Annotated in this window: 42 protein-coding genes; 22 read left to right on the forward strand and 20 right to left on the reverse strand. The window is 67.0% G+C overall.

Features of this window, described 5'->3' with window-relative positions:
- The 5 genes from G3O06_RS25955 to G3O06_RS25975 form a co-directional block, all read left to right on the forward strand.
- On the forward strand, positions 1-231 hold a 231-nt coding region (locus G3O06_RS25955; protein WP_205817939.1), incomplete at its 5' end, for an SHOCT domain-containing protein.
- Between the two features lie 9 nt (positions 232-240).
- Positions 241-1,758 (forward strand): DUF4178 domain-containing protein, encoded by a 1,518-nt coding sequence (locus G3O06_RS25960; protein ID WP_174973687.1) that lies wholly within the window; start codon positions 241-243, stop codon positions 1,756-1,758.
- Entirely contained in the window at positions 1,755-1,904 is a 150-nt protein-coding gene (locus tag G3O06_RS25965; protein ID WP_174973619.1) for a hypothetical protein, read from the forward strand. Before G3O06_RS25960 ends, G3O06_RS25965 begins: the two co-directional genes overlap by 4 nt.
- Positions 1,901-2,284: an adenosylmethionine decarboxylase gene (gene speD, locus G3O06_RS25970; protein WP_205817940.1), complete on the forward strand. Its 384-nt coding sequence runs from the start codon at positions 1,901-1,903 to the stop codon at positions 2,282-2,284. The genes G3O06_RS25965 and speD overlap by 4 nt, the downstream gene beginning before the upstream one ends.
- A 26-nt stretch (positions 2,285-2,310) precedes the next feature.
- Positions 2,311-2,706, forward strand: coding sequence for a hypothetical protein (locus G3O06_RS25975; RefSeq protein WP_205817941.1), 396 nt, complete (start codon positions 2,311-2,313; stop codon positions 2,704-2,706).
- Between the two features lie 76 nt (positions 2,707-2,782).
- On the opposite strand, the gene G3O06_RS25980 is transcribed toward G3O06_RS25975, so the two are convergent.
- The 3 genes from G3O06_RS25980 to G3O06_RS25990 form a co-directional block, all read right to left on the reverse strand.
- A complete protein-coding gene (locus tag G3O06_RS25980) occupies positions 2,783-3,661 on the reverse strand; it encodes a lysozyme inhibitor LprI family protein (RefSeq protein ID WP_205817942.1) in 879 nt (292 codons plus the stop codon).
- A gap of 31 nt (positions 3,662-3,692) precedes the next feature.
- Positions 3,693-4,580, reverse strand: coding sequence for a DUF4261 domain-containing protein (locus G3O06_RS25985; protein WP_205817943.1), 888 nt, complete (start codon positions 4,578-4,580; stop codon positions 3,693-3,695).
- 214 nt (positions 4,581-4,794) lie between these two features.
- Positions 4,795-5,247 (reverse strand): SRPBCC family protein, encoded by a 453-nt coding sequence (locus tag G3O06_RS25990; protein WP_174915098.1) that lies wholly within the window; start codon positions 5,245-5,247, stop codon positions 4,795-4,797.
- 181 nt (positions 5,248-5,428) lie between these two features.
- Here G3O06_RS25990 and G3O06_RS25995 point away from each other — a divergent pair, with 181 nt between their 5' ends.
- Positions 5,429-6,469: a bifunctional nicotinamide-nucleotide adenylyltransferase/Nudix hydroxylase gene (locus tag G3O06_RS25995; RefSeq protein WP_046548352.1), complete on the forward strand. Its 1,041-nt coding sequence runs from the start codon at positions 5,429-5,431 to the stop codon at positions 6,467-6,469.
- Positions 6,470-6,543: 74 nt separating this feature from the next.
- The gene (locus G3O06_RS26000; RefSeq protein WP_175000727.1) at positions 6,544-7,977 is read left to right on the forward strand and encodes a nicotinate phosphoribosyltransferase; all 1,434 of its coding nucleotides are present in this window, start codon (positions 6,544-6,546) and stop codon (positions 7,975-7,977) included.
- A gap of 48 nt (positions 7,978-8,025) precedes the next feature.
- On the opposite strand, the gene G3O06_RS26005 is transcribed toward G3O06_RS26000, so the two are convergent.
- Positions 8,026-9,486 (reverse strand): PLP-dependent aminotransferase family protein, encoded by a 1,461-nt coding sequence (locus tag G3O06_RS26005; protein ID WP_205817944.1) that lies wholly within the window; start codon positions 9,484-9,486, stop codon positions 8,026-8,028.
- Between the two features lie 126 nt (positions 9,487-9,612).
- Here G3O06_RS26005 and G3O06_RS26010 point away from each other — a divergent pair, with 126 nt between their 5' ends.
- On the forward strand, positions 9,613-10,500 hold the full coding sequence (locus tag G3O06_RS26010; protein ID WP_174915092.1) for a DMT family transporter: 888 nt from the start codon (positions 9,613-9,615) through the stop codon (positions 10,498-10,500).
- Positions 10,501-10,557: 57 nt separating this feature from the next.
- On the opposite strand, the gene G3O06_RS26015 is transcribed toward G3O06_RS26010, so the two are convergent.
- On the reverse strand, positions 10,558-10,926 hold the full coding sequence (locus G3O06_RS26015) for a VOC family protein (protein ID WP_174980776.1): 369 nt from the start codon (positions 10,924-10,926) through the stop codon (positions 10,558-10,560).
- A gap of 77 nt (positions 10,927-11,003) precedes the next feature.
- On the opposite strand from G3O06_RS26015, the gene G3O06_RS26020 reads away from it, so the two are divergent.
- Positions 11,004-11,705, forward strand: a complete 702-nt coding sequence (locus G3O06_RS26020) for a YafY family protein (RefSeq protein ID WP_205817945.1) — start codon at positions 11,004-11,006, stop codon at positions 11,703-11,705.
- Between the two features lie 79 nt (positions 11,706-11,784).
- Here the strand turns inward: G3O06_RS26020 and G3O06_RS26025 are convergent, their stop codons facing one another.
- The 6 genes from G3O06_RS26025 to lysA form a co-directional block, all read right to left on the reverse strand.
- Complete coding sequence (locus tag G3O06_RS26025) at positions 11,785-12,129, reverse strand: DUF3088 domain-containing protein (protein WP_205817946.1); 345 nt, start codon at positions 12,127-12,129, stop codon at positions 11,785-11,787.
- A gap of 69 nt (positions 12,130-12,198) precedes the next feature.
- Entirely contained in the window at positions 12,199-13,380 is a 1,182-nt protein-coding gene (metC, locus tag G3O06_RS26030) for a cystathionine beta-lyase (RefSeq protein WP_205817947.1), read from the reverse strand.
- Positions 13,381-13,430: 50 nt separating this feature from the next.
- Complete coding sequence (locus tag G3O06_RS26035) at positions 13,431-14,156, reverse strand: amino acid ABC transporter ATP-binding protein (protein ID WP_174981403.1); 726 nt, start codon at positions 14,154-14,156, stop codon at positions 13,431-13,433.
- Positions 14,157-14,199: 43 nt separating this feature from the next.
- Complete coding sequence (locus G3O06_RS26040) at positions 14,200-14,859, reverse strand: amino acid ABC transporter permease (protein WP_011354443.1); 660 nt, start codon at positions 14,857-14,859, stop codon at positions 14,200-14,202.
- 75 nt (positions 14,860-14,934) lie between these two features.
- The gene (locus G3O06_RS26045; protein ID WP_174915088.1) at positions 14,935-15,735 is read right to left on the reverse strand and encodes a transporter substrate-binding domain-containing protein; all 801 of its coding nucleotides are present in this window, start codon (positions 15,733-15,735) and stop codon (positions 14,935-14,937) included.
- 590 nt (positions 15,736-16,325) lie between these two features.
- Positions 16,326-17,564, reverse strand: a complete 1,239-nt coding sequence (lysA, locus tag G3O06_RS26050; protein ID WP_175000722.1) for a diaminopimelate decarboxylase — start codon at positions 17,562-17,564, stop codon at positions 16,326-16,328.
- Positions 17,565-17,673: 109 nt separating this feature from the next.
- Here lysA and G3O06_RS26055 point away from each other — a divergent pair, with 109 nt between their 5' ends.
- Together G3O06_RS26055 and G3O06_RS26060 are read left to right on the forward strand one after the other, a co-directional pair.
- Complete coding sequence (locus tag G3O06_RS26055; protein ID WP_174973663.1) at positions 17,674-18,588, forward strand: LysR family transcriptional regulator; 915 nt, start codon at positions 17,674-17,676, stop codon at positions 18,586-18,588.
- Between the two features lie 55 nt (positions 18,589-18,643).
- Positions 18,644-19,243 (forward strand): GNAT family protein, encoded by a 600-nt coding sequence (locus tag G3O06_RS26060; protein WP_205817948.1) that lies wholly within the window; start codon positions 18,644-18,646, stop codon positions 19,241-19,243.
- Positions 19,244-19,349: 106 nt separating this feature from the next.
- Here the strand turns inward: G3O06_RS26060 and G3O06_RS26065 are convergent, their stop codons facing one another.
- Both G3O06_RS26065 and G3O06_RS26070 read right to left on the reverse strand, forming a co-directional pair.
- Positions 19,350-19,928, reverse strand: a complete 579-nt coding sequence (locus G3O06_RS26065; protein ID WP_205817949.1) for a DUF4142 domain-containing protein — start codon at positions 19,926-19,928, stop codon at positions 19,350-19,352.
- Positions 19,929-20,322: 394 nt separating this feature from the next.
- Positions 20,323-20,946, reverse strand: a complete 624-nt coding sequence (locus tag G3O06_RS26070; protein ID WP_174973657.1) for an HAD hydrolase-like protein — start codon at positions 20,944-20,946, stop codon at positions 20,323-20,325.
- Positions 20,947-21,149: 203 nt separating this feature from the next.
- Here G3O06_RS26070 and G3O06_RS26075 point away from each other — a divergent pair, with 203 nt between their 5' ends.
- Both G3O06_RS26075 and G3O06_RS26080 read left to right on the forward strand, forming a co-directional pair.
- Positions 21,150-21,593: a GNAT family N-acetyltransferase gene (locus G3O06_RS26075; RefSeq protein ID WP_205817950.1), complete on the forward strand. Its 444-nt coding sequence runs from the start codon at positions 21,150-21,152 to the stop codon at positions 21,591-21,593.
- 58 nt (positions 21,594-21,651) lie between these two features.
- Complete coding sequence (locus G3O06_RS26080) at positions 21,652-21,870, forward strand: DUF1653 domain-containing protein (RefSeq protein ID WP_006480837.1); 219 nt, start codon at positions 21,652-21,654, stop codon at positions 21,868-21,870.
- Between the two features lie 51 nt (positions 21,871-21,921).
- Here G3O06_RS26080 and G3O06_RS26085 read toward each other — a convergent pair whose 3' ends face one another.
- From G3O06_RS26085 to G3O06_RS26095, 3 genes are all read right to left on the reverse strand, one after another.
- A complete protein-coding gene (locus G3O06_RS26085) occupies positions 21,922-23,133 on the reverse strand; it encodes a crosslink repair DNA glycosylase YcaQ family protein (protein ID WP_205817951.1) in 1,212 nt (403 codons plus the stop codon).
- Positions 23,134-23,516: 383 nt separating this feature from the next.
- Entirely contained in the window at positions 23,517-24,905 is a 1,389-nt protein-coding gene (locus tag G3O06_RS26090) for an MFS transporter (RefSeq protein ID WP_174915078.1), read from the reverse strand.
- Between the two features lie 26 nt (positions 24,906-24,931).
- A complete protein-coding gene (locus G3O06_RS26095) occupies positions 24,932-25,426 on the reverse strand; it encodes a darcynin family protein (RefSeq protein WP_205817952.1) in 495 nt (164 codons plus the stop codon).
- A gap of 79 nt (positions 25,427-25,505) precedes the next feature.
- Between G3O06_RS26095 and G3O06_RS26100 the strand changes: the two genes are divergently transcribed.
- Together G3O06_RS26100 and treA are read left to right on the forward strand one after the other, a co-directional pair.
- Positions 25,506-26,135 (forward strand): TetR/AcrR family transcriptional regulator, encoded by a 630-nt coding sequence (locus tag G3O06_RS26100; protein ID WP_205817953.1) that lies wholly within the window; start codon positions 25,506-25,508, stop codon positions 26,133-26,135.
- A gap of 136 nt (positions 26,136-26,271) precedes the next feature.
- Positions 26,272-28,023 (forward strand): alpha,alpha-trehalase TreA, encoded by a 1,752-nt coding sequence (gene treA, locus G3O06_RS26105; RefSeq protein WP_205817954.1) that lies wholly within the window; start codon positions 26,272-26,274, stop codon positions 28,021-28,023.
- A gap of 104 nt (positions 28,024-28,127) precedes the next feature.
- On the opposite strand, the gene G3O06_RS26110 is transcribed toward treA, so the two are convergent.
- From G3O06_RS26110 to G3O06_RS26120, 3 genes are all read right to left on the reverse strand, one after another.
- Positions 28,128-29,612 (reverse strand): carbohydrate porin, encoded by a 1,485-nt coding sequence (locus G3O06_RS26110; protein WP_205817955.1) that lies wholly within the window; start codon positions 29,610-29,612, stop codon positions 28,128-28,130.
- Positions 29,613-29,732: 120 nt separating this feature from the next.
- On the reverse strand, positions 29,733-30,002 hold the full coding sequence (locus tag G3O06_RS26115; protein ID WP_174915073.1) for a hypothetical protein: 270 nt from the start codon (positions 30,000-30,002) through the stop codon (positions 29,733-29,735).
- Positions 30,003-30,499: 497 nt separating this feature from the next.
- On the reverse strand, positions 30,500-30,721 hold the full coding sequence (locus tag G3O06_RS26120) for a hypothetical protein (protein WP_205817956.1): 222 nt from the start codon (positions 30,719-30,721) through the stop codon (positions 30,500-30,502).
- 361 nt (positions 30,722-31,082) lie between these two features.
- Between G3O06_RS26120 and G3O06_RS26125 the strand changes: the two genes are divergently transcribed.
- The gene (locus tag G3O06_RS26125) at positions 31,083-31,220 is read left to right on the forward strand and encodes a hypothetical protein (protein ID WP_174915071.1); all 138 of its coding nucleotides are present in this window, start codon (positions 31,083-31,085) and stop codon (positions 31,218-31,220) included.
- Positions 31,221-31,341: 121 nt separating this feature from the next.
- Positions 31,342-32,988 (forward strand): NRAMP family divalent metal transporter, encoded by a 1,647-nt coding sequence (locus tag G3O06_RS26130; RefSeq protein WP_205817957.1) that lies wholly within the window; start codon positions 31,342-31,344, stop codon positions 32,986-32,988.
- A gap of 131 nt (positions 32,989-33,119) precedes the next feature.
- Here the strand turns inward: G3O06_RS26130 and G3O06_RS26135 are convergent, their stop codons facing one another.
- The gene (locus G3O06_RS26135; RefSeq protein ID WP_174915069.1) at positions 33,120-34,025 is read right to left on the reverse strand and encodes a LuxR family transcriptional regulator; all 906 of its coding nucleotides are present in this window, start codon (positions 34,023-34,025) and stop codon (positions 33,120-33,122) included.
- Positions 34,026-34,308: 283 nt separating this feature from the next.
- Between G3O06_RS26135 and G3O06_RS26140 the strand changes: the two genes are divergently transcribed.
- The 5 genes from G3O06_RS26140 to sctD form a co-directional block, all read left to right on the forward strand.
- Positions 34,309-35,157 (forward strand): autoinducer binding domain-containing protein, encoded by an 849-nt coding sequence (locus G3O06_RS26140; RefSeq protein WP_174915068.1) that lies wholly within the window; start codon positions 34,309-34,311, stop codon positions 35,155-35,157.
- A gap of 234 nt (positions 35,158-35,391) precedes the next feature.
- Positions 35,392-37,599, forward strand: coding sequence for a type III secretion system export apparatus subunit SctV (gene sctV, locus G3O06_RS26145; RefSeq protein ID WP_205817958.1), 2,208 nt, complete (start codon positions 35,392-35,394; stop codon positions 37,597-37,599).
- The gene (sctS, locus tag G3O06_RS26150; protein ID WP_152856901.1) at positions 37,596-37,874 is read left to right on the forward strand and encodes a type III secretion system export apparatus subunit SctS; all 279 of its coding nucleotides are present in this window, start codon (positions 37,596-37,598) and stop codon (positions 37,872-37,874) included. The genes sctV and sctS overlap by 4 nt, the downstream gene beginning before the upstream one ends.
- Positions 37,874-39,910 (forward strand): type III secretion system outer membrane ring subunit SctC, encoded by a 2,037-nt coding sequence (gene sctC, locus G3O06_RS26155; protein WP_205817959.1) that lies wholly within the window; start codon positions 37,874-37,876, stop codon positions 39,908-39,910. The genes sctS and sctC overlap by 1 nt, the downstream gene beginning before the upstream one ends.
- Positions 39,891-41,179, forward strand: a 1,289-nt coding sequence (gene sctD / locus G3O06_RS26160; protein WP_205817960.1) for a type III secretion system inner membrane ring subunit SctD, incomplete at its 3' end; no start/stop codon positions are given. The genes sctC and sctD, both read left to right, overlap by 20 nt.

Here is a 41,179-nt window from a genome sequence, read left to right on the forward strand (position 1 = left end):
ATACCCGATAGCTCCCACTCTTCCCCCACACCGCGCCCTTCCGCTCTGCCGGCCGCCCCGCCCGCGCCCGCTGCGGCGCCGGTGGCCGCCGCGCAGCCTGCCGCACCGGCGGAAGGCACCGATTACGTGCAGCGGCTCGAACAGTTGAAGGCGCTGTTCGACAAGGGCCTCGTGACCGAAGACGAATATTCGCGCGCGAAGGCCGAGATCCTCGCGAAGCTCACCCGGTAAGCGTCGCGCATGTTCAGTACCTCGTGCCCCCAGTGCGGCGCGCCGGTCGAGTTTCGCTCGGCGGCGGCGGTGATGGCCGTCTGCGCGTTCTGCCGCAGCACGCTGTTCAAGCGCGGGTCCGACGTCGAACGTATCGGCGAACTGGCCACGGTGCTCGACGATGCGACGCCGATCCAGATCGGCACGGCGGGGCGCTACGACAAGCGCGCGTTCACGGTGCTCGGGCGCATCCAGATGACCTACGACGCCGGCGCGTGGAGCGAGTGGTACGTCGTGTTCGACGACGGCACGTTCGGCTGGCTGTCGGATGCATCGGGCCAGTATGCGATCACCGTGCGCGAGCCCGACGATGCGTCTGGCGGCGCGTGGCCCGCGTTCGGCACGCTGGAACCGGGCATGCGGATCGACCACGGCGGCCGCGCGTTTCTCGTGTCCGACGTGCGCACCGCGCGCTGCACGGGCGGCGACGGCGAATTGCCGTTTCGCGTCGATGCCGGCTGGGAGGCGCGCGTCGTCGACCTGCGCACCGGCAATGCATTCGCGACGTACGACTATTCCGACGCCGATGCGAACGGCGGGAGCCCGGCCGTCTATACGGGCGAAGCGCTGGCGTTTGATGCGCTCGCGTTCACCGGGCTGCGCGATACCGAAAACGATACGCGCGAGAAGCGCGGCTCGGAGATGGTGCCGTTCGCGTGCCCAAGCTGCGGCGCGCCGCTGTCGTATGCGCCGAACGTGGCCGACTACGTGGTGTGCGGCAGTTGCCATGCGGGCGTGCAGTGCACGGCCGAGCAGCAGACCGTGTTCGCGGCGCAGCGCAAGCTCGAGGCGGTGAAGGGTGCGCTGGAGCTCGGCGCGATCGGCACGTTCGACGGCGTGAAGTACACGGTGATCGGGATGATGCGTTGCCGTGTGCCGGGCGACGAAGAGACGTGGGACGAATACCTGCTGCTGAACCCGAAGCGCGGGTTCCTGTGGCTCGTGCAGAGCGAAGGGCGCTGGGAGCGCGTGCAGGTGCTCGACCAATGGCCGACGATCGGCAGCGAGTCCGACGTGACCGACGGCGACAAGACCTACCGCCTGCGCGAGGAATACGACTCGGAGGTCGTCTATGTGGTCGGTGCGTTCAACTGGCGCGTGCAGGTCGGCGATCGCACGTCGATCATCGACTACGGCTGGCAGAAGGACAAGCTGACGCGCGAGCGCAGCGACGCGGAGATCGTCTGGTCGCGCGCGCGGCCGCTGTCGGGCAGTACGCTTGCCGAACGCTTCGGCACGCCGGCGCTCGCGACCGCCGCGGCTGCGGCGGCTACGGGCGCCACTGCGTCGACGGGCCTGTTCGGCCGGAAAGGCCCGCACAGTTTCGCGCCGCTGCCGCTCGTGTTCAGCGCGTTGCTCGTGATCCTGAACATGGGCTCGCTGTTCTCGTTCAGCGGCCGCTCCGTCTACGTGTTGGTCGGCCTGCTGGTGCTATGGCTGCCTGAATGGCTGTGGAAGAGCTTTGCGTCGGACGGGGGCAACGCGTGATCCGGTTCATCCTCTACGGCATCTACGGCCTGATCGTCGTCACGCTGTTCAGCTGCGCATCGATCGGCGGCAGCGGGTCGGGCGGCAGCGGCTGGGGCAGTTCGTCGGCTCGCAGCGGCTACTCGTCGTACGGGTCGCACAAATGACCGCGCGCGACGGGATCGCGCCACCGCGCGCGACGTTCGGTTCGCACGTGCTGGCCGATCTGGTCGGCATCGACGCGGCGCTGCTGCGCGATGCGGCGCGGCTCGAGGCGCTTCTCACCGAAGCGGCACAAAAGGCGGGCGCGCGCGTGATCGGCGCGCATTTCCATCATTTCGGCGGCGAGCATGGCGTGACGGGTGTCGTGCTGCTGGCCGAATCGCACATCACGATCCACACGTGGCCCGAGCATCGCTTCGCGGCCGTCGACGCGTTCATGTGCGGCGCGGCGTGTGCGGCCGATGCGGTCGATGCGATCGCCGCGGCGCTCGGCACGCAGGCGCAAGTCCGGCAGCAGGTTGCGCGCGGCGGCGCGGCGACGTGAGCGGGTAATTCACTTTCTTTACCGATATGCGTAACAGAATCCGATTCGCCGCATTGCTCGGCGCGGCGCTGCTCGCCGGCAACGCTGCCGCAGATGTGCCGCCGAAGCCGCCCGGGCCGGTCGGGCCGGTCGTGATGGTTCACTTCGATTACTACGAGAAGGACAAGGCGCGCCTTCATGCGCTGGAGCAGCGGCTGGATCGCGCGGTGAAACAGGCAGGGGCCGGTGAACTGGGCGAGACCGAGCTGCATCGCGACGGCAACGACGGTTATCTGTACTTCTATGGTACGAGCGCCGACCGTCTGTACGTGATCGCGCGCCCGATCCTGAAATCGTCAGGATGGCTGACCGGTACGGAGGTCACGCTGCGCCGCGATGCGGGGGCGGAAACGTTCCCGTTGCGCGGGGACGGTGCGCGTTAGTGCGTCGCCATCGCGCCCCGTGACGGCGCCGGCCCGTCGATTCCTGCCCGGGCGGACGCGCGTCGCGCGACGCCCGCTAACGCTCGAACCGGAACGATGACACGCTGTGCAGCGTCGCGTCGTCAGTGCCGACGATACCCTGCGTATTCGCGACGGCCGCGCGCTTGCCGTTGCTCAGCACCGCCCAGTAGCATTCGCCGCCGGCCGCGTGAAAGCCGGTTTCCGGATCGCTGATGCCGCACGTGATCGTCGCTCGCATGCCGCGCCAGCCGGCGCCGGAGAAGCGTTCGACCTCTTGCGGCGTGCCGCGACCGTACGTCGACATCCATTTGCCGTCATCCTGCGGCTCGAAACCGGCTTCCTTTTCCGCAACGGGTTCGAGCGCGCCGTCGACGATCTCGAACGCGATGAAATAGCTGCTGTTCGTCATGTTGCGGCCGACGACCGCGACGCAGCGGTCGCCGCCGATTTCAGGGCACGGCTTCTTGATCTGGCGGTTCCCGAGGTACTCGAACGAGATGCCGAGCGCCGGGTCGCGATAGGTTTTCCAGCCTGCGTGTTTCACTTGCTTCAGCGCTGCGGTACGGTCGCGGTAAGCGGTGGCGATGCACGCTGCATCGGCGCACGCATCGCGTTGCGCGAGCCATGCGCGTTGCGACCGGACCACGGCCTGCTGGTCGGCCGCAATGTCGATCGCGTTGTAGTAGGCGCCTGCCAGTGTGCTGTCAGCCGACACGAGCGCCTTGTCGCTGCAAATCAGGCGATCGGTGCGCGTCTTCGCGCGCGAGCAGTCGATGCTGTCGGCGTGCGCCGGCAACGAGAGGCCGATGGCGGCCAGCATGAGACCAACGCGGATGCCGAACACGGATCGCTCCTGATGGGGTTCGAGCGGCGGCCGTCGCGCCGCCGTCAGGTGACACAGCGGCGCACGCGGTTCGCGAAGCGTTGAACCCATGCGCCGTGCTGCAAGATACAACGACGTGAAATCAGCGATTGATCTGGTCCGCCGAGATCAGCTCGGCCACCAGTACCGGTGCCGGCCCCTGCAGGTAGTACTCGTGCTCGAGCGGTTCACGCAGCTTCATGAAGGTTTCCGCGCCGATCTGCATCGTTTCGCCCGCATGCATGCGCGCGCCGCTTTCCAGCAGGTAATGCATCACGTTGTTGAAGATGCCCGAATAGCGTTCGCCCTCGTGATGACCTTCCGCGAGCGCGGCGAAATCGGGCAGGCCGAACACGTCGGCGCCATAGGTGCGCATCCACACGCCGTCGACGCCTTCGACTTCGTATTTCACGAAGCCGCAGAAGAACAGGTTCAGCGGGATATCCCGGAGCACTTCGAGGCTTTCCTCGCCGAGTTCCTTCGCATTGAAGACGCCGGCCGGCAGCGACGTGTGCGCATGCTCGTTCAACACCGCGAGGCCGTTCTGTTCGGCCAGCGCGCCGGCGACGGCCGCCAGTGCGACATACTGGTCGAGCGGATTCGCTTCGTGTCCGGCGTAGTAGAGGATCACGTGGCTGCGGCTTGCGCGCACCTGCTGCTTCAGGTCCTGCCCGTAGTGGGCCGGCGCGACACACACTTCCAGTGCCTCGGACGGATAGGGCGCGTCGAAGCCGACGAGCCGGACGACGTGGTTGCCCCAGCCGGCGAGCCCGAATACCTGCTCCAGCGTCGGCTCGGTTTCGACGCGCGCCTGCTTCATGCTCGGGTGGTACGCGCGCAGTGCGGCCGTCAGCGCGGCGATATCGACCTGCAGCGGGCCGTCGAAGACGACCGCCACGCTCAGCGGATTCTCGACGTCGGGTGCCGCGACCAGCGCGACGGGGTTTTCGGGTTCTTCCTTGCGGCCAAAGAATCGGGATATCAGGCTCATCGGATTGTGTTCGTGTCGAAGCCGTTTCAGGGACGTGTGCCCCGTTCTCTCGGTCGGGGCTTGCCGTCAGGGTGACGGCCGCCCGTAGTTTCCCCGGGTTCGACGAATCTGGCAAATGCGCGGTGAAGGCCCGACGGCGCGGCAATGGCGCGTTCGAACACTTTCGGGAGGAGGTGGTGTGGACAAGCCGGGCCGTGCAGCCCGTGGCCGCCGGTCAGCGCGGCAGCGCTTCGGCTTCGGCCCAGCGCTTGAACGAATCGAGACGCCGGCGCGTCTGCACGAGATAGAACGCGCCGATCAGCGGTTCGAGCAGCCAGCGCAGCCAGGCCGGCTGAACGCGGAAGTGGTACGTGAATTTCACCTCGGTCGTGCCGGGCGTGTGCTCGGTGAAGTTCCAGCTGCCGCTGAAGCGCTCGAGCACTTTCGGCCCGTCGACCATTTCGACGGCGGCGACCTGCGGTGGACGGTACGAGATATAGCGCGACACCATCGTCGCGCCCGACTGGCTGCGGCAGAACGCATCGACGCCGACGTCGGCCGTCATGCCGTCGAGCAGATAGGCGTCGGTGAGGAAGCTGTCCCACACGAGCCGCCGCGCGTAATCCTGCGACCACGTGAAGAGGCGTCTGCGATCGACGCCGACGGTCCGGCTGACTGAGATCCTCATGATGGCGGGCGCGATGGCGCGGATTGGGATGGAATCGAGTGTAACCCGCCAATGCCGCGCATTTCTTCAGACTTGGTCAAGTCGAGGATGGGCTCGATTGACGCACCCCGGGATTTCCCCTAGGATTCACTGCAACCCTTCGGGAAAGACCCGAAGCGTTTCAATCTCTTGAGGGAGCCTCATGAGTACGCAACAGAACCGGCGCTTCGACGCGCTCGTTTTCATTGGTCGTTTCCAGCCTCCGCATCGTGGTCACCTGAACGTGCTGAAGTCGGCACTGAGCCGGGCCGAGCGCGTGTGCGTGCTGATCGGATCGACCGACAAGCCCCGCACCATCAAGGATCCGTTCTCGTTCGACGAGCGCCGCCAGATGCTGGCTTCGCTGCTCGACGCGTCCGAGCGCGACCGCGTCACGGTCGCGCCGTTGCAGGATTCGACCTACAACGACGGCGACTGGGTGCGCTGGGTGCAGGACGCCGTCGCGTCTGCACTCGGCGATATTGCACAGCGCAAGGTCGGGCTGATCGGCCACGAAAAGGACGCCACTTCGTATTACCTGCGGATGTTCCCGCAATGGGAGCTCGTCGACGTCGACGCGACGGAAGACATTTCCGCCACTGAAATCCGCGACCAGTATTTCGCCGAACGCACCAACAGCTTCGTGCAGTGGGCCGTGCCGGAACCCGTGTTCGGCTGGCTCGAGCGTTTCCGCACACAGCCGGAATTCGCGCAGCTGAAGTCGGAAGCCGAATTCATCGCCGGGTATCGCAAGGCGTGGGCGGCCGCGCCGTATCCCGTCACGTTCGTGACGGTCGACGCGGTGGTCGTGCACTCGGGCCATATCCTGCTCGTGCGCCGCCGCAGCGAGCCGGGCCGCGGCCTGTGGGCGCTGCCGGGCGGGTTCGTGAACCAGGACGAGCGGCTCGACGCGGCCTGTATCCGCGAACTGCGCGAGGAGACCGGCCTGAAGCTGCCGGAGCCCGTGCTGCGCGGCTCGATCAAGGATCGCCAGGTGTTCGATCACCCGACGCGTTCGCTGCGCGGCCGCACGATCACGCACGCGTGCCTGTTCAACTTCCCGACCGGCGAGCTGCCGCGCGTGAAGGGCAGCGACGACGCCGACAAGGCGCGCTGGGTGCCGCTGAACGAATTTGCGCAGATGCGCAGCGTGATGTTCGAGGATCACTTCGACATCGCGTATCACTTCCTGGGGAAGCTGTGATCCGCTGATTCCCCGCACTTCGGTCCGCCGCGACAGACGCGGCGGCACTTCAACGGCCTAGAGGAGCTCTAGCCATGCAAGACGATCTCGGCGGCTTTGCCGCGGTTCTCGCCAATCCGATTCTCAACACGGATTCGTACAAGGCTTCCCACTTCCTGCAATATCCGCCCGACGCGTCGGCGATGTTCTCGTACGTCGAATCGCGCGGCGGCCGCTACGACCGCACGGTGTTCTTCGGCCTGCAGATGCTGCTGAAGGAGTATCTGTGCAAGCCGATCACGCACGCGATGATCGACGAAGCGCGCGATTTCTTCACGGTGCACGGCGAGCCGTTCAACGAAGCGGGGTGGCGATACATCGTCGAACGCTACGACGGCTACCTGCCGGTGAAGATCCGCGCGGTGCCCGAGGGCTCGGTCGTACCGGTGCACAACGTGCTGATGACGGTCGAATGCGACGACCCGCAGGTGTTCTGGCTCGCGTCGTATCTCGAGACGATGTTGCTGCGCGTGTGGTATCCGGTGACGGTCGCGACGCGCAGCTGGCACCTGCGGCAGACGATCCGCCGCTTCCTCGAAAAGACCGACGACGATCTCGCGCAACTGCCGTTCAAGCTGCACGACTTCGGCGCGCGCGGCGTATCGAGCGCGGAGTCGGCCGCGATCGGCGGCGCGGCGCACCTCGTGAACTTCATGGGTTCGGACACGGTGCTCGGCGTGCTGGCCGCGAACCGCTTCTATCGCGAGCCGATGGCCGCGTACTCGGTGCCGGCGGCCGAGCACAGCACGATCACGTCGTGGGGCCGCGAACACGAAGCCGATGCGTACCGGAACATGATTCGCCGATTTGGCCTGCCTGGTGCGATCGTGTCGGTCGTGTCGGACTCCTACGATCTGTTCGCCGCGCTCGATCTGTGGGGCGGCGAGCTTCGGCAGGCCGTGCTCGATTCGGGCGCGACACTGGTCGTGCGTCCCGATTCGGGCGACCCCGTGGCGATCGTGCTGCAGACCGTGCGTGCGCTCGACGAATCGTTCGGCTCGACCGTGAACGGCAAGGGGCGGCGCGTGCTGAATCGCGTGAGGGTGATTCAGGGCGATGGTGTCGACGAGCTGTCGATCGATGCGATTCTTTCCGCGCTGGACGACGCGGGTTATGCGGCCGGCAACGTCGTGTTCGGCATGGGCGGCGCGCTGCTGCAGCAGGTGAACCGCGATACGCAGCGCTTCGCGATGAAGTGCTCGGCGATCCGGCGCGGCGGCGTGTGGCACGACGTCCGCAAGGATCCGGTCACCGACCAGGGCAAGCGCTCGAAGAAGGGACGGCTCACGCTGCTGCGCAGTTTCCGCACCGGTGAGTATCGGACGACGACGCTGCCCGCCGCGTGGGACGACCGGATGCTGGAAGGCGAATGGGAGGAAGCGCTGGTAACGGTGTTCGATACGGGGCGGTTGCTCGTCGATACGTCGTTTGCGGAAGTGCGGGCGAGGGCGCACGCGGGGGAGGTGTGAAGTGGGCGGGGGAGGCATCAAACCTCCCCCGCTGTCCGCTTCGAGCATTTACCGGTCGTTCGCCTCCACCGGCACGCTGCCGCGTTCGTCCACCCGCACCGCCTCCATCGCCCGCGCCAGCGCATCGAACACCGCCGGCCCCTTGCAGCGCGACACGTTGAAACGCAGGTACGACGTCGCGCTGTGCGACGCGCTGAACACGTTGCCGGGCGCGAGCACCACATCGTGGTCCAGCGCTTGGCGCGCGACACGCGCGGCGTCGAGCCCGTCGGGCAATTCCGCCCACACGAGCAGGCCGCCGCGCGGCTCCGTCCAGATCCGCAGCCCGGCGCGTGTGAGACGTCGGAGCGTTTCGCCCATCGCGTCCGCGAGGCGCGTGCGCAGGCTGTCGACGTGGCGACGGTACGTGCCGTCGACGAGCAGCCGGTGTACGACGTTCGCGCCGATCTGCGCATGGCCGAACGACGTCGCGAGCTTCAGGTCGACGAGTGCCTCGATCCATTCCGGGCGCGCGGCGACATAGCCGCAGCGGATCGCGGCCGACAGTGTCTTCGAGAAGCTGCCGATCGACACGACGCGCGACAACCCGTCGAAGGCCGCGAGACGCGGCGCGGGCGTGCTCTCGAAATCCGCGAAGATGTCGTCCTCGACGATCAGCAGGCCATGCTCGGCCGCGAGCGTCAGCAGCCGGTGCGCGACGGGTGCCGAGAGTGTCGCGCCGGTCGGGTTGTGCAGCGCCGCGTTGGTGATGTACAGGCGCGGCCGGTGCTCGGCGAGCACCTGCTCGAAGCGTGCGAGATCGGGGCCGTTCGGCGTATACGGGACGCTGACGATCCGCGCACGGTGCGCGCGCAGCAGCGCCTGGAAGTTGAAGTAGCACGGATCGTCGAGCACGACCGTGTCGCCCGGCTCCAGCAGCAGGCGGCAGACGAGATCGAGTGCGTGCGAGCCGCCGTCGGTCAGCATGATCTGCGCGGGTTCGGCCTGGACGCCGTGTTGCGCGAGCCGCCATGCGAGCTGCTGGCGCATCGCGGGCAGGCCGAGCGGCGTTGCGTAGTCGGTCAGTGCGTCGGATTCGTCGCGCGACGCGGCGCGCAGCGCGCGGCGCAGGCTCTCGTCCGGCAGCCACGACGGCGGTAGCCATCCGCACCCGGGCTTCACGGACGTCGGCGCGGCCTCGAGCGACTGGCGCGACAGCCACAGCGGGTCGAGCCCGCGATCGAGGCGCGGGCCGAGATCGGCGAGCGCGAGCGGCGGCGCGTGCCCCGACACATAGAACCCCGAGCCGCGCCGCGCGACGAGCACGCCTTCGCTCGCGAGCCGCTCGTATGCATCGACGACGGTCGATTTCGACACGCCCAGCCCGTCCGCCATCATCCGGATCGAGGGCACGCGCGCGCCGGGCATCAGCGCACGGCTCGCGATCCGTGCGCGCAACGTATCCATCACGGTTTCCACGCGCGTGCGCGACGGGGTGGGCGGAACGGGAAGCGGGGTGGCCTGGCTCATGACGAAGAATGAACTGTACGGCCGGTTGTCCAGTACAGTTTGTCCGAATTGTATTGGGCTGTAGCTTACGCGCTTTTCACGGGCGGCGGATCATCGGTGATCCCTATTCTCCGTTCAGGATTTCCCGTGCAAAAGACGACCGACGGATGGCTCAGCGGCTTGCTGGGCGTGATCATCTTCAGTGGCTCGCTGCCCGCGACGCGTATCGCGGTGCAGGGGCTCGACCCGCTGTTCCTCACATTCGCGCGCGCGACGATCGCCGGCGCGCTCGGCCTGCTGCTGCTCGTCGTGCTGAAGCAGCGCCGGCCGACGCGTGCCGAAGCCGTGTCGCTGGCGATCGTCGCGCTCGGGGTCGTGGTCGGTTTTCCGCTGCTGACGGCGCTCGCGCTGAAGCACGTGACCTCCGCGCACGCGATCGTGTTCGTCGGGCTGCTGCCGCTCGCGACCGCATTGTTCGGCGTGTGGCGCGGCGGCGAACGGCCGCAGCTGCCGTTCTGGATCTTCTCGATCGTCGGCAGTGGTGCGGTGGCCGCGTTTGCGCTGCGTAACGGCGGCCAGGCGTCGGTGGTGGGCGATGCGCTGATGCTGGCCGCGATCGTCGCGTGCGGGCTGGGCTATGCGGAAGGCGCACGCCTGTCGCGCCAGCTCGGCGGGTGGCAGGTGATCTCGTGGGCGCTCGTGCTGTCGCTGCCGCTGATGCTGCCGCTCACGTGGCTCACATGGCCCGCGTCGTTCGACGGCGTCGATGCCGCCGCGTTGTGGGGGCTCGCGTACGTATCGCTGTTCAGCATGCTGATCGGCTTCGTGTTCTGGTATCGCGGGCTCGCGCTCGGCGGGATCGCAGGCGTCGGCCAGTTGCAGTTGCTGCAGCCGTTCTTCGGCCTGCTGCTGGCGGCCGGGCTGCTGCACGAGACGGTGCCGCCGTCGATGGTCGTCGTGACGGTCGTTGTGGTCGGCTGCGTGGCGGGCGCGAAGTATTTCTCGAAGATGGCGCCCGTGCAGCGCGCGGGCTGACGCGCACGCCTGAACGCGTGTGCGGGCACGACCCGTCGAAGGCGCGCCCGCTCGCGCTCAGTCGTCCGGCGTGCACACGCGCAAGCGGTGGCCGTCCGGGTCGAGCGCGACGAACGTCAGCCCGAACACGGCCGTCATGGGCGCCTGCTCGAACGGCACGCCGAGTGCCTTCCACGCCTCGTACAGGCGCCGGACTTCGCGGTCGTCGTCGACCATGAATGCCAGCTCCGAACGGTGGCCGGCGCCGCCCGACACGAAATCGCGCGCGCTGGTCGACCACAGGCCCAGATGCAGCCCGTTGTCGAACGTGAATGCCGCATAGGTGGGAAACGCGGCGACGGGCGGGCGTCCGAACAGGCGCTCGTAGAACTGCGCGCTGCGCGCCGGGTCCTCGACATACAGAAGAACGAGATTCGGGGAAGTCATGCTGAGCCGTCCTGGGATCGATTAAGATGCGTCCCATTCTATGAATGGATGCTGCCAGAAAGTGGCAGCATGGAACGATGACGCGTGCCGAACGATTGCTCTCGCTGCTGCAGGTGCTGCGGCGCCACCGCCGCCCGGTGAGCGGCCGCGTGCTGGCCGGGGAACTCGGCATCAGCCTCCGGACGGTCTATCGCGATATCGCGTCGCTGCAGGCGCAGGGGGCGGATATCGACGGCGAGCCCGGTGTCGGCTATGTGCTGCGTGCCGGGTTCATGCTGCCGCCGCTGATGTTCTCGCAGACGGAACTGGAAGCGCTGATGCTCGGCTTTCGCTGGGTCGGGAAGTTTGCGGATGCACAGCTCACGACGGCTGCTGCCGATGCACTCGCGAAGATTTCAGCAGTGTTGCCGGCCGAGCTGCGCCGCGAGATGGAATGCACGACGCTGCTCGTCGGCCCGCGCACGATCGTGGATCGGGAAATGGTCGACATGGGTGTCGTGCGCGCGGCGATCCGTACCGAAAGCAAGCTCGGGATCCGCTACGCGAGCGAAGGCCGGAAAACGCCCGACGAACGGATCGTGTGGCCGTTCGCGCTCGGTTACTTCAATGATGTACGGATCCTGGCGGCGTGGTGCGAAGGCCGGAACGATTTCCGGCATTTCCGGACGGATCGCATCGTCGCGCTGGAACCGCTGGATACGCGTTACCCGCGGCGGCGCGCGGCCTTGCTGAAGGCGTGGCGCGCAGCGGGCGCCGATGTGCGCGTGACGGTGAGGTAGTGTGCGGGCAGTGCGACGAACGGGCCGCGCGTCGCGCGTCCCGTTCCATGCCGTCAGGCGACGGCACCCGCCTGCGTGCTTACGCGACGTGCGCCACCCCGTACTGCGAAGACAGATACCGCCGGATATCGGCCGGCGAATCGATGAAGCGCCGGCCGTCGTGCTCGCGAATTGCGAGTGTGCCGTCGTTCGGCGTCTGTCCGTCGCCGAGCACGAGTACCGGCGCCGACTGGTTGTCCGCGCCGATCAGCACGACGATCGGCTGGCGCGGCCGCGGTGCGTCGATGTATTCGACGTCGACGGCGTCGCGCAATCGCGGATAGAAGCTCAGCAGTCCCTCGACGGAAACCGAATCGCCGCAGTAGAACGGACCTTCGGACTCCTTGAAGAAATTGGGACGGAGAATGAAAAGCTTGTCTTTCATGATGGTCTCGCTAAGGGTTGGGGAAACCGGTGAATAAAACGTGATGCGGTGGTGCTACATCGCCGGACGTCAGGCTTCCGCGAGCGCGGCGGCGCGCATCCGTGCGAAACCGGCGGCGAGGTCGGCGATCATGTCGTCGGGATGCTCGAGCCCCGCGTGAATCCGCAGCAGCGGGCCGGCCGCGGCCCATTGCGTGGCGGTGCGATGGCGCGACGGGTTCGACGGAATGATCAGGCTTTCGAAGCCACCCCAGCTATATCCCATGCCGAAGCACGTCAGTCCGTCGAGCAGCGCACGCACCGCATCGTCGGGCTGCGGATGCAGCACCATGCCGAATAGCCCGCATGCGCCGGTGAAATCGCGCTGCCACAGCGTGTGGCCCGGATCGCCGTGCCTTGCCGGATACAGGATTTGCGCGACTTCCGGCTGTTGCGCGAGCCATTCGATCAGCGCATGCGCGTTACGCTGGTGCCGTTCGAGCCGGACCGACAGCGTGCGCAGGCCGCGCAGCGCGAGATAGGCGTCGTCGCCGCTGACGGTCATCCCGAGTTGCCGGTAGAAGCGGGTGACTTTCGGCGCGAGCGCCTCGGTCGTCAGGATCGCTCCCATCAGCACGTCGGAGTGTCCGGCGATGTATTTGGTCGCGGCGTGAATCGATACATCGACGCCATGCGAGAACGAGCGGAAATTCAGCGGCGTGCCCCACGTGTTGTCGAGCAGCACGACCGCGCCGTGCCGGTGCGCGACGCGGCTGATGGCCGGAATATCCTGTACCTCGAAGGTGAGCGAGCCCGGCGATTCGGCGAATACCGCACGCGTGTTCGGCCGCATCAGCGACGCGATGTCCGCGCCGATCGTCGGATCGTAGTAAGTCGTTGCGATACCGAGGCGCGCCAGCGTTTCGTCGCAAAACGAACGGGTCGGGTCGTACACGGAGTCGGCCATCAGCAGATGGTCGCCCGGATTCAGCACCGCGAGCAGTGCGGTCGTGATGGCGCTAAGGCCGCTCGGTGTCAGCAGGGCGGCGTGCGCGCCTTCGAGCCGCGCGAGCGCTTTCTCGAGCGCGCGCGTGGTCGGGCTGCCGTGGCGCCCGTATGCGAGTGGCGTGCCGCGTACGGCGTCGAGCGCGTCGGTACCATGAAAGAGCAGCGTCGACTGCCGGTAGACGGGCGGGTTCACGGGCGAACCGGGCTGGCCGTGCGAGCGGCCTTCATGGGCGAGAACGGTGTCGGTCGAATGCAGGTGGTTCAAGATGTCTCCTTTGAGTGTCGATCAATCGAAGCGGGGCAGTCGTCGCGCGGTCAATGCAGGATCTTGTCGAGGAAGTCGCGCGCGCGTTCGGAGCGCGGCGCCGCGAAGAACCGGTCGCTGGCCGCGTCCTCGACCACCGCGCCCTGGTCCATGAAGATCACGCGATGCGCGACCTTCCGCGCAAAGCCCATTTCATGCGTCACGCAGACCATCGTCATGCCGTCGCGCGCGAGCTCGACCATCACGTCGAGCACTTCGTTGATCATCTCAGGATCGAGCGCGGAGGTCGGTTCGTCGAACAGCATCGCGACTGGGTTCATCGACAGTGCGCGTGCGATCGCGACGCGCTGCTGCTGCCCGCCGGACAACTGCCCCGGATACTTGTGCGCGTGCGCCTTCAGGCCGACGCGATCGAGCAGCTTCATGCCGTTCTCGACGGCCTCGTCCTTGCGGCGGCCGAGCACCTTGACCTGCGCGAGTGTCAGGTTTTCAGTGATCGACAGGTGCGGAAACAGTTCGAAGTGCTGAAACACCATGCCGACCCGGGCGCGTAATTGCGCAAGCTTCGCGGCGGGATCGCCGAGCCGCGTGCCGTCGACGGTGATGCTGCCTTTCTGGAACGGTTCGAGACCGTTGATCGTCTTGATCAGCGTCGATTTTCCGGAGCCCGACGGCCCGCACACGACGACCACCTCGCCCTTCGAGACTGCCGCGCTGCATGCCGAGAGCACCTGGTGCTTGCCATACCATTTCGATACGTTGTCGAGCGTAATCATGTTCTGTCCGTCGATGGAGTTCATGTGAATGCCGGGTGCGTGTTCAATGCGTGGACGGCAGCGCGAGGCGCGTCTCGACGCGACCCTGCAGCCGCGTGAGCAGCGTGCTCAGCACCCAGTAGATCGCGGCGGCGGCGAGATAGAGCGGCAGCGGCTGGAACGTCGCTGCGATCACCTCCTGCGTCGAGCGCAGCAATTCGGTGACGGTGATCACGGAGACCAGCGACGTGTCCTTGATCAGGCTGATCAGCGTGTTGCCGAGACTCGGCACCGCGAGACGCAGCGCTTGCGGACAGACGACGTAGCGCAGCGTCTGCACGTGCGTGAGACCGAGACTGTGTGCGGCCGCCCATTGCCCGCGGCCGATGCCGAGAATCGCGCCGCGCATGCTCTCCGACAGATAGGCGCCTGCGTTGAGCGTCAGCGTGAAGATGCCGGCCGTCGTGGGATCGAGCGTGATGCCGAGGTCGGGCAGCCCGTAATAGACGACGAACATCTGCACGAGCAGCGGCGTGCCGCGCATCAGGCTGACGTAGCCTTGCGCGAGGCTTGCGGCTAGCCGGTTGCTGCCGATGCGCATGATCGCGATCACGAGCCCGACGACGAGCCCCAACGCCATCGACGCGACGGCAAACTTCAGCGTGAGCATGGCACCCTTGACCATCACGGGCAGCGTATGTACGACCAGTTGGAGTGCTTCCATTGCGTGTCTCCTGATTGTGTGCCGGACGGCCCGCGCGTTCGTGCATTCATGCGCGCGGGCGCGGGGCGGGCTGCGTTATTGCGTCACCGGCTTGGTCGTGTCCGCGCCGAACCACTGCATCGAGATCTTCTTCATCGTGCCGTCCTGCTGCAGCGATGCCACTGCGTCGTCGATCGCCTTCGCGAATTTCGGATTGCCCTTGCGGAACGGGATACCCATCCGGTCTTCGCCGCCCGCGAGCACGGAGCCCGGGCGCAGCGGCAGGTGCGAGTTCTTGATCAGGTAGCTGAGCATCAGGCGATCGTTGACCGCCGCGTCGATCCGGCCGGCCGCCAGGTCACGCAGGTTCTCCGGCGTACCGGGGTAGACCTGCAGGTCGATCGCGGGCACGGTCTTGACCAGATCGACGTAGTTGCTGCCCATCGTCACGCCGACCTTCTTGCCCTTCAGTTCGTCGAGCGACTTGAATGCGCGCGCATCGTTTTGCCGTTGCAGCAGTTGGGCGGACGAATACACGTACGGCACGCTGAAGTCGAGCGCCTGCTGGCGCGACGGCGTGATCGCGACCTGGTTGACGATCACGTCGAACTTGCCGGCCTGCAGGCCGGCAAGAATCCCGCTCCATTCGGTCGTCACGAACTGCGGCTTCACGCCGAGGCGAGCGGCAACCGCCTTCGCGACGTCGACGTCGAAGCCTTCGAGCTGGCCGTCGGCATTGCGGTAGTCGAACGGCGGGTAGGTGCCTTCCAGCGCGATCTTCAGCACACCGGCCTGCTTGACGGTGTCGAGCAGGTCAGCCGCGTGCGATGTCGCGGTCGCGATGCAGAGGAGGGCGGCCGCGATGCCTTGCTTGAACGTCGGGGTGAAGTGCTTCATGGTTGTCTCCGTGGTTGTTGTCGAAAATTCAGGGTGTGCGACGCCGCGGCGACGGGCGGTGTCGCCGTGAGCGGGAAGTCGATGAGGCGTGAGGCGGCGAGCGTTGCTGTCCGCCGTGCGCGATGCCGTGCGTTACGGCATGCGTTCGTGGGCGATGGAGGACCGGCGCGCGTACGGATGGATGAGGCAGGCGCGCGAGCGGCAGCGAAGGCCGGCGTGCGCTGCGAAGCGTTCAAGCGTGCGATTCATGATTGCCCGTGCAGCATTGCGAGTGTTGTGGACCGGACGCATCGTCGATGCGTATCCGGCGACAGGAATGCGGTGCGACTGAGGGCAATCTTAGTTTTGTCAAAAGGGAATGTGTTTCCAAAGATGCGTGCACTTTTCACGCGACGTGGAATGTTTTTCTCTGCGTGAGAGAGGTGGCGCATGCGATCTGCTGCGGTTGCGCGCGGTGAGAGGGATCAGGTGCTACGGTACGGGCGGAAGGTTGCTCCAGGCTGCGATCCGGCCGTACGCCGAAAAGCAGAACGGCCAGGCTGCCGTTAGCGGCAAGCCTGGCCGTTGGCCATCGTCACGCGGGATGCGCGTTACTCGAACGTTTCGAGCGCGAGCAGTTCGTCGATCGTCTGCCGGCGGCGGATCAGCCGCGGCGCGCCGCGATCGACGAGCACTTCCGGCGCGAGCGGGCGGCTGTTGTAGTTCGATGACATCGATGCGCCGTACGCGCCCGCGTCGTGCAGGAACAGCAGGTCGCCGATTTGCGGCTGCGCCAGCTTGCGGTGCGTGACCACGCCGCCCGCGTCCTGCGTGAACACGTCACCCGATTCGCACAGCGGCCCCGCGATTGCGAGATCGACGAGCGGCCGGCCGGCAGGCAGCGCACCATCGTGCGTGTGTACCGACACCGCGTGGTAGCTGCCGTACATCGACGGGCGCATCAGGTCGTTGAAGCCCGCGTCGATCAGCACGAAATCGTGCTTCGGCCGGCGGTTGACGGCCTGCACTTCGGTGACGAGCGTGCCGGCTTCGGCGACGAGAAAGCGGCCCGGTTCGATCTCGATGCGCACCGGGTGGCCGAGATGGCGTTCGATCCGCTTGCGCGCGGCGTCCCACTGGCTGAAGTAGTGACCGACGTCGACGCGCGGCTCGCCGTCGCGATACGGGATCGACAGGCCGCCGCCGGCCGAGATCGCGTCGATGTCGTGGCCGAGCGACGTGACGAGATCGACCATCGCATCGCACACCTGCGACAGGTGGCCGTAGTCGACGCCCGAACCGATATGCATGTGGATGCCGACGAGCTTCAGCCCGTACTGACGCACGATCTCGATCGCGCGCGGCACGTCGTCGATCCAGATGCCGTGCTTGCTCTGCGGGCCGCCGGTGTTGGTCTTGTTGCTGTGGCCGTGGCCGAAACCGGGGTTGACGCGCAGCCACACGCGGTGGCCGGGCGCGTGCTCGCCGATGCGCGCGAGCATGTCGAGCGAACCGGCGTTCACGGTCACGCCGTGCTTCAGCACGGCCGCGAGCGTCGGGCGGTCGATCAGGTCGGCCGTGAACACGACGCCTTCCGGTTCGCCGGCGGGGCTGAACCCGGCCGCGAGGCTGCGCTCGATCTCACCGAGCGACACCGCATCGACGCATGCGCCTTCCTCGCGCATCAGCTTCAGGATATGGATGTTCGAGTTCGCCTTCTGCGCATAGCGGATCACGTCGAACTGACGCAGTTGGGCGATGCGGTCACGGATGACGTCGGCGTCGTACACCCACAGCGGGGTGCCGTATTGCTGCGCGAGCGTCGCGAGCTGGCGGGAATCGAGGGACATGGCAGATGAATCGAGGCGAATGAACGGATAACGTGGATGATGCACCTGATCGGCTATACAGTAAAATGCCTGTTTATCGACATTCGATTCATATCTGATATAGAAGATCATGCTCACGCACCGCCATATCGAGGTCTTTCGCGCGCTGATGGTCACCGGCAGCACGACGCGCGCGGCCGAGATGCTCTATACGTCGCAACCGACGATCAGCCGCGAGCTCGCGCGGATGGAGCAGGTCGTCGGCTTCGCGCTGTTCGAGCGTGCGCATGGCCGGCTGCGGCCGACGATGGCCGCGCTCACGCTGTTCGACGACGTGCGGCTCGCGTATGTGGGGCTTGAACGCGTCGCGGCGACGGCCGCGCGCCTGCGCGAGTTTCGCGACGGTCAGTTGTCGGTGATCGCGCTGCCGGCGTTCTCGCACGCGATCCTGCCCGGCGCGTGCCGGCGGTTTAACGAGAAGCACGCGGGCGCCAGCGTGTCGGTTGCGACGCAGGAGTCGCCGGTGCTCGAGGAATGGCTGACCGCGCAGCGTTACGACCTCGGGCTGACCGAGCGCGACGTCGCGCCGGCCGGCACTGTGCTCACGCCGCTGTTCGAGTTCGACGAAGTGTGTGTGCTGCCCGACGGTCATCCGCTGCTGGCGCAGGATGCGATCGATCTGCTGGATCTCGCCGATCGCCCGTTCGTGAGCCTGTCGCTGAACGATCCGTACCGCATCCTGATCGACGAGGCATTCGCGCAGCTCGGCGTGGCGCCGCGCTCGGTCGTCGAGACACCGTCCGCCGTGTCGGTGTGCGCATTCGTGCGGCAGGGGCTCGGCGCGGCAATCGTCAATCCGCTGACCGCGCTCGATTTCGTCGGGCGCGACCTGCACGTGCGGCCGCTCACGCGGTCGTTTCCGTACCGGGTCAGCGTGATCGTGCCCGAGCACCGGCCGAAGAACCTGCTCGTCGATGCGTTCGCCGACGCGCTGCGCAGCGAGGCGAAGGCGATCCGCCGCCGGTTGGGCGCGCTCCTCGGCTGACGCGGCCGTATGATGGGCGTTTCGCCGTCATCGTCGTCTCTTTCCGGAACCCCTCATGACCGATGTTTCTGCTTCCCTCGAACCACCGATTCTCACTGGCGAACGCGTCGAACTGAGGCCGCTCGACCGATCCGACCGGCAGGCGCTGCTGGACGCTGCCGCCGACGGCCAGTTGTGGAACCTGAAGGTCACGGTCGTACCGGGCCCGGACACGATCGACGCTTATATCGATACCGCATTGCAAGGGCGTTCGGCCGGCACCGTGATGCCGTTCACGATCGTCGATCGCGCATCGGGCCGCGTGATCGGCAGCACGCGTTTCTGGAAGATCGATCACAAGAACCGCAAGCTCGAGATCGGCCATACGTGGCTGAGCGAATCGGCGCAGCGCACGCGCGCGAATACCGAGGCGAAATGGCTGCTGCTGGGTTACGCATTCGACGAGCTGCAATGCGTGCGCGTGCAGTTCACGACCGACGAGCTGAACGAGAAATCGCGCGCGGCGATCCTGCGGCTCGGTGCGAAGCAGGAAGGTATCGTGCGGCACGAACGGATCATGCCGGATGGCCGCAAGCGCAATTCGGTGCGCTTCAGCATCATCGATGACGAATGGCCGGAAGTGCGTGCGCGGCTGTTGGCGAAGCTCGCGACGTGACGTGTGACGCGTGATGTTTGATGTGCGTCGCGCCGCCGGACGGGGAGCGGCGACGCGACGACAGGGGAAGCAGTGCGCCGCGCGCGAAGCGCGGCACTGCGGCGCGTTACTGCGCCGATGCGAGGTGGTGGCGTTCCGCGAGCTTCTGCGCGTCGGTGTAGTGCTTCTGCAGGATCGGCAGCGACTGGCGTGCGACTTCCTTCAGCTTCGTGTCGCGGCCCGACGCGATTTCGGCCTGGAATGCCGAGATGGCCTTCTGCTGGCCGGCAAGCGCGACCTGCTCGATATACGCCTTGTCGAACTCGGCGCCGCGCAGGTTCTTGATGCTGCCCAGCACGGCCGTGTCGGGGTCGTTGGCCGGCACGTCGACGCCGCGCGGGCTCGCTGCGCGCATCGCCTGGATGATCTTTTCATCGTCGGTCGACACGCGTTGCGCGAACGCCTTGACCTGGCTGTCCGACGTGCGCGAATCGGCGATGCGCGCCGCGTCGTGCTGCGTCGACACGGTCTTCGTGCCGTCCGTGATGAATGCTTGATCGGCTTCGTGGATACGCGTTGCGGCAGCCGCCGGTGCGTTCGGTGCGGCCGGTGCCGGTTGTGCGGTTTGCGCAGTCGCCGTCACGGCGACGAGAAGCAGGCCAGCGGCAGACAAAGCAAGGCGCGAGATGTGGGGAAAGCGGTTCATGGGACCTCCTTTCGATCGGGGCTCTGGTTGAAAAACGGATCACGTGATCCGTCGCTGTGCGAGAGACCGGGCGCGCCCGGGCCGGATTCGACCGCCGCTCTGCCGCGGCGCCGGTCGAAGTGTTTCCCGGCCCGACTGATTCTAGGAGAGCGATCCGGTAGCAGGTGCAACCGCGCTGTGGTTTGTGTAACGGTTGGTAAGACGAATCGATGAGCCAGCGTGGCGACAGGTAGTGCGTACCTGTTGCGTGCGCGATGGTGGCAATTTTTGCGCGCACGTCGCGGGCGAGATGCAGGTGGGTGTCATCTGTTTTTCATCGTCGTGCTGCCGTGTCGTGCGAAGACGTGCGCATCGAGTGATGGGTCGAAACCGATGCGCGCAGCGCTCGAATGCGTCACACGCGATCGAGCAATGCGTCGAGACGGGGCAGCAATGGCGTCGTGCAATGTGCCTGCAACGCGTCCGGCGCGGTGTAGCCCCACGCGACGCCCTGGAATGCGATGCGCGCACGCCGTGCCGCGTCGGCGTCGCGGATTTCATCGCCGACATACAGCACTTCGTCGTTGTGCACGCCGGCCTCATGAACGAGCGCGCGCAGGCGACGTGCCTTGCCGAACAACGGAATGCCGCACGCGAAATGTTCGACACGGCTGCTGGCGTGCGGGCCGAGCCGGTCGCGCACGATCTCCTCGGTATTCGAAGTGGCGATCGCGATGCGGATGCCGCGCGCGACGAGCGCGTCGAACGTTTCGTCGACGCCGGGGAACAATGCCACTTGCGCGACACGCGGCTGCATCAGGCGACGCATGTCGATCGTCACGCGCGGCACTTTCCACATCGGCACGTCGAGCGCGCGAATGATGTCGCGCGCCGACATGCCGCGCAGCGCCGGGCGCAGTTCGGGCGTGGCATCGCGAAAGCCGTGCATGCGCGACGCTTCCGACAGTGCCGCGAGAAAGCTGTCGAGCGAATCGGCGAGCGTGCCGTCGAAGTCGAATGCGATGAGGCGGAAGGTCATGGCGCGGCGTGGCGGGTTGATTGGGCAGGTGACATTGTCACCGAATCGAGCTCCGTCGCCCGCGCGACCGGTTGCGCCTGCGGCGACGCGAGATAGTCGAGCAGCTTATTCGCCTCTTCCGGATGAGCGGCGCCGCTTGTAGCCCCTCGCGCCGCGCGGTATCGTCACCATTTCGCCTTCCACGCCCCCAACCGGAGACCGACGTGCCTGCTGCCACCCCCGCCACGCTGAGATTTTCCACCGACAAGCGCGAACTCGACGTCGACGCGATCTTCGACTTCCTGCATCGCGATGCGTACTGGTCACTGGGCATTCCGCGCGACGTGGTCGAACGTGCGATCGAGGGCTCGCTATGCTTCGGCGCCTACGTGGGCGACCGGCTCGTCGGTTTCGCGCGGCTCGTGACCGATCACGCGACGTTCGCGTACCTGTGCGACGTGTTCGTGCTGCCGGCCGAACGCGGCAACGGCTACGGCCGCGCGCTGATCGACCACGTGTTCGCGCAGGAGATGGTGCAGGGCCTGCGTCGCATCATGCTCGTGACGTCCGATGCGCACGAGCTGTATCGGCCGGTCGGCTTCGGGCCGTCGGCGAATCCCGAGCGGGTGATGGAGATCCGCCGCCCGGACATCTACGCGAAACGCTGACGCGTGGCGCAGCGCATACAATACGCGCTTTCCGTTTTTTGCCGAAGAGAAGCCCATCATGACCGAACAGGAAGCCGAACAGCTCGCGACGCACCGCCATTACAAGGGCGGGCTGTATCGCTACATCGGCGTTGCGCGCCATTCCGAAACCGAGGAATCGGTGGTCGTGTACGAACACCTGTGGCCGCATGCACGCGGGCTGTGGGTGCGGCCGGAAGCGATGTTCAACGGGAACCTCGAAGACGGCACGCCGCGTTTCCGCAAGCTGCGCGACTGATTTGCGGCCGGCGGCGCGTGGCGCCGCCGTGCCAGCCGGCTGCGTGAACGTCTACGCGCCGGCCAGCGCCTTCACCAGCTCCGGCGGGGCCTGCCCGACCGTCACTTCCGGCGTGCCGTGCCACGCCGCGAGCTTCTTCACCGCCTTCGCGACATCGGCTGCGAGCCCCGTGCCGAACCGCACGCCTGGCTCGACATGCACGGCCTTCAGTTCGAACGTGCCGAGCGTGCGATGTGCCTTCGCGTCGATGCGCCCGACCAGCCGCCCGCGATGCAGTACGGGCAGGCAGAAATAGCCGTAACGCCGCTTGTGCCCGGGCGTATAGCATTCGATCGTGTAGTCGAAACCGAATAGCGTCGACGCACGCCGCCGGTCCCAGACGACCGGGTCGAACGGCGACAGCAGTGTCGTGACCGTCGAGCGCAGCGTGTCGGCCTCGGCGGCCGGCAGCAGCGCTTCGAGCGAGCGATGCACGTAGGCCGGCTCCTTCCAGTCGTCGATCGCCACCGGAATCAGGTCGCCCGCGTCCGCGAGCTGCTCGAGCTCCGCGCGGTACGAACGTCGCGGCAGCCGATAGTAGTCCGCCACCCAGTCCGCACGCACCACACCGAGCGCGCGGCACGTGTAGTCGAGCAGCGCGGGCAGCACGGCGCTGCGCGGCGGCAGGTCGCGCGTGTCGTCCCAGTCGGGCAGCACGCGCTCGCGCACGTCGTACACGCGCTGGAAGTTGCGGCGTTCCGACACCATCAGGTCGCCCGTCGTGAACAGCACTTCCAGGTGCTGCTTCTCGGGCTTGCGATCCCACCAGCCGTTGCCTTTCGCGCCATCCTCGCGGACGAAATCGGCCGACCGCACGGGGCCCTCGGCGCGAATTCGCGCGAGCAGCCGCTCGATGTCGGGACGATTCTGCTCATGCCACTCGGCCGCGTACTTCCAGCCCATCCCCGACGGGTCGAGCATCTTGTAGCGCATCAGGCCGAACTGCTCGACCGGCAGGAAGCACGCTTCGTGCGACCAGTATTCGAACAGGCGCGCTTCGGCGAGATGTTCGTCGAGCCACTGCGGCGAGAAATCGCCGAGTCGGCTGAACAGCACGAGATACGGGCTGCGCGCGACCACGTGGATGGTATCGATCTGCAGCTGCGCCATCCGGCGGATCGTGTCGAGCACGTCGGATTTGGTCGCCTTGCGGCGGGGCGGCGTCAGCAGGCCCTGTGCGGCGAGATGCAGCGCGCGGGCGGCGGCGGTCGAGAGCGTAAGCATCGGAAGGGCGGCCGGGAGTGATGGTCGGGAACCACTTTAGCGCGAAAGCGGCGCGCGCGTGCGACGTGCCGATGCACCGTGTCTGACAATGGTTGACAGACGCGTTTTGCAAGTTTCCCTATAGTGCAGTTCATGGCGCGACGACAAAGACGCGCAACGATTTTGCTTCCGACGCACATATGTCCATGGCACGCAGGAAGCGAATCCGGGATTCTCAACCCCCATCGGGAGACCCGGAGCCCTGAGCGGACATCCATGCGGCTGTGCACCGGCCCCGTGTGGATGTCCGCTGATTTTTTTGTATTTTCCGGTTTGCTTCGCGGGCGGTTTTTCCTTTTGCCCGTTCTACCCCTTTCGCTATTTCCCGCTCGTCTGCCTGATGGCTATTGCCGCTTGCCGCGCGCGACTTCGTCGCCGGCGCCGGGCGGCAGCCGCCGCGTGATCGGAATCGACGCGAGCGAGCACAGCCCGACCACGAGGAAAGCGGGCCAGAAATCCGACCACACCATCTTCTGATGACCCTGCAGCCAGTGCGAAATGTGCAGCACGAGGCCGGCCACCGTCACGCCCAGGCCGAGCGACATCTGCTGCACGACGCTGCCGAGGCTCGTCGCGCGGCCCGCGTCGCGCGGCGAGATGTCCGCGTAGATCATCGAGTTCAGGCTCGTGAACTGCAGCGCGGGGAAGATGCCGCCGACGAGCACGATCAGCCAGATCGCCCAGGTCGCCATGCCGGGATGGAACACGCCGTACGCGGCGATCGCGAGCCCCGCAAATGCCGCGTTGTAGATCAGCACCGTACGGAAGCCGAAGCGGCGCAGCGTATGGGTGGCCGTCGAGCGGCTCATCGCGCCGCCGAATGCGGACGCGCACGTGATGAGCCCCGAATGGAACGCGCTCATGCCGAGCCCTTCCTGCAGCGCGAGCGGCAGCAGGAACGGCACCGCGCCGAGGCCGATGCGGAACAGCGACCCGCCGACGACGCTCGCGTGATACGTCGGAATCTTCAGGAAGCTGAGGTCGAGCACCGGGCGCTCCTTGCGGCGCGCGTACGGTACGTACAGCGCGAGCAGCGCGGTGCCGGCCACGCACATGACGAGCGCGTTCGAACGCGACGTGAGCGAGCCGTCGATCAGCGTGAGGCCCATCAGCAGCAGCGCGGCGCCGCTGGCCGACAGCAGGAAGCCGAACCAGTCGAGCGGACCCGGATCGGGTTCGCGCGTGTTCGCGATGTGCTTGCTCGCGAGGTAGATCCCGTAGATGCCGATCGGCACGTTGATGAAGAAAATCATCCGCCAGTGCAGGTAGGTCGTGATGAAGCCGCCGACCAGCGGCCCGACCGTGGGCCCGAACAGCGCGGGAATCGCGAGGTAGTTCATCGCCCGGACGAGATCCGAGCGCGGCACCGCGCGGAAGATGATGATGCGGCCGACGGGCACCATCATCGCGCCGCCGACGCCCTGGATGAAGCGCGCGAACGTGAGCACGCCGAGGGAATTGGATGCCGCGCACATCAGCGAGCCGACGACGAAGATGCCGATCGCGGTGCGGAACACGGAGCGTGCGCTGAAGCGGTCGGCCAGCCAGCCGCAGATCGGGATGAACACGCCGAGCCCGACCACGTAGGCCGTGATCGCAATGTTCAACGTGACGGGGCTGTGCCCGAAGTCCCTCGCCATCGCGGGGAGGGCGGTGACGATGATGTTCGCGTCGACGCTTTCCATGAACAACGCACAGGCAACGATGAGCGGTGCTAGAAAGACGGGCGACATGGGCTGGGCGCGCGGTAAAGACGCCATTATGCCCACAATGTGACCGTTGAGTCACGTACGACAACAGTTGTTCCGCATGTTGCAACAGTCGTCCTTGTTAGCAGGCGGCGCAGAAAGAACGACTGCGCAAACGCGGCGCTTGCATCGCGCCTGTATCCCGCATGCGCCTGGACGGCAGGCAGCGCGACCGCTTCGTCGTTGGCCGCATATACGTTCGCGACACCTGGCAGGATCTCGACGATGTCGAAGCAGCGATCCCGGAACGGCATCTCGCGAAGCGTGTCGATCACGCGTTCGCATGCGTGGTGATCGTGCGCGTCGCCGAGACACCCATCGGTCACGTGAGCCGAGTAGAACGCGGTGTCGCAGAATTGCAGCGATACGCGTTCGCCGTGAGTCTTGCGGATCGGCGCGATGTAGACGCGCAGCCGCCGCAAGCGCTTCGGCACGGGGGAGCCGAGCCATTGTGGGTGCGTCTTCACGAGGATGAGGGCGGGCGGAGGCGCGGCTAGCAGGGGCACGCTGATTCCTTTTTGACAGAGTGGAAGGGTGTTTCTAGAATATGAGCGTTTGCTCATATTCGAAACTCGCATTCCAGCCATGTCCGAATCGTCCCCGCGAATCCCGCTGTCGCCCCGCAAGGCGCCGCGCCAGCGCCGCTCGGTGGCCACCGTCGACGCGATCGTCGAGGCCGCCGCTCGCATTCTGGAGCGCGACGGCTTCGACGGCTACACGACGAACGCGGTTGCGGCGCTGGCCGGCGTGAGCATCGGTTCGCTCTATCAATACTTCCCGAATCGCGATGCGTTGACGGCCGCGCTCGTCGAGCGCGAGAGTGCGCATCTGCTCGACGACGTCGAGCGGGCTGGCGCGCTGTCGTCATGCGACGACGTACTGCGCGCACTGGTACGCGCGGCGGTCGCGCACCAGATGCGCCGTCCCGCGCTCGCGCGGCTGATCGATTTCGAGGAGGCGCGGTTGCCGCTCGGCGCGCGCACCGCACACGTCGCGGACAGCATCCACGCGACGCTGCGGCATGCGCTCACGCTGCGCGATGCGCCGCGCGTTGCTGCGCCCGACGTCGTCGCGCACGATCTGCTCGCGATCGTGAAAGGGATCGTCGATGCGGCAGGCGCGCGCGGCGAGACCGACGCGGATGCGCTCGACGCGCGTGCGTGGCGGGCCGTACGCGGTTATCTGCGCGAGTCGCGCGAATCGAAACTTGCTTGATGTGCACGTTTCGTGCGACAGTCGGACCCACTCGCAACACAAAACGACGCGCATCGATCGAGGGCCATCGAGACGAGCGCGCGCGCGAACGAGACCTCGTGCCGACCCACTCACCATCGAAAGGAGGGGACACGTCATGACGTCACGTCGTGCCGCATCGATTGCATCGCGCTTCTCAAGTCGCTTCTCAAGCCGCTTCTCATCCCGTCTTTCACCGCCTCTCACGCCACCCGCGCCGCGTCTTCGCTGGGCCGCGGCACTGGCCGTCGCGTATCTCGCCGTTGCCGGCTGCGCCGCGCAGGCTGACAACGCGAACCAGGCCGCCGCGCAGGCGGCTGCCCAGTCGGCGCCGCCTGCCACGGCCGCTGTTGCGACCCCCGCATCGGGCACGCTGCTGCCGCCGCCGAGCCAGCTCTACGGCGACCTGTTCGTCGCGGTGCAGACCGCGCAGATCTATCCGGACCAGAAGACCTTCGTCGACGCGACGCCCGATAGCGACCCCGCGACGATCGTGCAGTTGTATCAGCAACAGAAATCGCAGCCGGGCTTCTCGTTGAAGGCGTTCGTCGGCCAGCATTTCACGCCGCCCCCGGAAGGCGGCGTGACACCGCCGCCGAACCAGACGCTGCGGCAGCACATCGACTGGCTGTGGCCGCAGCTCACGCGCACGAGCACGACGGTGCCGCCCTACAGCTCGCTGATCCCGCTGCCGAAGCCGTACGTCGTGCCGGGCGGCCGCTTCCGCGAAGGCTACTACTGGGATACTTATTTCACGATGCTCGGGCTGCAGGTGTCGGGCCGCGAGGATCTCGTCGACAACATGCTCGACAACTTCGCCCATCTGATCGACACGATCGGGCACATCCCGAACGGCAACCGCACGTACTACGCGAGCCGCTCGCAGCCGCCGTTCTTTGCGTACATGGTCACGCTCGCCGCGCAGGCCGAAGGCGACAAGGTCTACCAGAAATACCTGCCGGCACTGCGCAAGGAGCATGCGTACTGGATGCAGGGCGAAACCACGACGCCGCGCGGGCAGGCCGCGCGCCATGTGGTCGCGATGCCCGACGGCGCGGTGCTGAACCGCTACTGGGATGCAAGCGATACACCGCGCGACGAGTCGTATCTCGAGGACGTGACGACCGCGAAGTCGGCGACGGGGCGTCCCGCGAACGAGGTCTACCGCGACCTGCGTGCGGGTGCCGAAAGCGGCTGGGACTACAGCTCGCGCTGGTTCGGCGACGGCAAGACGCTCGCGACGATCCGCACGACGTCGATCGTGCCGGTCGACCTGAACAGCCTGATGTTCCATCTCGAGACGACGATCGTGAAGGGCTGCACGGTCACGCGCGACGTGGCATGCGTGACGGATTTTTCAGCGCGCGCGGCGCGGCGTGCGGCCGCGATCAACCGCTATCTGTGGAACCGCCGCGGCTACTACGGCGACTACGACTGGCAACTGCGCAAGCCGCGCGACGCCGTGACGGCCGCTGCGCTGTATCCGTTGTTCGCGGACGTGGCCTGGCCTGAGCGCGCGAAGGCGACTGCGCGCGAGGTACGCAAGACGCTGTTGCAGCCGGGCGGCCTCGCGACGACCACCGAGAACACCGGGCAGCAGTGGGATGCGCCGAACGGCTGGGCGCCGTTGCAGTGGATCGCGATCGACGGGCTGCGCCGCTATGGCGAACCGGCGCTCGCGAAGGACATCGGCACGCGCTTCCTGGCCGACGTGAAGCATGTGTATGCGACCGAAGGCAAGCTCGTCGAGAAGTACGTGGTCGAAGGCGCCGGCACGGGCGGCGGCGGTGGCGGTGAATATCCGCTGCAGGACGGTTTCGGCTGGACCAACGGCGTCACGCTGAAACTGCTGGGGCTGTACGGCGAGTGACGCGCGGCGCGGGCCGCGCGTCTGCACCGCAAGAGAACGCACGGGCCGGACTGTCGCACAAGCGGCCGTCCGGCCCGTGTCTGCATCCGGCTTGCTTTGGCGCGTCAGAACGTGATCGTCGTGCGCACGCCGACCACCGTTTCGTCGCCGATACGCGCCCCGGCCGCGTTCGGGTTCGGGATGCCGCCGCCCGGACGGAAGAAGTGCTGCAGGTCGGCCTGCAGTTGCCACCACGGCGCGACCTGATACTGGTACGTCGCCTCGACGACCGTTTCCGCGCGGCGCACCGGATAGCCGGGTGTCGTGTACACGCCGGTGTCGCCGTCGAGGCCGCGCGCATGCGAGCCGATCTTCGCGTAGCCGACCGCGATGCCCGCGACGTCGTTGTCGCGTCCCTTGAACGGCGCCTTCAGCGTCACGCCTGCGTTGGCGGCGAAATCGACGATATTGCGATCGCCCGGCGCGCCCATCACGCGCGCGAACACGCCGACCGAGCGGGGGCTGTCGGCCGACGGCCGCCACACCATCTGGTCCGCGACCGCATAGAACCCGTAGTTGCCGCGATGGGTGGCGGCAATGCCGTTGCTCTCCGGATTCGCGAGCGACAGGCCGTCGGTGCCGTAGCGCAGGTCGTTCGCATGCTGCGACTGATACCAGAAGCCGAGCTTGTACGTGCCCGGCAGGCCGGCGGGTTGCGGCGCCTTCGGATCGGCGGGCGGCGCGTTCAGCGCGTACTGCACTTCGCCGATCACGAATGTGCCGCTGCGCAGGTTGAAGTTCGTGCCGTGCGCGTTCAGCACCTGCGCATCGCCGTCGCTGCGGCCGGCCGGGTCGCCGTCGAACACGCCGACCATCGCGGTCCACGCATCGGACGGCTTCACGCGCAGCCGCACGCCGAGCGACGACAGCGGATACGCGGGGCCGCCGGCCGGCAGGTCAGTCGACGGCAGTACGGGCCAGCCGAACGTGGCGTTCATGAACGTCGCCGCGTTCTGGCTCACCATGAATTCCTGGTCGACGCTTTGCTGGCCGACCTTCACGTCGACCTTGCCGTCGAGCAGCGACTGCTGGTACCAGAGCTCCCACAGGCGCGTGGTCGAATTCGCCTCGATGCCGGTCGTGGTCTGCAGCGTCTGCAGATAGCGTTGCGTGAGGTTGGTGCCGTGAATCTGCAGCGCCGATACGTTGAACGTGCCGCCCGGCAGGCCGACTGCCTTGCCTGTGTCGACGGTGAAACCGAATTGCGTGAGCCCCTGATACGCGCCGCCGCGATTCGTGCCGCCCGACGTGTTGTACAGGTACTCGCTGGTTTCCTGCAGGCTCAGCGTGATGCCGTGATCGCCGAGCCTGTCACGCAGGCCGCCCATGTTGCCGAGCAGGTTCGAACGCTCCCAGAAGCCGGTGGGGGCGGGCGCGGCAGCATCGGCGGCCTGTTGTGCGGGAGCGGCGGCGTCGCTGGCGCCGGCCGCTGGTTCGGCTGCTGCCGACGACGCTTGCGCGAACGCCGGCGCGGCGGCGAGGGACAGCAGCAGCGTGGCAAGCGCATTGACGCGGAACTGGCGCGGGACGGGTTCGAGGTAGTTCTTCATGTGGGTTCCGTTGGCGGTTTGATTAGTTAGACTGAAGAAACGAAAACGTGATGCGGGATGCGCGGCGAGACGATCGCGCGGCGGCACCTGGCGAGTGGCACGGCTGCGCGACGGGGGGAGTTACGGCAGCCAGCCGCCGACGCGCCACACCTGCGCGAAGCCGAGGCGCGATGCGGCCGAGCACAGCAGCGCGACGAGCGCGACCGCGGCCGCCATCACGGCGAGCAGCAGGCAGTCGAGCGGGCGGGGCGCTGCCGGCACGTGGGCGAGCGCCGTGCCGCGCCAGTTGGTGAACGCGTGGGCGAGCGGCGAGAGGCCGGAAACGAATGAGCGGTCGCATGCGAGGTGCACGATGCGCTTGAGTCTGACCGCGAACGATTGAAGAAACATGACGCTGCCTCCGTCCGGTCCGGCTTAGGCCGGACGACGTGATCGAGCGCGGGCGCGTGACGCGGCCTGCGATCGGAGGGTGGAACGTAATGGAGCGTGCAACGGACGAACCGGCGATGGCCGGCCCGGAAGGAAGCGCGCTAACCCGACGAATGCGAGCTAGCGGCGTAAGACATGCGTCTGGCTGCTATCTCGCGATGGCTTGGCCGGCCTGGACCGGCATCGAACTGCAACTAGAGCATGTGTCCACGGAGGGACTCCTGTGATGAATTGCGGCGGATTGTATTCGCGTCGTTTGCTGCAGCGCAAGTAAAAAGCGCATAAAAGGCGCGGTGTGTGGCGTGCGTGTCGCCACGAGCGCGGCGGCGCAGCAGCGCCGCGAGGGCGGAACGACGAGGCGGCGGCGGGGGCGCCACGCCGTTGTTCGCACACATCGGACCGTGACCGCGTCGTGACGCGCTGAAAGGTTCCGGTACGTCGTTTCAAGGGCAAATCTTTCAGTGCCGCAAGGCAGGAAATTTATTTCGAGAAATGGGGTTGGGAGGGGTTGACTTCACTTTCGGGCCGTCCATAGAATCCGCCATCTTCACTCTTGGGGCCGCCGCCTTGGACGCCTGCAGTAGTCGATCTTCGAACGAAATTTCCGCCTGAGCGACCGACGTCCGCGCCTCATCGAAGCCGCCGTTTGTCCCCCAGGCAAACGGTGCGCGCAGCAGCATTCCGCAGCAAATTCCTACGTGCACCCTGATTCGCGCCGGTTAGCGTGATGCGTTTTCGCATGCGCCGTCCGGTTTCACCGCCGCCTGGCTGGCGGCCGCGTTCGCGCATGCCTTTCCCGGGCTCGCGAATGCCGGCCCGCACGCCTGACGGCGGTCAACCGTGTTTTCCGGAACACCGCACAGGAGCCGCCATGAACGACAGTGACAGTTGTCCCTTATGCCCGTTGCACACACAGACCCTTTTGAACCCGGGTCGCAGGGACAATCCGGCCGACTAGCCTGACACGTCGTTCAGGCCCCGGACTGGCCCCGCGCCCAATACGCGGCCGGCACGCCTGCCGTCGCCGCATGGAGCCAGACCATGAACTTCGGCCTTCTGCTGTCGAATCTTCCGCACGTCACGGAATCGCGCCACCACTACGACGCGATGCTGATGCTCGACGCCCGTCCGCGGGTGTTCTCCCGCCTGTTGAACCGGCTGAAATCGTTGATCCGCTGAAGGGCGCACCGAGCGCGCCTCGGCATGCGCACGTGCAGCTGCCTGCGGGCAGGCGCCGCGTGCGCATTCCAAGGTCACACGCTCATCGAATCGAATAACCATTAGCCGTACGGAACACATCATGTCCACGCCATCCAACGTTTCTCCACCGATCGCCGTCGAACGCAGCGCCGTGCTCGACGAAGCCCACCTGGGCGACATCCGCGGTGCGCTCGGTACGATCGCGCATCACGACACCGGTACGCGCGGCTCGTGGTGGGCGCGCCTGCGCACGCTGCTCGCGATCATCGGCCCGGGCCTCATCGTGATGGTGGGCGACAACGACGCCGGCGCTTTCGGCACCTACACGCAGGCGGGCCAGAACTACGGCACGACGCTGCTGTGGACGCTGCTGCTGCTCGTACCGGTGCTGTACGTGAACCAGGAAATGGTGCTGCGCCTCGGCGCGGTCACGGGTGTCGGCCATGCACGCCTGATCTTCGAGCGCTTCGGCAAGTTCTGGGGCGCGTTCAGCGTGATCGACCTGTTCCTGCTCAATGCGCTCACCATCGTCACCGAGTTCATCGGCATCACGTTCGTGCTGGATTTCTTCGGGCTGCCGAAGGTGGCCGGTGTGTGCGTGGCTGCGGCGCTGACGATGGCCGCGGTGAGTACCGGGGATTTCCGGCGCTTCGAGCGGTTCGCGATCGGGCTGTGCGTGTTGAGCCTGCTGCTCGTGCCGGTGCTCGTGTCGATCCATCCGCCCGTCGCGCAGATGTCGCGCGATTTCTTCGTGCCGAACTGGCCCGCGCACGCGAAGCTGTCGGACGTGATGCTGCTCGTGATCGGCATCGTCGGCACGACCGTCGCGCCATGGCAGCTGTTCTTCCAGCAGAGCTACGTGATCGACAAGCGCATCACGCCGCGCTTCATGAAGTATGAAAAGGCCGACCTGTGGATCGGCATCGTGTTCGTGCTGATCGGTGCGGTCGCCATGATCGGGTTCAGCTCCGCACTGTTCGGCGGGCATCCGGAAGCCGGCAACTTCACCGATGCGGGCGGCATCATCGCGGGCCTCGAGAAGTATGCGGGCCGCACGAGCGCAACGCTGTTCGCGGTGGCGCTGCTCGACGCATGCATCATCGGCGCGGCGGCCGTGTCGCTGTCGACGGCCTATGCGATCGGCGACGTGTTCAAGATCCGCCACTCGCTGCACCGCGGCGTGTCCGATGCGAAGGGCTTCTATCTCGTGTATTTCGGCATCGTCGCGGCCGCGGCCACGCTCGTGCTGATTCCGGGCAGCCCGCTCGGCCTGCTGACCGAAGCCGTGCAGACGCTCGCGGGCGTGCTGTTGCCGAGCGCGACGGTGTTCCTGCTGGTGCTGTGCAATGACCGCCAGGTGCTCGGCCCGTGGGTCAACTCGACGAAGCTCAACGTGTTCACCGGCGCGGTGATCTGGGTGCTCGTGCTGCTGTCGATCATCCTCACGGCGTCGGTGATGTATCCGGATATCAGCGGCGAAGCGATCGTCGACGTGCTGGTCGGCGGCACCGTGCTCGCGATCACCGGCTATATCGCCACGGTATTGATCCGCCGCAACAAGCGCGTGGTCGAGCCGGCCATCGATCGCTCGTTGCGCGACACGTGGCGCATGCCGCCGCTCGACGCGCTCGAGCCGCAGAACATGACGGTCGTGACGCGAATCTGGATGGCCGTGCTGCGCGGCTATCTCGTGATCGCGGTCGGTCTCGTGATCGTCAAGGTGGTGCAGATGACGCTGCTGAAGTAACGCAGGTCGTCTTCAAGGAAGCGGTGCCGGCCCGGCACCGCACCGCACCGCAACCCGCACATACCGGCCTTCGTGGCCGGCATGTGCGTTTACGCGTCCGCTTGCGGCACGCCGCATGCGCTGCGCGGCCGTCAGATCAGCTCGAGCTTCGACGTCAGGTACGTGAGCTGGATCCGGTTCGCGACGCCGAAGCGCTTGCGCAGCTTGCGCAGGTGATAGTCGACGTTGTGCGCGCTCGTGTCGAGGCGCCGGCCGATCTCCTTGTCGGAGGCGCCTTCGGCGATGCCGAGCAGCAGTTCCTGCTCGAACGGCGTGAGCCCGTTCACCGCGCGCTCGCGCGACGTCGAGATCAGCTGCGGCGACGCGAACTTGTGCACCGACAGCCCGATCGACAGCGCCTGCTCGATCGTCGCCGGCGTGATCCATTCGCGCGTGCGACGCGGCGCGGTGAAGCTCATGAACGCGTGCAACCGCGTGCCGGGCACGGCCATCGAATACATGATGCCGCTGCACATCCCGTCGTCCTGCATCGTCTGCAGGAAGCCGTCGAGCGCGGCCGGCGTCACGTGCGGGCCATCATCGCGCTCGCGGTGTTCGCGGCGCAACTGCTGCAGGTCCCACACGATCGGCATGTTGCATACGCGCGCGCCGAGCGTGCGCGGATCGATGTCGTGGTGGTTGTGCCGCACGTAGTCGCCGCGATAGGTGGCCGGCGTGAAGGCTTCGTGCAGGTACAGGCTCTCGACCCGCTCGCGCGCGAATTCGAGCGCGAAGTACGCGAACGTCGAAAAGCCCGTCAGATGCAGCAGGCTCGTGACGATCCGGTTGCGCTCGGCCGTGCTCTGCGCGTGCGCGAGCGTATCGGCGACGCCGAGCTTCGGCGCGTGCGGCTGCGCGACGTCGCCGCGCTTCACGTCGTCACACCAGACGACCTGCACGGCACGCTCCCGCAGCGCATCCGCGCATGCGTTCAACCCGCGTGACGGGCGGGAATAGGTTGGGGCGACCGCTTCTTCATGCAATGCAATATCGGACATGAGCCATCCCTCGGAATCGACGCGCATCGCCTGGCGGCGGCCGTATCGTGTACGGCGTTCGCGGCGGTGCGATCGAGCATCGTTTTGATATGCGCCGATCGTCATCCCTGACGAAACGCGGGGGCATTGTACAAAAATGCTTGTATCCGCGTAATATGCCGTAATACTAATTGCGGCGAAAGGTTCATATTCGCACGCATATAACGACGACCAGAAAATCATAAAGAAAAGACCAGATCGTGACGGGGCGCAGTTTCACATATTGGGAAAGGGCGGGCTCCTCATGACACATGCTGACGGCGCACCACGCGTCGAATGGTTCTCACAAGCCGATATAACGGCTGCTGCCGCTTATTCGAGCGAATATCAGGCAATCGAGCGCGACGTTTTTACCGGGCTGCAAATTACTCCCGGTAAATCCGACTTCGCACCGGTCGATTTCGCGCAATGCCATGCGCGATTGCGGCAAATCGGATTCAGCACGCTCGGTTACGGCGCGTACGAAATGATCGGGCGGCGCATCCTGTGCGCGCACCTGCTGCGCGATCTCGCGCCGGCGACGTTCATGCAGCCGTTCATCGAAGGCATGCTCTACGAAAGCGACCCGCGCTTTGCGCAGGTGCGGCAGAGCGGCTTTCCGGTCGCGTGGCGGCTCGACGAGATCGAGGCGGCCGCGCAGGGCAGCGGCGACCGCAAGGTGCTGGCGCTTGCCGGCCATCTGCGCGCGCACGCGATGAACAGCGGCGTGATCTTCGGCCTGTCGGCGCCGCGCCTCGACCTGCGTGTCGCGGTGAACGTGACGTCGGAGACGCACGGCACCGACTGGATCGACGATCGCGTGATCGGCGGCGCGCTGTCGGTCAGCCTCGCCGTGCATCGCGTCGCGCTGCCGTTCCTCGAGGCGCGCATCGCGCGCATGCGCGGCTTCGCGCTCGGCGACGAGCAGCAGCAGGTGCTCGACCGGCTCGTGCACGGGCTGTCCGACCAGGAGATCGCGAGCGCGCTGCGCACGTCGCTGCACAAGGTCGGCCACCACATCCGCTCGCTCGAAAAACTCTTCAACGTGCAGAACCGCGCGCAGCTCGCATACCTCGCCGCGCGGCGGATGCCGTCCGACCTGACGTCCGCCTGACGCGCGCGCCGGTGGCCCGGCGCGCGATGGAAGCGGTTCCGGCGGCGCGTGCCAGAACGTGCCGCCGGGTTTCGTAGTCCGATTCGATCGTCGCCGGAAAACGCGCTTTCACGCTACGAGGCGCGTCCCTTTTTCCGTCGTTCCCCGTCGCTACACTCGTCCCATTCAACGGTCCGTGCGACATGGGGCAGGGTTGCCCGTACCAGCCGGCAATAACGACAGGACAACGGCACGATGGCAGAACCGAAGGCGCTCCCCCGCGACTGGCAGCGGTTGTTTTCCGCTGGCCGCGGCGTGTCCGGACGGCGTCTCGGGGGCGCGTCGCCGCGCGCCGACCTGTTCCTCGCGACGTTCATCGTCGCGGTCGTCGCGCTGTTCATCCTGCCGCTGCCGCAGGCCGCGCTCGACGGGATGATCTCGCTGAATCTCGCCGCGAGCGTCGTGTTGCTGACGGTGTCGACCTACGTGCCGTCGGCGGTCAGCTTCTCGTCGTTTCCCGCGCTGCTGCTGTTCACGACGCTGTTCCGGCTCGCACTGAACATCGCATCGTGCAAGCTGATCCTGCTGCACGCGAACGCGGGTCACGTGATCGACGCGTTCGGGCGGCTCGTGGTGGGCAACAACGTCGTGGTGGGCGGCGTGGTGTTCCTCGTGATCGCCGTCGTGCAGTTCATCGTGATCGCGAAGGGCTCGGAGCGGGTGGCCGAGGTCGGCGCGCGCTTCTCGCTCGATGCGATGCCGGGCAAGCAGATGAGCATCGACGCGGACCTGCGCGCGGGCATCATCAGCGCCGACGAAGCACGCGAACGCCGCGAGAAGCTCGAGCAGGAATCGCAGATGCACGGCGCGATGGACGGCGCGATGAAGTTCGTGAAGGGCGACGCGATCGCAGGCCTCGTGATCGCCTTCATCAACATCGTCGCGGGGATCGCGGTCGGCACGCTGATGCACGGAATGGATATCGGCGATGCGCTGCAACGCTACGCGATCCTGACGGTCGGCGACGGGATGGCGTCGCAGATTCCGTCGCTGCTCGTGTCGATCGCGGCCGGCATCGTGACGACGCGCGTCGCGACACGCGATGCGCGGCAGCGCCAGCTCGGCGAACAGCTCGGCGAGCAACTGGGCGCGCATCCGCGCGCATTGCTGATCGCGGCGTTCGTGCTGAGCGGGTTCCTCGTCGTACCCGGCTTTCCGAAATGGTCGTTCGCGCTGATCGCGCTCGGCCTCGGCGCGTTCGCGTTCTCGCAGCTCAGGCGCAAGACGGCCGCGCCGAGCTTCAACCTGATTCATGTCGCGGGGCGCGTCGGTGCGGCCGACGACGGCCAGCCCGCGAAGGTGTCGCATGCGGCCGGCGTCACGTCGCTGATTGCGGTGTCGCTGTCCGACGACCTGCGCACGAGCCTGAACCTGGCGCACCTGCAGGCCGCGCTGTCGAGCGCGAAGGCGCGCGTCGACGCGGACATCGGCACCGTGTTCCCGCGCATCACGCTGAACGACGACGAAGGCGCGGCGGCCGGCACGTACCGGATCTACCTGCAGGACGTGCTCGCGGCGCAAGGCGCGCTGAAGCCGGGCTGGCTGCTGTGGGACGGCGTCGCGCCGCTGCCCGAGCGCGCGGAGCGCCAGCCGGCCGAAGCGTTCGGCCCGTTCGCGACCGCGCTGTGGATCAAGCCCGACGGCGCGGCGCCCGACGGCAAGTGGCTGTCGAGCGAAAGCGCGCTCGCCGCGCACGTCGAGCAGATCGTGCGCCAGCATGCGGACGAGCTGCTCGGGATCCAGGAGACGCAGGCGCTCGTGCATCTGGTGCGCCGCGATCACCCGGAACTCGTCGGCGAACTGACGCGGCTCGTGCCGCTGCAGCGCGTGACCGAGGTGTTGCGCCGGCTGCTGGCGGAACAGGTGCCGATCCGCAATTTGCGCGTGATCTTCGAGAGCCTGATCACCTGGGCGCCGAACGAACCCGACGACGTGATCGCGCTGGTCGAACTCGTGCGTGTCGACCTGCGCCGGATGATCACCGACCGCCATGCGGGCACGACGCGCCAGCTGCGGGTCGTGCTGTTCGAGCAGAACCTGCAGGAGCGGATCGAGAGTGCGGTGATGCGCACGAAGCAGGGGAATTTCCTCGCGCTGTCGAGCGCGGTCAAGCAGGACATCGGCGAGCAGGTGCGCGCGATCGTGCAGGCCGCGCAGGCGGCCGGCCCCGGCGGCCACGGCACTGCGCAGGGCGCCGCGCGGCTCGCGGTGATGGTCGCGCTCGGCGCGCGCCGCTACGTGAAGACGATCCTGCAGCCGGTGCTGCCCGACCTCGCGGTGCTGTCGTACCAGGAAGTCGAGGAGGACGTGCAACTGCACACGGTCGGCTGGGTCAAGAACCCGCCGGACGACGGGACGGTCGGCGCGGGTGCCGACGTGCGCGTGCCGGGAGCCGTGCAATGACCAGCTCGACGATCCTCGACCTGACGCGCCAGGCGCTGATGCTCGTGCTGCTGCTGTCGCTGCCGATCGTGCTGATCGCCACCGTGACCGGCCTCATCGTCGCGATCCTGCAGGCCGTCACGCAGGTGCAGGACGCCAATATCGGCATCGCGGTGCGGCTGATCGCCGTGATGGTCGCCCTCGTGCTGCTGTCGGGCTGGCTCGGCGGCGAAGTGCTGCGCTTCGCGCAGCAGGCGCTGGAACGCATGTTCGTTTCTTCCACAGGAGTCCTTTGATGCGTCGACGCGTCGCCTCGATCCGGTTTCAACCGCGTAGCCTGCAACGGGCCGCGCTTGCCGTGTGCGCGACCGCGCTGCTCGCGGCATCGCTGTGCATGGCGCCCGCGCAGCCTGCGCGCGCCGCGGACCTGCGCTGGCGCAACAAGCCGTTCACGATCGTCGCGAACGGCAAGAAGATCGGCGACTTCATCCGCGAGCTCGCGTCGTCGCAGGGGGTGACGGCGGTGGTCGACCCGAAGGTCGACGGCGTGATCAGCGGCCGCTTCTCCGGTACGCCGCAGCAGACGCTCGAAACGATCTGCTCGACCTACGGCCTGACCTGGTACTACGACGGCTCGTTCCTGTACGTCGATCCGGCCGACCAGTCGCAGACGCAGATGATCCCGATCCCGCCGAATGCATCCGGTGAAATCGGTCGCGCGCTGCAGGCGATGCAGATCCCCGACAAGCGCTACACGCTGGTGATCAACGACCGCGCGAACAGCGTGTACGTGGCCGGCCCGCGCCGCTATGTCGAACTCGTGCGGCAGGCGGTGGGCTCGGTCGGAGACCCGTCGGCGAACGGCGCGCACGCGGATATCCGCGCGTTCCGGCTCAAGTACGGCTGGGCGTCGGATTTCACGATCAACCGCTCCGGCAAGGAAGTGACGGTGCCGGGCGTCGCGACGATCCTGCGGCGGCTGTTCGGCAAGGCGGGCGACACGACCGCGGCGCCGTCGAGCCCGTCGCTCGGGCAGGCCGCGCGCCAGGTGAAGCTCGGCTCGGGGCTGACGATCGCGGTGCCGCGCCTCGATTTCCCCGATATCTCCGGCGGCCCGCGTTCGGGCGGCTATTCCGGCGACGGCAGCATGGGCGGCGGGTTCTCGCCGCTCTCGAACAGCGGCGGCGACACGCTGCCGCAGATCGTCGCCGACCCGGCGATCAACGCGGTGATCGTGCGTGACCTGCCGGAGAACATGTACCGCTACCAGTCGCTGATCAACCAGCTCGACGAGCGGCCGCGCATCGTCGAGATCAACGTGACGATCATCGACATCAACGAGGATTCGCTCGACAGCCTCGGGATCGACTGGCGCCTGCACACGACGCACGGCGACGTGCAGATCGGCAATGGCCAGAACCCGCTGAACGGCAACACGCAGTACAACGGCATCGGCAATCCGCCGCTGACGTTCGGGATCGGCACGTCGGAAACCGGGCAGACGGGTACCTTCATGCCGACGGGCATCGCGCTGACCGCGTCGATCGGCGGGTCGCTGCGCAACTACCTGCTCACACGCGTGAACGCGCTCGCGCAGAAGGGGCAGGCGCAACTGCGATCGAAGCCGAAGGTGCTCGCGCTCGACAACACCGAGGCGATCCTCGAGAACCTCACGCAGTTCTACGTGCAGGTGCCGGGCTACCAGGATTCGTCGCTGTACAGCGTGACGACCGGCACGAGCATCAAGGTGACGCCGATGATCGTCGACGAGGCGATCCGCAACGCGGCCGCCGTCTCCGGAAATCCGCAGAGCGTGATGATGTCGATCGATATCCAGGACGGCAACATCGTGCCGGGGCAGGCCGTGTCGAACGTCCCGGTGATCCAGCAGCGCAACATCGTCACCAAGACGATGATCGACGAAGGCAAGAGCCTGCTGATCGCGGGCTTCAACGACGACGAGGTGAGGCTGAACAAGAGCGGCGTGCCCTGGCTGTCCGACATTCCGCTGATCGGCAACCTGTTCAAGTACACCGACAAGTCGGGCAACCACATGGAGCGGTTCTACCTGTTGACGCCGCGCGTGGTGACGACCGCGTCGATGTATGCGCCCGACGGCTCGCCGGTGAACCCGGGCGCCGACGGGCCGGCCAATCCGGAAGGGATGTCGATGTACCGACCGCCGGACAACGACGTCGCGGTGCCGCTGACGCCAAAGCCGCTGCCCGGCACGAAGTTCGGGCCGCCCGCGTTGCCGCCGCCGTCGAATTCGGCGTCGCAGCCGGCGGCGACGACCGCAGGAGTCACCACGCATGTCGACGACCATCATTGATCCGCACGGCGACGGCGCATTGCCCGGCGGCGCGGGAGGCGGCGCGGCCGCGCCCGCGTCGCCGTGGAACCTGTGCTTCCTGAGCGGGCCGATGTACGGCCGCACGATGTCGCTTGCGCGCGGCGCGAACTGGGTCGGCACCGCGGCCGACTGCGAGGTGATCCTGCCCGATCGCGAGATCGGCGCGAAGCAGGTGTGCCTGCAGGTCGGTGCGCTCGCGGTGACCGTGCAGAACCACGGCGGCGACGCCGGCGCGCCGGTGCTGTTCAACGACGAGCCGCTCGGCGTGGGCCGCCGCTCGCTGACGCCGCAGGACGTCGTGACGGTCGGCTCGATCCGGCTCGGCATCGCGCGGCACGCGCAGGCGAGCGTCGCGCTGCCGGATGAAGCCGGCGCGCCGGACCCCGCGCGCGAGGCCGCGTGGCTCGGCTGGCTCGCGGGCGGGCTGCGCCGCCTCGGCAGCCGGCGGCTCGTGATCGCGCTGGTCGCGCTGTGGCTCGGCGTGCTGCTCGGCGCGCTCGGCTACGGCTTCGTCACCTGGTCGGGGCGCCTGCCGTGGCAGCACGAATCGGTGCTCGCGCGCACGCACCGGCTGCAGCAGCTGCTGCGCGCGTACCCGGAGCTGGCCGTCGCGCCGCGCGACGACGGCGTGATCGTGTCGGGCTACGTGAGCGATTCGGCCGCGCGTGAACGCGTCGCGCAGATCGTCGCGGGTGTCGACAACGCGGCGCTCGGCAATATCTACGTGGTCAGCGACCTGGTCGCGACCGCGCAGACCTATTTCAGCGACACGGCATTGACCGTCGCGTACCTCGGCCGCGGCCGGATCGAGGTGGCCGGCGCGGCCGCGCGCGCGCAGATCGAGCCGCGTATCCGCAACTACATGAAGGATGCGCGTCCGGCACTCGAAGTGGTCGATCACGTGCGCGACGCCGATCCGGCCGCGCCGCGCACCGCGACGACGCTCGGCGGGATGGCCGGGATTCCGGAGATCACGACCGTGTTCGCCGGGGATGGCGACCAGCGTTACATCGAGACGGCAGACGGCAGTCGCTATTTCGAGGGCGCGCGGCTGAAGGAGGGCGCGACGGTCGTGTCGATCGGCCCGGACGAAGTCGTGTTCGAGCGCAATGGCCAGCGCATCACGATGCCGCTCGGCGGCCCGCAGGCGAACGCGCCCGAGCAGGTGCCGGCGCCGCCCGTGGCGCCGCTCGCGAGCGGCGCGGCGGCCGGGATCGCGCAGCCGGTGCCGACGCTGTTGCCGGAGGG

The organism is Burkholderia sp. Ac-20345 (assembly GCF_017104825.1).
GTDB classification, from domain to species: Bacteria; Pseudomonadota; Gammaproteobacteria; order Burkholderiales; family Burkholderiaceae; genus Burkholderia; species Burkholderia lata_B.

What these genes read in the sequence shown, in the direction of transcription:
- G3O06_RS25960 (WP_174973687.1), top strand. Translation starts at nt 241, where the DNA reads ATGTTCAGTACCTCGTGCCCCCAGTGCGGCGCGCCGGTCGAGTTTCGC.
- speD (WP_205817940.1), top strand. Translation starts at nt 1,901, where the DNA reads ATGACCGCGCGCGACGGGATCGCGCCACCGCGCGCGACGTTCGGTTCG.
- G3O06_RS25975 (WP_205817941.1), top strand. Translation starts at nt 2,311, where the DNA reads ATGCGTAACAGAATCCGATTCGCCGCATTGCTCGGCGCGGCGCTGCTC.
- G3O06_RS25980 (WP_205817942.1), bottom strand. Translation starts at nt 3,661, where the DNA reads ATGGGTTCAACGCTTCGCGAACCGCGTGCGCCGCTGTGTCACCTGACG.
- G3O06_RS25985 (WP_205817943.1), bottom strand. Translation starts at nt 4,580, where the DNA reads ATGAGCCTGATATCCCGATTCTTTGGCCGCAAGGAAGAACCCGAAAAC.
- G3O06_RS25990 (WP_174915098.1), bottom strand. Translation starts at nt 5,247, where the DNA reads ATGAGGATCTCAGTCAGCCGGACCGTCGGCGTCGATCGCAGACGCCTC.
- G3O06_RS25995 (WP_046548352.1), top strand. Translation starts at nt 5,429, where the DNA reads ATGAGTACGCAACAGAACCGGCGCTTCGACGCGCTCGTTTTCATTGGT.
- G3O06_RS26000 (WP_175000727.1), top strand. Translation starts at nt 6,544, where the DNA reads ATGCAAGACGATCTCGGCGGCTTTGCCGCGGTTCTCGCCAATCCGATT.
- G3O06_RS26005 (WP_205817944.1), bottom strand. Translation starts at nt 9,486, where the DNA reads ATGAGCCAGGCCACCCCGCTTCCCGTTCCGCCCACCCCGTCGCGCACG.
- G3O06_RS26015 (WP_174980776.1), bottom strand. Translation starts at nt 10,926, where the DNA reads ATGACTTCCCCGAATCTCGTTCTTCTGTATGTCGAGGACCCGGCGCGC.
- G3O06_RS26020 (WP_205817945.1), top strand. Translation starts at nt 11,004, where the DNA reads ATGACGCGTGCCGAACGATTGCTCTCGCTGCTGCAGGTGCTGCGGCGC.
- G3O06_RS26025 (WP_205817946.1), bottom strand. Translation starts at nt 12,129, where the DNA reads ATGAAAGACAAGCTTTTCATTCTCCGTCCCAATTTCTTCAAGGAGTCC.
- G3O06_RS26035 (WP_174981403.1), bottom strand. Translation starts at nt 14,156, where the DNA reads ATGATTACGCTCGACAACGTATCGAAATGGTATGGCAAGCACCAGGTG.
- G3O06_RS26040 (WP_011354443.1), bottom strand. Translation starts at nt 14,859, where the DNA reads ATGGAAGCACTCCAACTGGTCGTACATACGCTGCCCGTGATGGTCAAG.
- G3O06_RS26045 (WP_174915088.1), bottom strand. Translation starts at nt 15,735, where the DNA reads ATGAAGCACTTCACCCCGACGTTCAAGCAAGGCATCGCGGCCGCCCTC.
- lysA (WP_175000722.1), bottom strand. Translation starts at nt 17,564, where the DNA reads ATGTCCCTCGATTCCCGCCAGCTCGCGACGCTCGCGCAGCAATACGGC.
- G3O06_RS26055 (WP_174973663.1), top strand. Translation starts at nt 17,674, where the DNA reads ATGCTCACGCACCGCCATATCGAGGTCTTTCGCGCGCTGATGGTCACC.
- G3O06_RS26060 (WP_205817948.1), top strand. Translation starts at nt 18,644, where the DNA reads ATGACCGATGTTTCTGCTTCCCTCGAACCACCGATTCTCACTGGCGAA.
- G3O06_RS26065 (WP_205817949.1), bottom strand. Translation starts at nt 19,928, where the DNA reads ATGAACCGCTTTCCCCACATCTCGCGCCTTGCTTTGTCTGCCGCTGGC.
- G3O06_RS26070 (WP_174973657.1), bottom strand. Translation starts at nt 20,946, where the DNA reads ATGACCTTCCGCCTCATCGCATTCGACTTCGACGGCACGCTCGCCGAT.
- G3O06_RS26080 (WP_006480837.1), top strand. Translation starts at nt 21,652, where the DNA reads ATGACCGAACAGGAAGCCGAACAGCTCGCGACGCACCGCCATTACAAG.
- G3O06_RS26085 (WP_205817951.1), bottom strand. Translation starts at nt 23,133, where the DNA reads ATGCTTACGCTCTCGACCGCCGCCGCCCGCGCGCTGCATCTCGCCGCA.
- G3O06_RS26090 (WP_174915078.1), bottom strand. Translation starts at nt 24,905, where the DNA reads ATGTCGCCCGTCTTTCTAGCACCGCTCATCGTTGCCTGTGCGTTGTTC.
- G3O06_RS26100 (WP_205817953.1), top strand. Translation starts at nt 25,506, where the DNA reads ATGTCCGAATCGTCCCCGCGAATCCCGCTGTCGCCCCGCAAGGCGCCG.
- treA (WP_205817954.1), top strand. Translation starts at nt 26,272, where the DNA reads ATGACGTCACGTCGTGCCGCATCGATTGCATCGCGCTTCTCAAGTCGC.
- G3O06_RS26110 (WP_205817955.1), bottom strand. Translation starts at nt 29,612, where the DNA reads ATGAAGAACTACCTCGAACCCGTCCCGCGCCAGTTCCGCGTCAATGCG.
- G3O06_RS26115 (WP_174915073.1), bottom strand. Translation starts at nt 30,002, where the DNA reads ATGTTTCTTCAATCGTTCGCGGTCAGACTCAAGCGCATCGTGCACCTC.
- G3O06_RS26120 (WP_205817956.1), bottom strand. Translation starts at nt 30,721, where the DNA reads ATGCTGCTGCGCGCACCGTTTGCCTGGGGGACAAACGGCGGCTTCGAT.
- G3O06_RS26125 (WP_174915071.1), top strand. Translation starts at nt 31,083, where the DNA reads ATGAACTTCGGCCTTCTGCTGTCGAATCTTCCGCACGTCACGGAATCG.
- G3O06_RS26130 (WP_205817957.1), top strand. Translation starts at nt 31,342, where the DNA reads ATGTCCACGCCATCCAACGTTTCTCCACCGATCGCCGTCGAACGCAGC.
- G3O06_RS26135 (WP_174915069.1), bottom strand. Translation starts at nt 34,025, where the DNA reads ATGTCCGATATTGCATTGCATGAAGAAGCGGTCGCCCCAACCTATTCC.
- G3O06_RS26140 (WP_174915068.1), top strand. Translation starts at nt 34,309, where the DNA reads ATGACACATGCTGACGGCGCACCACGCGTCGAATGGTTCTCACAAGCC.
- sctV (WP_205817958.1), top strand. Translation starts at nt 35,392, where the DNA reads ATGGCAGAACCGAAGGCGCTCCCCCGCGACTGGCAGCGGTTGTTTTCC.
- sctS (WP_152856901.1), top strand. Translation starts at nt 37,596, where the DNA reads ATGACCAGCTCGACGATCCTCGACCTGACGCGCCAGGCGCTGATGCTC.
- sctC (WP_205817959.1), top strand. Translation starts at nt 37,874, where the DNA reads ATGCGTCGACGCGTCGCCTCGATCCGGTTTCAACCGCGTAGCCTGCAA.